Here is a 56,066-nt window from a genome sequence, read left to right on the forward strand (position 1 = left end):
CGACGCGTCCCACGACGCCCCGGCGGTGGAGCGGGGCCCCGAGGCGGAGAAGAAGGTCACCTCCGGCGCGATCCGGACCGACTTCATCCTGTCCGCCGAGATCATGGTCATCGCGCTCAACGAGGTGAGCGAGGAGCCGCTGCTCAGCCGCGCGATCATCCTCGTCGTGGTGGCGCTCGGGATCACCGCGCTCATCTACGGCGCGGTCGCGCTCATCGTCAAGATGGACGACATCGGGCTGGGCCTGGCCCAGCGCGAGGGCGAGGGCGCCCAGCGGTTCGGCCGCGGCCTGGTCGCCGCCATGCCGATCGTGCTGCGCACGCTGACGATCGTCGGCGTCGTGGCCATGCTGTGGGTGGGCGGGCACATCCTGCTCGTCGGCATGGACGACCTCGGCTTCCACCCGATCTACGAGTTCGTCCACCACGCCGAGGAGGTCGTCGCCGGCCTCGTGCCCGCCATCGCCGGCGTCCTCGCCTGGTTGACCAACACCTTCTTCTCGGCCGTCCTCGGCCTCGCCGTGGGCCTGGCCCTCGTCGGGGTCGTCTCGCTGCTGCCGATCGGCAAGAAGCACGACGACCACGCCGGGGCCGAGGCGCACTGAGCCGCCGACCGGCAGCCTCGGTCAGGGCAGGCTGCGGCGCAGGGCGGTGAGCCGACCCGCGAGGTCGGCCTCGGGCAGGCCGGCCTGCCGCCAGTCGTAGACCATGACCCGCAGCTGGTCCACGACCACCCCCGGGCCGAGGTCGGGCACCCCCGCCCGCTCCTCGCCCGTGCGGTCGGCCACCGCGTCGGCGAGGGCCTGCACCACCTCACGCACCCCCGGGTATGCCGTGCCCGCCCGGTCCAGGGGGAGCTGCTGCCAGCGGCGGACGACCCGCTCGGTCTCCGTGTCGACGACAGCGGACGGCCCGCCGGCAGACGAGCTGCCGGCGGGCCGCACACCGCTCACGTCGCGTGGGGTGCTCAGTCGCTGCTCTGCAGGATCGCGAAGAGCCGCAGGAACTCGATGTAGAGCCAGACCAGGCTGGCGATGAGGCCGTGGCCGAGCAGCCAGGAGTACTTCTCCGGGGCCCCGCCACCGACCGCGCGGTCGATGGAGTCGAAGTCGACGGCGAGGCTGTAGGACGCCAGGGCCACACCGGCGAGGGCGATGAGCCAGCCGAACTGGGAGCCGTAGATGCCCCAGCCGTCACCGAAGCCCAGGAACGAGGCGCCGATGTTGACGAGCAGGAACACCATGTAGCCCATGGCGACCATGCCGAAGATGCGCCGCGACTTGCTCGTCACCTTGATGAAGCCGGCCTTCCAGCCGATGAACATGCCGGCGAAGGTCGCCAGGGTCGCGACCACGGCGGTCGTCACGACACCCTCGTAGAGGGCGTTGAAGGTCACGCTGACGGCGCCGAGGAACAACCCCTGCAGCACGGCGTGCACCACGATGAGACCGACGTTGATCTTCTTGCTGAAGCCGATGGCGAAGCTCAGGCCGAGCGAGCCGAACATCCCGACCAGCCAGATCGGCAGCGCGATCTCGGGCCGGGGTCCGACGTACATCCAGGTCGCGGCGGCCACGGCGACCACGATGCCGAAGAGCATGAGCGACTTGACGACCACGTCGTCCAGCGTGAGCCGGCCGGTCTGTGCCGGCCCGGCGGGCGGCTGGTCGTAGAGGTCGCGCAGCTGCTGGTCGGACATGCTCTCGCTGGGGCCGGGCTGGTAGCCGGCGGGGAACGTGGGCTGACCCTGCGGCGGGGCGTAGCCCTGCTGGGCGGAGCCACCCTGCTGGCTGCCGAAACCGGCATACCCGCCCTGGGCGGCCTCCCTGTCGATGCGGTTGAAGACCGGGTTGACGGCCATGGATCCTCCAAGTTGGTCGGCACCGAGGTCGTGCGACCCCGATGTCTGGTGTCACCAGGATAAACGTGCGAGTCCACCGGGGGATTCCGGTCCACGGGGTGATCCTGGTGCGCGTCGGTGGGGCGGGCTATCCTGACCTGCGCCCCACGACGAGGAGATGCATGTCGCACCGCACCGGCCCGGCCGCGCTGACCGGCGTCCTGGCCCTGGCCCTGAGCACCGGCCTGGTCGCCGCGCCCGTCTCCGCCGCGCCCTCCGTGCCCGCCGCGCAGGTCAGCGCCGCCCCGCTGGGCGCCCAGCCGCTCGGCGACGCGGCGTACCCGCGCCAGGAGCCGCTGCCCGAGCCGCCGGTGGAGGAGACGGACGCCGCTCTCAAGCCGGGGCTGACGGCATACCACGACATCGCGCGACGGCTCAACGCCGCGATGGAGGGCTCGGACCGCGTCTCCGCGGAGGTCCTCACGCAGACGGCCGGGGGCCGTCAGGTCTACCTCGTCACCCTGACCGCCAAGGAGAACGCCAACCAGGCGCGGCGCCAGGCCGCCTACCGCGACCTCATCACCGAGGACCCCGCCGCGGCCGCGCGGGACCGGCGGCTGGCGCAGCAGTACAAGACGCCGGTCTTCGTCAACGCCAACATCCACGGCAACGAGTTCGAGGGCACCGACGCCGCGCTGCGGCTCGTGGAGGACTACGCCACGAGCAACGACGCCTCGGTCAAGCAGCTGCTCAAGCGCTCCCGCATCCACCTCGTCATCTCGGCGAACCCCGACGGTCGGCACGACAACACCCGTCGCAACGCCGCCGGCTTCGACCTCAACCGCGACTTCGTCACCGCCACCCAGCCCGAGACCGTCGCCGTCCGCGACGCCCTGCTCCACACCCAGCCGCTGCTCATGCTGGACCTGCACGGCTACGTCAACGGCACCCTCGTCGAGCCCACGACGCCGCCGCACGGGGAGAACTACGAGTACGACCTCTTCATCAAGCACGCCTACCCCAACGGGCTGGGGATGGAGGAGGCCGTCAACGGGCTCGGCTACGACGAGGGCGACGGCGTGCGTCCGGTCCAGGTGCCGCTGCGCGACTGGGACGAGGGCTGGGACGACTGGCCGCCGATCTTCACCCCCCAGTACGCCGCGCTGCACGGCGCGGTCGCGCACACCATCGAGATCCCGCTGCGGGTCAACAACGCGTCGTACGACCTGCCCGCGGAGGAGCTGCGGCGGCGTTCCGCGATCAACACCGACATCGCCCACGCGGCCATCACCGGGACCCTGGAGTATGCCGCGGCGCACCGCGACGAGCTCCTCGCCGACCACATCGAGATCTTCCGGCGCGGCGAGGCCGGCGAGCCGCAGACGCCGGTCGAGGAGGGCCTGTTCGACGGCGTGATCGGGCCCGAGGACGTCTACACCACCTCCTACCCGCGGGCCTACGTCATCCCGGTGGGCGACGGGCAGCGCTCCGCCCCGGCCGCGGCCCGGCTCGTGGACTTCCTCGTCGCCAACGACGTCGAGGTGACCCGGCTCGAGCAGGACCGGCTCCTCGCCGGGCGGTCCTACCCCGCCGGCAGCTACGTCGTGGACCTGCACCAGGCCAAGCGCGGCATGGCCAACACCATCCTCGGCCGCGGCACCGACATCTCGGACCGGGTCGACGCGATGTACGACATCTCCGGGTGGAGCCACGCCCTGCTCTGGGGCGCCGACGTCGACACCGTGCCCGACGGCGACCCGCTGCGCATCGCGGGCGAGCTGGTCGAGGGCGCCGACCCCACCGGGTCGCTCGCGGACAGCAGCTCGGGCTGGCTGCTGCCGATGCAGGACCCGGCCGACGTGCAGGCCGCCAGCCTGCTGCTCGAGCAGGGCGTGCCGGTCGAGCTGCTCGCCGACGGCTCGGTGCTGGTCCCCGCCGACTACCCCTGGGCGGCGAGCAACGTCGTCGAGACCTTCGGCGTCGAGCTGGCCGCCGCCCCCGCGGGGGCGTCCGGGGGGACGCTGGAGGCCTCCGACCGCGCCGTCGGGGTGTCCGGGAGCGCCGAGGAGCGCTGGGCGCTCACCGAGATGGGCCTGGACGTCCGCGAGGTCAGCACCGCCGCGCTCAACGACGGGCTGGACCTGTCCGACCTGGACGCGCTCTACGTCTCCACCGGGCTCGACTGGGCCGACCTGTCCGACGACGCGCGCACCGAGGTGCGGGACTTCCTCGCCGACGGCGGGGGCATCGTGGGACGGGGCGTGGCCGGCGCCCGCCTCAACGACGCCGTGGACCTCGTCGAGGCCACCGCCGTGCGGGGTCGCAGCGACGCCAACGGCGTCGTCGGCGTCGACAACGACGCGGACAGCCCGGTCGCGGCGGCGGCCACCCCGGAGACCTTCGTCTACTCCCCCGTGTGGTTCACCGAGCTCGGCGACGACGTCCGGGTCGACCAGCGCCTGGACGAGGACCCCCTGGTCAGCGGGCACTGGCGGGCCACGTCGGCGGGCGAGGGCGGCCCCGAGGACGCCGCCGGGCAGGCGGTCGTCGTCAGCGCCGAGGCGGACGGCTCGCGCGGGGTGCTCTTCGGCACCGAGCCGCTCTTCCGGGCCCACCCGAAGGGGCAGTTCGCCCTCGTCGCCCGGGCGCTGCTCTGGGTGGGGTCGGACGCCCGGTAGGCCCGGCCCCCGTAGCCCAATCGGCAGAGGCAGCCCACTTAAAATGGGTTCAGTGCGGGTTCGAGTCCCGCCGGGGGCACCCAGGACGGGCGGCGGTGCAGGGTCCGGCCGGCGTGTCGTCGGCCCAGGCGTCCACGTGCACGCCTGAGCCGCTCGCGCCGGGCGTGTCGTCGGCCCAGGCGTTCACGTGCACGGCTGAGCCGCTAGCGCCGGGCGTGTCGTCGGCCCAGGCGTTCACGTGCACGGCTCAGCCGGTGGGCCGGGCAGGATGGGGGGTATGCCGCAGCGCCCCACCCCCGGCCCCGTCACCTCGGCCGCCGACGAGCCGCACCCGCTCACCGGGCAGGTGTTCCCCTCCCCCGTGCCGCCGGGGACGGGTTGGCCGCAGGACCCGGCGCCGGCCGGCACGCGGCCGGCCCGCAGCGAGGGTGGGGTGCGCAGGCAGGCGGCCGGCTCGCCCGACCTCGCGACCCTCGACGCGCGGGTGAGCGTCTGCTCGGCCTGCCCGCGGCTGGTGCGCTGGCGCGAGGACGTCGCGAGCACCCGGCGGGCCGCCTACGCCGACCAGCCGTACTGGGGGCGGCCGGCCCCCGGCTACGGCGACCCCGCCCCCGAGATCCTCGTGGTCGGTCTCGCTCCCGCCGCCCACGGGGCCAACCGGACCGGGCGCATCTTCACCGGCGACCGCTCCGGCGACTGGATCTACGCCGCTCTCCACCGCGCCGGCTACGCCTCCCAGGCGTCCTCCACGCACGCCGGGGACGGCCTGACCCTGCGGTCGGTGCGCATCACCGCAGCCGTCCACTGCGCGCCCCCCGGGAACGCCCCGACGGCGGCCGAGCGGCATACCTGCGGGGCGTGGCTGGAGCGGGAGCTGGCCCTGGTGGAGCCCACGCTGCGCTCGGTGCTCGCGCTGGGCGGCATCGGCTGGGACGCCTTCCTGGCCGGGGCGCGGTCCGCCGGCTGGCAGGTGCCCCGGCCTCGGCCCCGCTTCGGCCACGGGGCGGAGGCGAGTCTGCGGAGCCCGACGGGGCGGCCGGTGCGGCTCCTGGGCAGCTACCACGTCAGCCAGCAGAACACCTTCACCGGCCGGCTCACCGAGGCCATGCTGGACGAGGTCCTCGCCCGGCTCTGAGCCGTGCGCCTCAGACCTGGGACAGGGCGATCCCGTCGAGGATGTCGGACTCCGAGGCCCGCACGGTCCGCAGGCCCGAGTCGTGCGCCACCCGCTGGACGGCGGTGCGCCACACCAGGGCTCCGGCGCCGATGACGTCGACGCGCCCCTCGTGCATGAAGGGCATCTCCCGGCGGCGCGAGCGCGGGCTGAGCAGCAGGTCGCTGCAGGCGTCGACCACGGCGTCGACGTCGAGCTCGGCCCCGTGGATGCGGTCCCGCTGGTAGGCCGGCAGCCCCAGGGCGTGGGCGGTCACCGTGGTGACCGAGCCGGCGAGCCCGACGAGGGTGCCGACGCCGGAGAGGTCCACGGTCCCGGCCACGTCGTCGACGGCGCGGACGATGTCGGACAACGCCGCCCACACCTGGTCCTCGCCCGGCGGGTCGTCGTGCAGGTGGCGCTCGGTCAGCCGCACGCAGCCGATGTCCACCGAGCGGGAGGCCGCCACCGCGGTGCCCGTCCCGTCCCCCAGCACGAGCTCCGTCGATCCCCCGCCGATGTCGACGACCAGGTAGGGGCCCGGGGCCGCGGCGTCGCGCAGCGGTCCGGTCGCGCCCGCGAAGGACAGCGCCGCCTCCTCCTGGCCGGTGACCACCTCAGGGGTGACGTCGAAGGCCCCGAAGGCGTCCTGGACCCCGGTGACGAAGTCGGCGGCGTTGGAGGCGTCGCGGGACGCCGAGGTGGCCACGAAGCGGACCCGCTCGCAGCCCAGGTCCCGGCACTGCTCGGCGTACCCCTGCGCCGCGGCCAGGGTGCGCGCCATGGCGGCCTCGCCGATCGCCCCGGTCGCGTCGATGCCCTCGCCCAGCCGGACGATCTGCATCTGCCGGGTGACCTCGCGCAGGGCCGGGGCACCGTCACCGGGCTCGAGGTCGGCCACGAGCAGCCGGATCGAGTTGGTGCCGCAGTCGACGGCACCCACGCGCGTCATGCCGCGGACCCGCCTACCCGCCCCGCCTCGGGGTCCTCGTCCGCACCCTCGCCCCGGGGGTCGGCGTCGGTCCGGGGCTCGGGCAGCGGGTGGTGCTTGGGGCAGGAGTCGCAGCGCTCGTCGTCGACGGCGGAGACCCCCGAGCAGCAGCCGCCCTCCCACCAGTCCGGGAGGGCCGCGACGGCCTCGTCGCCCAGCGGGTTGACCCCCGGCCCCGCGGCCAGGCTGTGCGCGACGAGCACGTGGAGGCACTTGACCCGGTTGGGCATGCCACCGGCGCTGATGCCGGCGATCTCCGGCACGTGGGCCAGCTCCTCGCGGCGACGCAGGTAGTCGTCGTGCGCCTGGGCGTACTCCCAGCGCAGTCCCTCGTCCTCGGCGAGCCGCTTCGACATCGACTTCATGAGCCCCTCGCTCTCCAGGGTCGAGATCGCGCCGGTGAGCTTGGGGCAGGTGGCGTAGAAGCTGGTGGGGAAGGGGGTGCCGTCCGGCAGGCGCGGCTCGGTGCGGATCACCGTGGGGCAGCCGCAGGGGCAGCGGTGCACGATGGCGACGACCCCGCGCGGCTCACGGCCGAGCTGACGGGTGATGACCTCGAGATCCTCCTCGGTGGGAGTCTCGTCGAGCGTGGTGCGGTCGAGTTCGCTCATGTCCTTCTCTGCGGGCCGTGCTCCTACGGCTCCGTGGTCTCGGGGAGCCCCTCGTTCGCGATCGTGACCGACTCCCACACCTGGGAGTACCACGGGCTGTCCGCCCGCACGTCATCGCTCACCGGGGCCATTCCTGGCAGCGCCTCAGTGTAGTCGCTCCCGGTGTCGTCGATGACGGTGAAGGCCGTCTCGCCCTCCTTGACGAAGCGCAGCCGCTCACGGGCCTGCTGCTCCACGTAGTCCGGGTCCTCCCAGCGGGCCAGCTCGCGCTCCAGCGCGGCGATCTCCTCCTGCTCCGCGGCGATCTCCTGGTGGAGGGCGCCGATGTCGGCCCGCTGCCGAAGGAACCCGGACAGCGCCGGGGCCAGGACGAGGGCCATGACGACGAGCAGGACCCCCAGCGTGATGAGCCGGCGGACGTGCACCGGCGCCTGCCGCTGCGTCGTCGTCGCCGCGGGGCGCGACCGCCCGCCGGGCCGCCGGGCCGGGGTCCGACGGGTCGGGCCGGTGGGCCGGCTGCCGGCGCGCGAGGTGCGCCGGTCGCGCGGGCCACGGGCCGTGCTCATCGGGGCTCCTCGGACGTGGGGTGGGGTGGGTGGGACGGGTGTGGCCAGGGTATGCCGTCCGCCCGGCTGCGTGCCGGACGCCGCGCCGGGGGCACCGCGGCGTAGGGCGCGACGGGGTCGCGGGGACCGCCGCGGCCGCCGGGGGCACCCCCCGGCGGCCGCTTGCGGTGGCTCAGCCGCGGAAACGCGGGAAGGCGCCGACGCCGGCGTACACCGCCGCGTCGTCGAGCTCCTCCTCGATGCGCAGCAGCTGGTTGTACTTCGCGACGCGCTCGGAGCGGGCCGGGGCGCCGGTCTTGATCTGGCCGCAGTTGGTGGCCACGGCCAGGTCGGCGATGGTGACGTCCTCGGTCTCGCCGGAGCGGTGGCTCATCATGCAGCGGAAGCCGTTGCTCTGGGCCAGCGCGACGGCGTCCAGGGTCTCGGTGAGCGAGCCGATCTGGTTGACCTTGACCAGCAGCGCGTTGGCCGCGCGGTCGGTGATCCCCCGCTGCAGGCGCTCGGGGTTGGTGACGAAGAGGTCGTCGCCGACCAGCTGGACCTGCTCGCCCAGCTGCGCGGTCATCTGCGCCCAGCCCTCCCAGTCGTCCTCGTCGAGGGGGTCCTCGATGGAGACCAAGGGGTAGGCGTCGACCAGCTCGGCGTAGTACTTCACCATGTCGGCGGCCTTGCGCTTCTTGCCCTCGAAGGTGTACTTCCCCTTCTCGCAGAACTCGCTGGCGGCCACGTCGAGGGCCAGGGCGATGTCGGAGCCGGGCGTGTAGCCGGCAGCCGTGATGGCCTCGACGATGAGGTCGAGCGCGGCCCGGTTGGAGGCGAGGTCGGGCGCGAAGCCGCCCTCGTCGCCGAGGCCGGTCGAGAGCCCGCGCTTCTTGAGCACGGCCTTGAGCGCGTGGTAGACCTCGGTGCCCCAGCGCAGCGCCTCGCGGAAGCTCGGGGCCCCGACCGGGGCGATCATGAACTCCTGGATGTCGACGTTGGAGTCGGCGTGCGAGCCGCCGTTGAGGATGTTCATCATCGGCACCGGCAGGACGTGCGCGTTGGGGCCCCCGACGTAGCGGAACAGCGGCAGCCCGGCGGAGTCCGCGGCGGCCTTGGCCACCGCGAGCGAGACGCCGAGGATGGCGTTGGCCCCGATCTCCCCCTTGTTGGCCGTGCCGTCGGCGGCCAGCATCTCGTTGTCGACCAGCCGCTGCTCGGAGGCGTCAAAGCCCAGCAGTCGCGGCTCGAGGTCGTCCATCACGGCAGCGACGGCGTTCTCGACGCCCTTGCCGAGGTAGCGCGTCTCGTCGCCGTCGCGACGCTCGACGGCCTCGAAGGCGCCGGTGGAGGCGCCGGAGGGGACGGCGGCGCGGGCGACGGTGCCGTCGTCCAGGCCGACCTCCACCTCGACGGTGGGGTTGCCTCGGGAGTCGAGGATCTCGCGGGCGATGATGGCGTCGATGGCAGCCATGTGCGCTCCTTTCGGTGGGGCGTCTCGGGGTCGTCCGGCAGCACTGGCGGGCTCTGTCGCGCCTCAGCCTAGCGCCGCGGGCGGGCCGCAGCAGGCCCGCGCCCCGGGCCGGGCCGCCTCACCCGCTGGGCTCGCGCGCGGCCGCCTCCACCGTCCGGAGGGTATGCCGCAGCGCCCGGTCGGGGTCGACCCCCCGGGAGCGCAGGTCGAGGACGGCGCGCAGCAGGACCGCGCCGTCGTCGCCGTCGGTCTCGAGCCCGGCCGCCGCGTCGTCCAGCCACGCGCCCCGACCGTCGCGACCCAGGCGCGCGGCGACCTTGGCGGCCCGGGCGAGCGCGGGCATACCGGTGGGGATGCCGTCCAGGGGGTGGTCGCGGGAGGCCGCCCCGGCGTCGGCGCGCTCCTGCTCCTTGATCTGCTCCCAGGCACGGGCGACGTCGTCGGGCCCGTCGACCTCGCTGCCGCCGAAGACGTGCGGGTGCCGCCGGACCAGCTTGGCGACCAGCCCGGCCGCGACGTCGTCGACGTCGAACGGCTCCTCCTCGTGCTCGGCCCCGACCCGGGCGTGGAAGAGCACCTGCAGCAGGACGTCGCCCAGCTCCTCGACCGCGTGCTCACGGGCCGCACCCGTGGCCTCGTCGAGGTGGTCGAGCGCCTCCACGGCCTCGTGCGCCTCCTCGACGAGGTAGGGGGTGAGGCTGGCGTGGGTCTGCTGCGCGTCCCAGGGGCAGCCGCCGGGCGAGCGGAGCCGGTCCATGACGGCCACGGCGTCCAGCAGCCGGGAGCCGGGGGTGTCCCAGGACCCGACGAGCAGCTCCAGCGTCGGCGCGTCCTCCTCGGGCAGCTGCACGGCGAGCGCCTCGGCCAGGCCGGGGTCCCCGTCGGGCGAGCCGACCCACACGACGCGACCGGGCAGCCCGAGCAGCTCCTCCGCGCGCTGCGCGGGCGTGGCCCCCTCCGCCCGGGTCAGCGCGACGCCGGCCGCCGCCAGCGCACCCGGGGTGGGCGCGTCGGGGTCCGCCGCGAGCACGTGGTCGGCCGCCCCCAGGGCCCGCCAGGCCGCGGCCGACAGCAGCCCCGGAGCCACCCGGGGCGAGGTCAGCAGCAGGCTCAGCTCTCGGGCTGGACGATCCACTCGGGCACCTGCGGCAGGACGCCGTCACCGGCGGGGCTCCACGCACCGAAGCGCGGGTTGACCTCGACCGGCAGGGCCCCGAGGTCCTCCTGGGTGAGGGTCTGGAGCTCGGCCACGACCGGCGCCAGCTCCTCGTCGGACATCGCGGCCTGGTCGTTGATGACCGCGAGGTACTGCTGCGCGCTCACGGCCTGCACGGTGAGATCGCCGGCGTCCCCCTCGAGACCGGCGTCGGCCAGCGAGCTGCGGACCTCGCTCTCGGTCACCTCGTAGCTCGTGCCCTCGAACCAGCCGTCGAGGAGCGGGGCGATGCCCGCCTGGTAGATGACCGTCGCCGTGTCGACCGGCTCGGGCGACACCTCGCTCAGCTGCTCGGTCGCCTCCTGCACCTCCCCCACGGAGTAGCCGGTGCCGTCGATGACGACACCCTCGGTCATGCCGACCCCGCTGCACCCGGCGACGACGGCGACGACCGAGGCGGCGAGGGGGAAGGAGTATGCGCGCTTCACGGTCCCCATCATCGCACGCACCCCACGGACGACCGGCCGTGCCATGCTCGTGCTCATGAACACGCTGAGCGACGCCGTCCTCGACCCCGCCACGCGCCCACGCGTCGTCGACGCGCTCCTCGTCCTCGCCGACGCGGAGGTCTCGACCAAGAAGGGCATCTCCGGGACGATGCTCAAGACCGCCTTCGCCGGGGCGCGCCGGGCCAGCGAGAGCAACGTCCGCAAGGGGGTGGACCGCCTGCTCCCGGGCATGGCCCGGGCCCTCGACCCGCACTTCGAGGCCAAGGGCGAGACGCCCTTCGGAGCCTACCTCTCCGACCCCGCGCGGTCGGGGCAGGTCGCCGACGAGCTGCTGGCCGTCGCCGACTCGGCGGCCGCACGCGTCGAGGGCAACCCCCTCGGCCGGGTGTATGCCTCCTTCCGCGGGAAGGCGAAGGAGCACGTCGTCGCGGCGCTGCCCCGGCTCGGCACCACCCTGGAGACCTTCGTCCGCTGAGGGTGCCTGGGCACGTCATACGCAGCCTGCGCACGTCATACGCAGCCTGAGCACGTCACACGCAGCCTGTGCACGTCATACGCAGCCTGCGCAGCCTCTGCGGCCTGTGTGCACGTCATAGGCAGCCTGTGCGGCCTGTGCGGCCTGTGCGGCCTGTGCACGCCATACGCATCCTGTGCACGTCATAGGCAGCCTGAGCTCACGGTAGAACCCCTGCCCCGAGTGCGTGTGGCATGCACAGGTACGGGTGGGGCGGATGTGGCGTGCACAGGTATGCCCGGGGGCGGGTGTGGCGTGCACAGGTATGCCGGGGGGCGGGACGGGGGTCGCGATCCCACCCCCGGGGCGAGCCTCAGATCGCGCTGGCGGCGGCGATGTCGTCGAGCAGCACGGCGTGGATGAGCTGGCTGGCCCAGTCGAGGATGTCCTGGTCGCGCAGGGGCTTGCCGCCGACCGCCGCGGTCTTGGGGGCAGGCACGAGGATCTGCCGGAGCGCGGGCTTGATGATGGTGCCCCGGTAGACCCGGGTGAGCCGCAGCTGCTGGCTCTCCCGGAGGTTCTCGACGGGGGCGAACCGGACCATCTGCCCCTGCAGGGCGATGTCGCTGATGCCCGCCGCCCGGGCGACCGTGCGCAGCCGTGCCACCTCCAGCAGCGTCTGCACCGGCGGCGGCGGGGCGCCGTAGCGGTCCACCAGCTCCTCGCGGATGAGCTCGAGCCCCTGCTCGTCGCCGACCTGCGCCAGCTTGCGGTAGGCCTCGAGGCGCAGCCGCTCCCCGGGTACGTAGTCGTGCGGCAGGTGGGCGTCGACCGGCAGCTCGATCTTGACCTCGGCGGGCGCCGCCTGCCCCTCGCCCTTGAAGGCGGAGACGGCCTCGCCGACGAGCCGGACGTAGAGGTCGAAGCCGACGCCCTCGATGTGCCCGGACTGCTCGCCGCCGAGCAGGTTGCCGGCGCCGCGGATCTCGAGGTCCTTCATCGCGACCGCCATGCCGGCACCGAGGTCGGTGTGGGAGGCGATGGTCTGCAGCCGGTCCACCGCCGTCTCGGTGAGTGGCTTCTCCGGTGGGTAGAGGAAGTAGGCGTAGGCCCGCTCCCGACCACGGCCGACCCGCCCGCGCAGCTGGTGCAGCTGGGAGAGCCCGAAGGTGTCGGCCCGGTCCACGATGAGGGTGTTGGCGTTGGAGATGTCCAGACCGGTCTCGACGATCGTCGTGCACACCAGCACGTCGAAGCGCCGCTCCCAGAAGTCGACCACGACCTGCTCCAGCCGGTGCTCCCCCATCTGCCCGTGCGCCGTCTCGATGCGCGCCTCCGGCACGAGGTCGCGCAGCCGGGAGGCGACCTTCTCGATGGAGCTCACCTTGTTGTGCACGAAGAAGACCTGCCCGTCACGCAGCAGCTCGCGGCGGATCGCAGCGGCGATCTGCCGCTCGTCGTAGCCGCCGACGAAGGTCAGCACCGGGTGGCGCTCCTCCGGGGGCGTGGCCAGCGTCGACATCTCCCGGATGCCGGTGATCGCCATCTCCAGGGTGCGCGGGATGGGCGTGGCCGACATGGCCAGGACGTCGACATTGGTGCGCAGGGCCTTGAGCTGCTCCTTGTGCTCGACGCCGAAGCGCTGCTCCTCGTCGATGATGACCAGGCCGAGGTCCTTGAACCGCACCGTCGAGCCGAGCAGCCGGTGGGTGCCGATGACGAGGTCGACCGAGCCGTCCTTGATCCCCTCGACGACCTCCGCGGCCTGCTTGCTGCTCTGGAAGCGCGACAGCGCGCGCACGGTGACGGGGAACTGCGCATACCGCTCGGAGAAGGTCTGGAAGTGCTGCTGGACGAGCAGGGTCGTCGGCACGAGCACCGCGACCTGCTTGCCGTCCTGGATCGCCTTGAAGGCCGCGCGAACCGCGATCTCGGTCTTGCCGTAGCCGACGTCACCGCTGATGAGGCGGTCCATGGGCACGGTCTTCTCCATGTCCTCCTTGACCTCGTCGATGGAGACCAGCTGGTCCGGGGTCTCGGTGAAGGCGAAGGCGTCCTCCAGCTCGCGCTGCCAGGGGCTGTCCGGGCCGAAGGCGTGCCCCTGCGTGGCCTGGCGCGCGGAGTAGAGCCGGATGAGCTCGGCGGCGATCTGCCGGACGTGCTTGCGGGCCCGGGACTTCGTCTTCTGCCAGTCCGCCCCGCCCAGGCGGTGCAGCGTGGGCGCCTCGCCGCCGACGTACTTGGTCAGCTGGTCGAGCTGGTCGGTCGGCAGGTACAGGCGGTCCCCCGGCTGGCCCCGCTTGGACGGGGCGTACTCCAGGACGACGTACTCCCGGGTCGCCCCCTGCACCTGGCGCTGCGCCATCTCGACGAAGCGGCCCACGCCGTGCTGCTCGTGCACGACGTAGTCGTCCGGGCGCAGCTGCAGGGGGTCGACCTGGTGGCGGCGGCGCGAGGGCATCCGCCGCATGTCCTTGGTGCTGCCGCCGGTGCCCTGCTGGCCGGTGAGGTCGGCCTCCCCGAGGAGCACCAGCCCGTCCTCGCCGAGCAGGAAGCCACGACCCACCCGGCCGGTGGTCACCGTGAGCCGGTCGGTCGGCAGCGGCTCGTCCCCCAGCGTCTCGAGGCGCTCCACCACCTGGTGGGCGACCTCGCGCTCGGTCAGCACCTCGCCCACGCGCCGGGCCAGGCCGGGCCCGTCCAGCGCGAGGACGACCGGGCGTCCCTGCGCGACCCACCCGCGCGCGTCCGCGACGATCGCGTCGACGTCGCTGCGGTATGCCGTCGCCGGGGCGGACGGCACGTCCAGGGTGTGCAGCGCGGGCTCGTCGTCGGTCCCCGAGGGCTCGTCCGCCCCGGTCTGCTCCACGAACTCCTCGAGCGACTCGTCGGCGGCGAAGGCCGACAGCGACCACCACGGCCGGCCGGTCCCCAGCGCGTGGCTGCGCATCTGCCCGAGCGACCACGAGGAGGCGGTGCCCAGCACCTGCTGCAGGTCGATGGGGACGGCCGCGCCACCCCCGGCCGCGGCGGCCCACCCGGCCTGCATGAACTCCTCGCTCGTGCGCACGAGGTCGTGGGCGCGGGTCCGTACCCGCTCCGGGTCGAGCACCACCACGCCGGACCCCTCCGGCAGGACGTCGACCAGGGTCTCCATGCCGTCGACGAGCGCCGGGGCCAGCGACTCCATGCCCTCCACCGCGATGCCCTCGGCGATCTTGGCGAGCAGGTCCTCGGCGCCCGGCAGGACGTCGACGAGCTCGGCGGCACGGGCGCGCACCGCGTCGGTGATGAGCACCTCCCGGCACGGCGGGGCGTAGAGGCCGTGCCCCGCGATCTCCAGGCTGCGCTGGTCGGCCACCTTGAACCAGCGCACCTCCTCGACCGTGTCCCCCCAGAACTCCACCCGGACCGGGTGCTCCTCGGTCGGCGGGAAGACGTCGAGGATGCCGCCGCGCACCGCGAACTCGCCGCGCCGCTCGACCATGTCGACGCGCGCGTACGCCGCCGCCGCCAGGGCCTCGACGACCTCGGTGAGCGGGCGGTCCTCGCCCGCGCGCAGCGCCACGGGGACGAGCTCGCCCAGCCCCTTGACCAGCGGCTGCAGGAGGGCCCGGACGCTGGCGACCACGACGCGGGCCGGCCCGGTGGCCGGGTCCTGCCCGGTGAGGTCCGGGTGCGCGAGCCGGCGCAGCGTGGCCAGCCGGTGGCCGACGGTGTCCGAGCGCGGGCTGAGCCGCTCGTGCGGCAGCGTCTCCCAGCTCGGGAAGCCGGCCACCACGTCGGGCCCGCCGGGCAGCAGCTCGCCCAGCATCCCCACCAGGTCGTCGGCCTCGCGACCGGTCGCGGTGACCACCAGCAGCGGCGGGGCGGGGTCGGCGGGAGCGGTCTCCTCCTCGCGGGTCGTCAGCAGCGCCACCAGCGCCGGGTGCAGGCCCGGCGCCGCGGAGACCTCCACGGCCTGCTCACCGCGGGCGCGTGCCTCGAGCACGGCGGCGACCTCTGCCTGGGTGCGCAGGGCGGCGAGGAGGGGGGCGAGCGGCATACCGGGAGACCTCACGGGAGAGTCGGGGGGAACGACGACCCAGTCTAGGTCCGGTGACCGACGGACCCGACTCCGCAGGAGGGCGACCACCCCAGAGTGGCGGCGCGCACCCTCGTCGGGCAGGATCAGGAGGTGTGAGCCACTCGACACCTCGCTCCAGGACGCTGCGCCCGGGAGCGGCGGGGCTCCTCGCCGTGGGGGCCGCGCTGGCCCTGGCCCCGGCGGTCGCGGGCAGCGCCGCCGCGGAGCAGCCGAGCTACCTCGAGGACGCGGTCCACGACCCCGCCGACGTGCTGAGCGACGCGGAGGAGGCCGCCGCCACGGAGCAGATCGAGGCGCTGCGCGAGGAGACCGGGCTGCAGCTGTTCGTGGCCTACGTCGACACCTTCGAGGACTCCTCCGGCGCCACGGTCGGCGGTGAGGAGTGGGCCACCCTCACGGCCGAGGAGTCCGAGATGGGCACCGGCGACCTGCTGCTGGCCGTCGCCGTGGACCAGCGCGCCTACGGCGTCGGCGACGCCGGTGGCACCCTCTCCCCGGAGCAGGTCGAGACCGTGCAGCTGCAGGACATCGAGCCGCGCCTGGCCGAGGACGACTGGGCGGGGGCCGTCGAGGGGGCCACCGAGGGCTTCGCCCGCGAGTATGCCGACGCCTCCTCCGGTGGCGGTGCCGGCGTGCCCGACGGGGACCAGGTCCAGCCCACCTCCTCCGGGGGGCTGGGCGGCGCCTTCCCGCTGCTGTTCTTCGCGCCCCTGGTGGTCGGCGGGGTGGCCATGGCCGTCCGGAGCCGACAGCGGCGGCGTCCGGACCCCGGGGCCCCCGTGCCGCCCCACGCGCAGGGACGGAGCCTGCCCGAGCTGCACCGCGAGGCCGCCGAGGCGCTGGTGGGCATGGACGACGCGGTGCGCTCGGCGGGCGAGGAGCTGGACTTCGCGCGGGCGCAGTTCGGCACCCAGCGCACCGAGGCCTTCGGCGCCGCCCTGGAGCGGGCGCGGCAGGCGGCCCGGGAGGCCTTCAGCCTGCGCCAGCAGCTGGACGACGACACCGAGGAGCCGGAGAGCGTCCAGCGCGGCATGCTGGGTCGCATCCTGGACCTGACCGGGACGGCCCGTGCCGAGCTGGACGCCCGGACCCAGGAGTTCGCCCGGCTGCGCTCCTTGCAGGACCGCGCCCCGCAGTTCCTCGCCGAGCTCGCCACCCGGGCCCGGGAGACGCGGGAGCGGCTCCCCGCCGCCGAGCAGGAGCTGCGCGGCCTGGCGGCGCGCCACCCGGCCGCCGCGCTGGCGACGGTGCGCGGCAACCTCGCCCAGGCCACCAACCTGCTGGACTCGGCGGACGGCTTCGTCACGGCCGGCCGGCAGTCGTTGGAGCGGGACGACCGCGCCTCGGCGGTCGCGGCGGCGCGCGCCGCGGAGGAGTCCGTCGGGCAGGCCGCGACCCTGCTCGACCAGGTCTCCACCGCCGACGCCGAGCTGCGGGGGGCCGGGGAGGCCATCACCGCCGGGATCGCCTCGCTGTCCGCCGACCTGCAGGACGCCCGCCGGCTGGGGGCCGGTGAGCCCACGGTGGCGCAGGCGGTCCAGCGGGCGCGGGCCGCCATCGAGCAGGCGCAGACCAGCCGGGACGGCGGCGACCCGCTGCGCGCCCTGGCCGAGCTCGACGCCGCCGAGCACGACCTCGACGCCCTCCTCGAGCCGCTGCGGGAGTCGGACCGCCACCAGACCAAGCTGCGCGGGGACTTCGAGGCACGGGTGAGCCGGGTGGGGGCGCGGCTGCGCAGCATCGACCAGACCGTCGCCACCCGGCGCGGGGCCGTGAGCAGCGGCCCCCGCACCCGCATCTCGGAGGCGCTGCGGCTCTACGACGACGCGGTGGCCCAGGCGGCGGAGTCGCCCACGGCGGCGATGCAGCTGCTCACCCGCGCCGAGCAGCTCGGCGAGCAGGCCCTCACCGAGGCGCAGCGGGACGCCGACCAGTGGGGCGGCCCGGGCGGGTTCGGCGGGCCGACCTCCGGGCGCGGGCACCGCGGCATCGACCCCTGGTCGCTGGTGCTCGGCGGCATCCTCTCCGGCATGGGCAGCTCGCACCGGCACAGCGGCGGCTGGGGCGGGGGCGGGTCCTTCGGCGGCGGGGGCGGCGGCTTCGGGGGCGGCTCGTTCGGCGGCGGCTCGTTCGGTGGCGGCGGCGGAGGGGGGACGTTCTCGGGCGGCCGGTTCTGAGCCAGACCCGACCCCGCACCGGGCCGAGCGCAACCGGAGGTGGGGCGGGCACGTCATACCCTCGACATCTGACCAGCGTGACCCGCGACGACGCGGGCGGAGAAAGGACTCAGCACATGACCCAGAAGCAGACGATCCTCGGCCGGGTGGGGCAGCTCGCCCGCGCCAACATCAACGCGCTGCTGGACCGCGCGGAGGACCCGGAGAAGATGCTGGACCAGCTCGTCCGGGACTACACCAACTCCATCGCCGAGGCCGAGGAGGCGGTCGCGCAGACCATCGCCAACGTGCGGATGGCCGAGGGCGACCTGCAGACCGACCGCGAGGCCGCCGCCGAGTGGGGTCGCAAGGCCGCCGCGGCCTCGGCCAAGGCCGAGGAGATGCGCGCGGCGGGCGACCCCGACGGTGCCTACAAGTTCGACAACCTCGCACGGGTGGCGCTGGGGCGTCAGATCCAGCACGAGGAGGACGTGCGCACCGCCGAGCCCACCATCGCCCAGCAGAACCAGACCGTCGACCAGCTCAAGGCCGGTCTCGTCACCATGAAGACCAAGCTCGAGGACCTCAAGGCGCGGCGCAGCACCCTCGTCGCCCGCGCGCGCTCGGTCGAGGCGCAGGAGAAGGTCCAGGAGGCGATGTCCTCCATCGACGTCATGGACCCCAGCAGCGACCTGTCCCGCTGGGAGGAAAGCATCCGCAAGCAGGAGGCCATGGTCGCCGGGCGCGCCGAGGCGCAGTCGGCGAGCCTGGAGGACCAGTTCGCCGAGCTGGAGACCAGCAGCGGCGACGCCGAGATCGAGGCCCGCCTCGCCCAGCTGAAGAACCAGGCCCAGGGCTGACGCCACCCGCCCGCCCGCCGTGGCCGACGTGCCTCGTGCGGGTGGGCGGGGCCTGCCCGGGTGTGGGGCCCGACCGGGTCGGTGTGGCCCGCCCGGGTCGGTGGGCTTGCCCAGGTGGGTGGCCCGCCCGGTCCGGTGGGGCCCGCCCCGGTCGGTGTGGCTTGCCCACGTGGGCCTGCCCGGGTCGGTGTGGCCTGCCCAGATGAGGGGCTTGCCCTGGTGAGGTGGCCTGCCCGGGTGGGTGGCCGGTGCGGGGCGACCCGTGCGGCGGCCCCCTGCGCGCCGGGCTGGTGCCACACCAGTCACAGCGACCGCAGCAGCTTCACGACGCGTCGATATGTCCACGAGCACGGGATATTTCCGGTGCAGACAGACATTTCCCCGCATGGTGCGGCGGATGGGACCAGTGGTGCCCGTGAGGCACGGGTCCTCGGCCCACAGGATCCCCCTTCCAGAATGGACCCTCCCTGAGCAGCCTCCTCACTGAGTAGCCCCTCCCTAGGTAGCCCTCTCCCTGAGCAGCCCCTTCCCTGAGTAGCCCACTCCCTGAGCAGCCTCCCGCCCGGGGAGCAGCCTCCCGTACGGGCCTGCGCGCTCGCCGGACGGTCCGCCGTACCAGAGCGCACCCGCCAGCCGCCTCTCCCCCCGCACCGCTCTCTTTCCGTGGACCGAGCGCCCAAGCGGCAGGCCCGTCGTACGGGCCCCGGTATGCCGTCTGCTCAGCGGGCGTGGAAGCGCTGCTGGGTGGCCTCCAGCCCGAGCTGGGTCAGGTCGATCACCGCGTCTGCGCCGTCCCCGACGAGGAGCTCGGTCTCGACCCGGTCCTTGGCCGGGAAGTCGGACAGGACCCAGTCGGCCGGGTCCTGCCGGCCCGGGGGCCGCCCGATCCCCAGCCGCACCCGCAGGTAGTCCTTGCTGCCCAGCGACTGGCTGATCGAGCGCAGCCCGTTGTGACCGCCCTCGCCGCCACCGCGCTTGAGCCGCACCTGGCCGGGTTCGATGTCGAGCTCGTCGTGCACGACGACCACGCGCTCGACGGGGGTCTTGTAGAAGGACGCCAGGCCCGAGACCGGCCCGCCCGAGACGTTCATGTAGGTCATCGGCCGGGCCAGGACCGCCCGGGGGCCGGGGAGCCCGCCCGGGGCCGTGCCCAGCCGCACCTCGGCGGCCCAGGCCCGGCCGGCCTTGTGCTGACGCAGGCCCGCCCCCGCCTGCCGCGCCAGCTCCTCGACCACCATCGCGCCCACGTTGTGCCGGTTGCCGGCATACCTCGTCCCGGGGTTGCCCAGGCCGACCACCAGCCACGGCGCCTCAGTCATCGCTTCCTCGTTCCTGCTCCGACGCGGCGTGGCCGCGCCCGGACGACGCCGGGCACGGCCACGAACACGCAGGGTGCGGGCTGCTGCCCGCGACGGATCACTCGTCCTTGGCCTCGGCGTCCTCGCCCTCGGTCTCGCCGGAGCCACCCTCGGCGGCCTCGTCGTCGGACTCCTCCTGCTCGATGCCGGCCTCGGCCTCGGCCTCGGCGAGCTCGGCCTCCACGGCCTCCGCGGACAGCTGCTGGGAGACATTGACGACCAGCGCCTCCGGGTCGGTCACCAGGGTGACGCCCTCCGGCAGCTCGACCTCGCCGGCCAGCACCTGGGTGCCTGCCTCCAGGCCCTCGACGGACACCATGAGCCACTCGGGGATGCTGGTGATGGGGGCCTCGACCTCGAGCACGGAGTGGTCGGTGGTGACCAGGGTCTCCGGCGCGGCCTCGCCCTCCAGGTGGACGCCGACCTCGACGGTGACCTTCTCGCCCGCGCGGACCACGACGAGGTCGACGTGCTCGATGAAGCGCTTGATCGGGTCGCGCTGCACGTCCTTGGCCAGCGCCATGTGCGTCTCGCCCTCGACGTCCAGGGTGAGGACCGCGTTGGAGTGGCGCAGCGCGAGCATGGCCTCGTGGCCGGGCAGCGACAGGTGCAGCGGCGGGGTGCCGTGGCCGTAGAGCACGGCGGGCACCTTGTCGGCGCGACGGATGCGGCGGGCAGCGCCCTTGCCAAACTCCGTGCGCTTCTCGGCGGGAAGCTTCAGCTGGTCAGCCATGGGTGAGACCTCGTTCAGGGTATGCGGTGGGATGGGGTCAGGCCTCGACGCGGGACACGGCGCGGGGCAGCGACCACCGTGAGCTCTTCGTCGATGACGGACACCGTGCAGCATCCCTCGCCGAGGCAACGCCGGCCAGTCTATCGCCCGCCCGGGCCGGTCACGAAATCCCCCTGCGCGGTTCTGGACATCGACTTCTGGGGAGCGGGCACCAGAAACGTATGTCCAGAACGGCAGGTCAGGCGCGGCCCTCGAACATCGAGGTCACCGAGCCGTCCTCGAAGACCTCCCGGATGGCCCGGCTCAGCAGCGGCGCGATGGACAGCTGGGTGAGCTTGTCCATCGCCAGGGCCTCATCCGACAGCGGCAGCGTGTTGGTGACGACGACCTCGGTGGCGACCGAGTTGGTCAGCCGCTCGATGGCCGGGTCCGAGAAGATCGCGTGGGTCGCGGCGATGACGACCTCCTTGGCGCCGTCCTTCATGAGCGCCTCGGCGGCCTGGCAGATGGTGCCCCCGGAGTCGATCATGTCGTCGACGAGGATGCACGTGCGGCCCTCGACCTCACCGACGACGCGGTTGGCCACCGACTGGTTGGGCCGCTCCACGTCGCGGGTCTTGTGGATGAATGCCAGCGGCACCCCGCCCAGCTTGTTGCTCCACCACTCGGCGACCTTGATCCGCCCGGCGTCCGGCGAGACCACCGCGAGCTTGCGGTCGCCGTACTTCTCCCGGACGTGCTCGGACAGGATCGGCGTGGCCATGAGGTGGTCCACCGGCCCGTCGAAGAAGCCCTGGATCTGGGCGGTGTGCAGGTCGACCGTGAGGAGCCGGTCGGCCCCCGCGGTCTTGAACATGTCGGCGATGAGCCGGGCGGAGATCGGCTCGCGGCCGCGGTGCTTCTTGTCCTGGCGGGCGTAGCCGTAGAACGGGAGCACGACGGTGATGCGCTTGGCCGACCCGCGCTTGAGCGCGTCGACCATGATGAGGTGCTCCATGATCCACTCGTTGACCGGCGCCGTGTGGCTCTGGATGACGAAGGCGTCGCACCCGCGCACCGACTCGTCGAAGCGCACGTAGAGCTCGCTGTTGGCGAAGGTGTACGACTGCATCGGCACGAGGTGTGTCTCGAGCGCGTCGGCCACCTCCTCGGCGAGCTGAGGGTGCGCCCGGCCGGAGAAGACCATGAGGTTCTTCTCGGTCGTCTTGTGGATGCCCATCAGCTCTCCTGTGCGCTCTGCTCGGGGTGGGTGTCGTCGCGGTCCTGCGGAGGTATGCCGTCCGCCCCCGCGGCCTGGGCGGCGGCGGCGGTCGGGGTGCCGGCGCGGCGACGCGCGACCCAGCCGTCGACGTTGCGCTGCCGCGAGCGGGCGACCGCGATCTGCCCGGGATCGACCCGGCCCTCGATCGTGGACCCGGCCGCGACGTAGGCCCCGTCGCCGATCACGACCGGCGCCACGAGCACCGAGTCGGACCCGACGAAGCTGTGCCGCCCGACCGTGGTGTGGTGCTTGGCCACCCCGTCGTAGTTGGCGAAGATCGTGCCGGCCCCGATGTTGGCGCCCTCGCCGATCGTGGCGTCGCCGCAGTAGGTGAGGTGCGGGACCTTGGCGCCCGGGCCGATGTCGGCGTTCTTGGTCTCGACGAAGCCGCCGATCTTGCCGCCCTCGCCCAGCACCGTGCCGGGACGGAGGTAGGAGAACGGACCGACCGCCGCGCGCGGTCCGACGACCGCGTGCTCGGCCTGGGTGCGGACGACGCTGGCCCCATCCCCCACCTCGCAGTCGGTCAGCGTCGTGTCCGGACCCACGGTGGCCTCGGCGCCCACCGTGGTGGCCCCCAGCAGCTGGCTGCCCGGCCGGATGACGGTGTCCTGCCCGATGGTGACGTCGGCGTCGATCCAGGTGGTGTCCGGGTCCACGACGATCACGCCGTCGCGCATGTGCCGGGTGACCACGCGCCGGTTGAGCTCCTTGCCGAGGGCCGCGAGCTGCACCTTGTCGTTGACGCCCTCGGTCTGCATGAGGTCCGCCAAGGGGTGCGCGACGACGGTGCGGCCCTCCTCGCGGGCGATGCGGATGACGTCGGTGAGGTACTTCTCCCCCTGCTCGTTGGCCTGGCCGACCTGGGTCAGCGCGCGGCGCAGGACCTCGACGTCGAAGGCGTAGATGCCGGAGTTGAACTCCCGGATGTCCACGACGTGTGCGTAGTCGGGGTCCCCCTCCTCGCGCCGCCGACGGGCGTCCTTGAACTCCATGATCTCGGCGAGCTCGCCGTCGGCGTCCCGGACGACGCGGCCGTAGGTGCCGGCGTCGTCGACCACCGCGGAGAGCAGGGTGACGGCCGAGCCGCGCTCCTCGTGCACCCGGGTCAGCTCGAGCAGCGTCTCGCCGGACAGCAGCGGCACGTCGCCCATGGTGACCAGGACGGTGCCGGTGAGGTCGGCGGGCAGGGCGTCCAGGCCGCACTCGCAGGCCCGCCCGGTCCCGGGCACCTCGTCCTGGTCGGCGACCAGCGCGTCGCCGTCCAGCTCGGCCACGTGGGAGGCGACCCGGTCCCGCTCGTGCCGCACGACCACGGCGAGGTGCCGGGGCCCGGCCTGGCGGGCGGCATACATCGCGTGACCGACGAGGGAGCGTCCACCGATCCGGTGCAGCACCTTGGGGATCGAGCTCTTCATGCGGGTGCCCTGGCCGGCGGCGAGGACGATGACGGCAGCGGGGTGGTGGGTCGTCACGGCACCGACTGTACCTCTGCCCCGCTCGCCCCCGACCCGGCGCTTGGCATGATGGGGGCGTGACACCGAGCGCGAAGACCTCCCGACACCGGATGACCGGCCCGCAGCGGCGCCAGCAGCTCATCGAGGTGGGGCGTGCCCTGTTCGCCGAGCGCGGCTTCGAGGGCACCAGCGTGGAGCAGATCTCCGAGGCGGCGGACGTGTCGAAGCCGGTGATCTACGAGCACTTCGGCGGCAAGGAGGGGCTCTACGCCGTCGTCGTCGACCGCGAGATCCAGGCCCTGCTCGGGCAGATCACCGACGCCCTCACCGAGCACGAGGGCAACGCCCGGGCGCTGCTCGAGGCGGCGGCGATGGCCCTGCTGGACTACATCGAGACCTCCACCGACGGCTTCCGGATCCTCGTGCGAGACAGCCCGCCCGGTCAGTCGACCGGGTCCTTCGCCTCGCTCATCAGCGACATCGCGACCCAGGTCGAGCACATCCTCGCGGCCGAGTTCAAGCGACGCCGCCTGGACCCCAAGACCGCTCCGCTCTACGCGCAGATGCTCGTGGGGATGGTCGCGATCCCCGGCGGGTGGTGGCTGGACTCGCGGAGGATGAAGAAGGAGGACGTCGCCGCACACCTCGTCAACCTCGCCTGGAACGGCCTGGCCGGTATGGAGGCCCGCCCCACCCTGCGCAGCCGGGTCAAGGGCTGATCCCGCGGCCCTGCCGAGCCGAGAGGGGCCCGGGCAGCCGGGCAGGCGCCCGGGCACGAACCGTTAGGCTGGCCGGTGCTTTCCCCGGTTGCTCTGCTGGTAGGGGCCGCCTGACTTTGAATCAGGATTAGCGACGTAGGTTCGATTCCTACCCGGGGAGCCCTCCCACCCCACCGAGCGCCGCCAGTGGTTGCCCCCCACCCCACCGAGCGCCGCAAGTGGTTGCCCCCACCCCACCGAGCGCCGCGAATGGTTGCCCCCCACCCCACCGAGCGCCGCGAATGGTTGCCCTCCACCCCACCGAGCGCCGCCAATGGTTGCCCTCCACCCCACCGAGCGCCGCCAATGGTTGCCCCCCACCCCACCGAGCGCCGCCCATGGTTGCCCTGCGCCGGACCGGCCGTACGGCGGTCGCCTACTGTGGTGCCATGAGCGAGGTGCCGGACGACGAGGTCGACCGCATCGTCGCCGCCTGGGGCCGTGAGCGCCCGGACCTGGACGTCTCCCCGCTCGAGGTGCTCTCGCGGGTCTCCCGGCTCGCCCGCCACCTGGACCTCGCCCGCCGGGACGCCTTCGGGGCGCACGGTCTGGAGTCCTGGGAGTTCGACGTCCTCTCGGCGCTGCGCCGGGCCGGCGACCCCTACGAGCTCACGCCCACCCAGCTGGTGCGGCAGACGCTCGTCACCAGCGGCACCATGACCAACCGGATCAGCCGACTGGTCGAGCGGTCGCTGGTCGAGCGGGTCGCCTCGGAGGCGGACCACCGCTCCACGCTGGTCCGGCTGACCGCGACCGGGCGGGACGTCGTCGACGCGGCGCTGGCCGACTTGGTCGCCGACGAGCGAGGGCTGCTCCAGGGCGTGCCGCCGGGCCGTCAGGCCGAGCTGGCCCAGCTGCTCAAGGGGCTGCTGGCTCCCTTCGACGGCGCCTGAGCACCCGCTCCCCCGGAGGGCTCCTCGCCACGCGACCCTGACGACGTACCACCGCCTGCGCGATCCTCTCCGTCAGCCCGCGATCCGTGAGCCCGCCCGGCGCCGGCCTGGCTCGACCACTCAGCCCTCGGCTGCCTCCGAGGCCTCGAGCCACTCCAGCTCCAGCGCCTCCTCCTGGGCGCGCAGGTCCGCGTCCTGCGCGGTCAGCCGGCCCAGCTCCCCGGGGTCGGTCGCCGCGGCGGCCATCTGCTCGTGCAGGCGCACCTGCTGGGTATGCAGCCGGTCCAGCGCCTTCTCCACCCGCGCCAGGGTCTTGCGCGCCTCGCGCACCTGCGCCGGCGAGTACGCCGACATCCCGCCGCCCGGGCCGGACCCGGCTCCGGCCGACCCGGCTCCGGCACCACCGGAGCCGGCGCCACCGGCCGCACCGGACGGCATACCCGCACTGCGACCCCCCGAGCCGCGAGCCCCGCCCCGGGAGCGCTCGCGACGCAGCCGGAGGTACTCCTCCACCCCGCCGGGCAGGTCCCGCAGCGACCCGTCGCCGAGCAGCGCGACCTGCCGGTCCGTCATCCGCTCCAGCAGGTAGCGGTCGTGCGAGACGACGAGCAGCGTGCCGGCCCAGCCGTCCAGCACGTCCTCCATCGCGGTGAGCGTGTCGATGTCGAGGTCGTTGGTGGGCTCGTCGAGGAGGAGCACGTTGGGCTCGTCCATGAGCAGCCGGACGAACTGCAGCCGCCGCCGCTCCCCGCCGGACAGGTCGCCGACCCGCGACTGCTGGCGCCCGCCGGAGAAGCCGAGCCGCTTGGCCAGCGAGCTCGCCGACACCTCCTTGCCGCCGATGACCGTGAACGAGCGCACCTCGGTGATGGCGTCGATGACGCTCCACCCGGCCACCCGGTCCAGCTCGCGCAGCTCCTGCGTGAGGCAGGCCATGCGCACGGTCTTGCCGGTCTTGAGCTTGCCGGCGGCCAGCGGGTGCTCCCCCTGAAGGACGCGCAGCAGCGTCGACTTGCCGGCGCCGTTGACCCCGACCACCCCGAACCGGTCGCCCGGCCCGATCCGCCACGTCACCTCGGTCAGCAGGTCGCGCTCCCCCACCCGGATCGTGGCGCCCAGCAGGTCGAGGACGTCCTTGCCCAGCCTCGTCGTGGCGAAGCGCACCAGCTCGACGCTGTCCCGGGGCGGAGGCTCGCCCTCGATGAGCTCGGTCGCCGCCTCGATGCGGAACTTCGGCTTGCTCGTGCGCGCCGGGGCACCGCGCCGCAGCCAGGCCAGCTCCTTGCGGGCGAGGTTGGCCCGCCGCTCCTCGGTCACCCGCGCGATGCGCTGCCGCTCGACCTTGGCGAGGACGTAGGCCGCGTAGCCCCCCTCGTAGACGTGGACCTCGCCGTCGGACACCTCCCAGGTCAGGGTCGACACGGCGTCGAGGAACCAGCGGTCGTGGGTGACGACGACCAGCGCGTTGCCGGGCTGCGGCCTCCGGCCCGAGAGGTATGCCGCGAGCCAGGCGACCCCCTCGACGTCCAGGTGGTTGGTGGGCTCGTCGAGCACGAGCAGGTCCGGGTCGGCGACGAGCAGCGAGGCGAGCGCGAGGCGGCGCCGCTCGCCACCGGAGAGCGGCCCGACGACGGCGTCCCAGCCGCCGACGGCCGGCGCGGCGGTGCCGCCGAGCAGCCCGTCGAGCACCTCCCGCACCCGGGCGTCCCCCGCCCACTCGTGCTCGTCGAGGTCGCCGAGCACGACCTCCCGCACGGTGGCGTCGGGGGCGAGCACGTCGGTCTGGCTGAGCATGCCGACGGAGACGTCACCGGTCCGCACGACCCGGCCGGCGTCGAGCGTGCGCCGCCCGGTGAGGACCGACAGCAGCGAGGTCTTGCCCCCGCCGTTGCGGCCGACGACCCCGATCCGGTCACCGTCGAGCACCCCGACGGACACCTGGTCGAGCAGCACCTGGGTGCCGGCGAGCAGGTGCGCGCGGTCGAGGGTGACGAGGCTGGCGCGAGCGGGCGCCATCAGCCGACCACCGGGCCGAGCGGCCCGGGGCGGTCGGGGTCGGTCCGCGGGCGGGTCGGCTCGGGGCCGCTGCGGTGGTGGACGATCTGCGCGCCCGGCACCGGGCCCACGGCCCGCACGATGTCGCCGGTCGGCCCGTTGGCCGCCAGCCCGACCGACAGGTCGATCGCCTCGGTCTGCGAGCCGACGAGGAAGGCGACGGTCGGTCCGGAGCCGGACACGAGCGCGCCCCGGGCGCCCAGGTCGAGCCCGGCGGCGAGGGCCTCCGCCAGCGACGGCTGCAGCGACACGGCCGCCTCCTGCAGGTCGTTGCACAGGGCGTCGGCCACCTCATCGGTGTCCATGCGCCGCAGCGCGGCCATGAGCGCACCGGACGGCTCGGGTGCCGGCACCTCGACCCCGGCCTCCTCGCGCAGCCGGTCGCACTCGGCATACACCTCCGGGGTGGACAGCGAGAGTCCCTCCCCCGCCCACAGCACCCAGTGCAGCTCGCCGCGGGCGAGCACGGGCGTGACCTGCTCCCCGCGGCCGCTGCCGATCGCGGTGCCGCCGTGCAGCAGGAAGGGGATGTCCGAGCCCAGGCTGGCGGCGACGAGCTCGAGCAGGTCGTTCTCGACGTGGTCCAGGCCCCACAGCTCCCGGCAGGCGACGAGCGCCGCGGCGGCGTCCGCGCTGCCACCGGCCATACCCCCGGCCACCGGGATGTGCTTGTCGATGTCGATGCGCACCGGGTCGACCTTGGCCCGGCGGCCGCGCCTCTTGGCGAGCGTCTTGGCCGCGACCAGGGCCAGGTTGCTCTCGTCGGTGGGGACCCGCTCGCCCCAGGGTCCGGTGACGTGCACCGACCAGCGCTCGGCGGGCTGCACGGTCACCGTGTCGTAGAGGCTCACGGCGTGGTAGATCGTCGACAGCTCGTGGTAGCCGTCCTCACGCAGCGGCCCGACCGAGAGCCCGAGGTTGATCTTGCCGGGCACCCGGACGGTGACGGAGTGCGCCTGCGTGCCCGTGGTCATGACCTCACCCTATGGTGTCGCCCCCGGTGCGGCGCCCCCGGCGTCAGCCCTCTGCCCCAGCGTCCTGACCTGCGGCGGCGTCGGCGATGCGGGTGAAGTCCGCGACGGTCAGCACCTCGCCGCGGGCCCGGGGGTCGACCCCGGCCGCGAGGAGGTGCGCCTCGGCCTGGGCGGCGGAGCCCGCCCACCCGGCCAGCGCCGCCCGCAACGTCTTGCGGCGCTGGGCGAAGGCGGCGTCGACGACCGCGAAGACCTGCTCCCGGGTCGCCACGGAGGCGGGCGGCTCGCGACGGACCATGCGCACCAGCCCCGAGTCGACGTTGGGCGCCGGCCAGAAGACCTGCCGGCCGATGCGCCCGGCGCCGGTGACGTCGGCGTACCAGGCGGCCTTGACGCTCGGCACGCCGTACGCCTTGCTCCCCGGCCGCGCGGCGAGCCGCTCGGCGACCTCGAGCTGCACCATGACGAGGACGGTGCGCAGGGTGGGGACGGTGGCGAGCAGGTGCAGGACGACGGGCACGGCCACGTTGTACGGCAGGTTGGCGACCAGGGCGGTCGGCGGTGGGTCGGGCAGCTCGGTCACCCGCAGCGCGTCGGTATGCCGCACCGTCAGCCGGTCGGCGAGGTCCGGGGCGAGGTCGGTCACCGTCCGCGGCAGCTGGGTCGCGAGGGCGGGGTCGATCTCCAGGGCCGTGACGTGCCGGACCTGCGGCAGCAGCGCCAGGGTCAGCGATCCCAGGCCCGGGCCGACCTCGAGCACGACGTCCTCCGGCCCGACGCCGGCGGCGCGCACGATACGGCGCACCGTGCCCTTGTCGATGACGAAGTTCTGCCCCCAGTGCTTGGTCGGGCGGATGCCCAGCCGGTCGGCGAGCTCCCGGACCTGCGCCGGCCCGAGGAGCGCGGCTCCCGGCGGGTCGGTCGGCTCGACGTCGGGGTCCGCACTCACGAGCGACATCCTCCCACGCGCCCGGGCGGGGGAGCGGACGGGTGGACGGTCACCAGGGTCCGTAGACCGACTCGCTCGTGGCCGAGATCGCCTCGCACAGCTGCGGCACGGAGGTGTTGAGCGTGGCGGCCATGGCGCGGACCGTGAGCGGCACGAGGTAGGGCGCGTTGGCCCGACCCCGGTGCGGGGTCGGCGTGAGGTAGGGCGCGTCGGTCTCGACGAGCAGGTGCTCCAGCGGGGTGACGGCCAGCGCGTTGCGCAGGCCCTGCGCGTTCTTGAAGGTCACCGTGCCGGCGAAGGACAGGTAGTAGCCGCGCCGGACGCACTCGCGGGCCATCTCCATGTCGCCGGAGAAGCAGTGCAGGACGGTCTTCTCCGGAGCACCCTCCTCGGCGAGGATCCGCAGCACGTCGTCGTGGGCGTCCCGGTCGTGGATCTGCAGGGCCAGCCCGTGCTCCTTGGCCAGCGCGATGTGCCGCCGGAAGGCGTGGTGCTGCGCCGCGACGCCCTCGGGCCCGGTGCGGAAGTAGTCGAGCCCGCTCTCGCCGATGACCCGGACGCGCGGGTGCCGTGCGAGCTCGCCGATCTCGTCGATGACGTCGTCGAGGTCGCCCGCGGCCTCGTGGCCCGGTGCCTCGTTGGGGTGGATCGCGACCCCGCCCAGCACGGCGGGGTGCCCGACCGCGACCCGCACCGTCCACCGCGCGGCCGCCAGGTCGCTGCCGATCTGGACCAGCCGGTCCACCCCGACGGCGCGGGCCTGGTCCACGACCTCCTCCAGAGGCTGCACGGGCGCGTCGTCCCGGGAGATGTCCAGGTGGCAGTGGTTGTCCGCCACGGGGATCGGCAGCGGGTCGGGGGCCGGCGGCCGCCCGCCCTCGCGGTCGCCGCTCATCGGGCGGTGGCGAGCGACGTCATACCGCGGCACCTGCCGTGTCCACCAGCCCGAGCCGGGCGCGCTCCTCCTCGACCACCGAGGGGTCGAGCTTGGTGAAGATCGGCGAGGGCTTGGCGACCGGCGCACCCACCGCGACCGGACGGTGCTCCCACCGCGGCGCCGCGGAGTAGTCGCCGGTGATGACCGGGTAGTCCGGCCGTGCCGGGTCGTCGAGGTCCGCGACGGTCTCGAGGCGGGGCATCGGCTGGAAGTCGCCCTCGCCGCCGAGCGCCCGGTGCACCGCGCTCGAGGAGTGCGGCAGGTAGGGCGAGAGGATCGTGTTGAGGTCGACCACCGCCTGCATCAAGGTATGCAGCACGGTCGCCAGCCGCTCCCGCTGGTCCTCGCCCTTGAGCTTGAACGGCTCCGTGGTCGAGACGTAGGCGTTGGCCTCGCCGACCAGGCGCATCGCCTCGGCGAGCGCGGCCTTCTGCTTGTGCGTGGCGATGAGCCGGCCGACGGTGTCGAAGCCGGACTGCACCTGCTCGAGCAGCGCCCGGTCGACGTCCTGCAGCTCGCCGGGCTGCGGGATCTCGCCGAAGTTCTTGGCGATCATCGAGGCGGTCCGGTTGACGAGGTTGCCCCAGCCGGCGACGAGCTCGGTGTTGGTGCGCTTGACGAACTCCGGCCAGGAGAAGTCGGAGTCGGCCGTCTCCGGCGCCGCGGCCGAGAGGAAGTAGCGCAGCGCGTCCGGCTGGTAGCGCTCCAGCACGTCCCGCACGTAGATGACGACGCCGCGCGAGGTGGAGAACTGCTTGCCCTCCATGGTGAGGAACTCGCTGGAGACCACCTCGGTCGGCAGGTTCAGCTCGCCGTAGGGTCCGACCTCCCCACCCTTGCTGCCGCCGCCGTTGTGCGCCAGCAGCTCCGCGGGCCAGATCTGGGAGTGGAAGGTGATGTTGTCCTTGCCCATGAAGTAGTAGGTGAGCGCGTCGCTGCCGTTCCACCACTCGCGCCACCGCTCCCCCTGCTCGCCGGGCAGCCGCCGCGCCCACTCGACCGAGGCCGAGAGGTAGCCGATGACCGCGTCGAACCAGACGTAGAGCTTCTTCGTGGGGTTCTCCGACCAGCCCTCGAGCGGGATGGTGATGCCCCAGTCGATGTCGCGGGTGATGGGCCGCGGCCGGATCTCGGCGAGGATGTTCTGGGAGAAGCGGATGACGTTGGGCCGCCACAGCCCGCTGGCCTCCCGGCCGTCGAGCCACTCGCCGAGCGCCTCGGCGAGCGCCGGCAGGTCGAGGAAGAAGTGCTCGGTGTCGCGGAACTCCGGCGTCTCGCCGTTGATCTTCGAGCGCGGGTCCCGCAGGTCCGCCGGGTCGAGCTGGTTGCCGCAGTTGTCGCACTGGTCGCCGCGCGCCTCGGCATACCCGCAGATCGGGCAGGTGCCCTCGATGTAGCGGTCCGGCAGGGTGCGCCCGGTGGACGGGCTGATGGCCACCTGCTGGGTCTGCTCGAGCAGGTAGCCGTTGCGCCAGCAGGCGAGGAACATCTGCTGCACGACCTCGTCGTGGTTGGCCGTGGTGGTGCGCGTGTAGAGGTCGTAGGACACCCCCAGCGCCGCGAGGTCGGCGGCGATGAGCGCGTGGTTGGTGTCGATGAACTCCTGCGGGCTCTGCCCGGCCGCGTCGGCCTGCACGAGGATCGGGGTTCCGTGCTCGTCGGAGCCGGACACCATGAGCACGTCGTGGCCGGCCATGCGCATGTAGCGGCTGAAGACGTCGGAGGGGACGCCGAACCCGGCGACGTGGCCGATGTGGCGCGGGCCGTTGGCGTACGGCCAGGCGACCGCGGACAGGACATGACTCATGGGTCACCAGTCTAGGTGCGCCCCGGGAGGCGTCCTCCCCGTCCGGACTTCGGCCCGGCACCCGCGCTCCGGTCGGCCGCGAGCGCTCACACAGGCCACACAAGTCACATCCGTCACGACGTGCGGGGAAAGTCACCGATGCCCGCGATATAGCCCGGTCAACGGTGAAGATCCCCGCAGGTCGGTGCGCGAGTGACGGCTGGGACTTCCATGACCGGCATCAGCCCGGTATGCCGCCGCGCCGCTGCCTCGACCCGCCGACTCAGGGTGTCTCCATCTCCGTGACGGGCAGGTCGGCGGTCCCGTCACCGTCGGTGTCCAGACCGTCGACGACCTCACGCAGGTCGGGGCGGCCAGGCGCCTGCAGCGGGAGTGACCACCACCGCACGCCCCCGCTCTCGGTGACCTCGCCCAGCGGCTGCTGAACCGTCATGCTCTCGTCCGCGGGGACGAGCACCGGGTCCGTGGCGCCCTCCGGCAGACGGGCGACGAGGCTCCACATGTCGTCGTCGGTCTGTGTCGCCCGGAGCCCGGGGCCGTCCACGACGACAGGCGTCTCGGCGTCGGTCCACACCGCCCAGTGCTCGATCCCGGCCGCGGCGGACACCTGCACCCCACCGAGGTGCGGGAGCGCAGGGTCGCTCGGCTCACCACCCAGCACCTGGACGGTCGGTTCGTCCGCGAGGGGGTCCACCATCACTGCCCCCACGAGCTCCTCCCCGTCCAGGTCGACCTTCAGGGCCGGAAGCATGTCGTCGGCCAGCTCGAGCCCGCCCTCGTCCGTGACGAGCTGGGGTGCCACCGAGACGGGTGAGTCGTCCAGCGAGACCCACCGCACGATCGGTTGCAGGTCGGCCGTCGACTGCGTCTCGGTCGCGTCCGATACCAGCACGACGTCATCGTCGACATCACGCCAGGCCCACAGACCGTCACCGACATCGGGGATCTCCTGCAGCCGCCGACCGTCCCGGGAGGCCCACACGTCCGCACCGGAACGGTGGAGGTCGACACCCCCCAGCCCCGCCGGGTCGACCGTGCCCGCCTCGCGATCCCGCCAGCTCTCGCCGTCGACGGACCACTGCAGGTCCGGTGCGTACTGCGACCCCTCGCCGACCTCGGAGTACCCCCGCGCGGCGAGGGCGTACGTGCTGTCCCCCAGAGCCACGGTGTCGACGATCGGCTCGCCGGACACGTGCTGCCCCGGCGCCGTGCTGACCAGGCGGGCGCGCGTGGCCTCCTCGGGCAGCCGGGCCAGCACCCACTCCACCGATCCTCCTCCGCGCCACCAGGGCCGCGGTTGGTCGCCGACGACGGACCACCCCGGGTCCAGCGTCGTGAGACCGTCATCGAGCACCCCCGCCAGGCCCAGCCCCTCCAGCCAGAACACGCGCTTCTCGACCGGTCCGTCCGCGACGACGCGGGTGTCCGCGATCTGCCCGCTCGCGGTCCACACGCTCCGGGAGTCGTGGAAGAGCAGATCCTGTGGGGGAGGACCGGACTCGGCGAGCACGGCATACCAGAGGTCGTCGTCCTCCTGCACGGGCCCTGTCTCACCGAAGCCGTCCTGCATCGGCACCACATCGGCTGCGTCCGCACTCGCCGGCTGGTCCCAGACCAGCACGGTGACCTCGCTGCTCACGAATTCCGTCGCCCCGAAGCTCGCGCTCTGTCCGACGACACTCTCCTCGCGCCCGTCCACGACGAGCGTGGCCGTCGGGCCTGCGGGCGAGTGGCTCACCACCACGGAGGACAGGCCTCCTTCGGTCGTGTGGTCCAGCACGGTCAGGGTCTGGCCGTCGTCGACCTCCCACGACAGGGAGGCCGGCGAGACCTGCGGTGGTCCGAGGGAACCTCCTCCCAGGCCCACCCACACCACTCCCGCCAGAGCGAAAGCACCGATGGCCGAGCCCGCACCGACGGCCCGGCGCCGTCGCACCCGTGCGCGACCTGCCGCCAGCATCTCCTCACCGGTCACTCTCGGCCCCGGTGAGTGGTGCACCGCGCGCTCCAGCATGGAGTTCAGCTGCTCAGACATGACGCTCCTCCCGCAGCAGCGGACGCAACGCGGCCAGACCTGCCGACGTGTAGCTCTTGACCGCACCCACGCTCACTCCCAGCTCCGCGGCCGTGTCCTTCTCCGACTGGTCCAGGTAGTGCCGCAGCACCACGCACTCCCGTTGCCGAGGGGAGAGCTGCTGCAGGGCTCGGACCAGGTCGGTCGAGGACGGATCGTCCCGGTATGCCGTCTCCGGCACCTCGTCCGTCAGCCGCTCGCGGCGTCCCTTGCGCCAGCGGTCGGTGTGCAGGTTCGACATGGTCCGGCGTGCGTAGGCGAGCGGCCGACCGGACCGGACGCGGCGCCACCGCACGTAGAGACGGACGTAGGTCTCCTGCAGCAGGTCCTCGGCGGCATGCGCATCGGCCGTCAGGAGCCAGGCGTAGGCGTGAAGCGTCGCCCGGGTGGCGTCGACGAACTCGACGTAGGCCGCCTCCTCGCTGCTGCGCACACGTCCCTCCCCTCTCCTGTCCCGTCCAGTGTCTCCCCGGTAACGGCCCGGGGCCTGGAAAGGTTGGGGTCGCGCACGACGCGGCTCAGTCGCCGAGCGGCACCACCTGGATTTCCTCCAGGCCCAACGGTTCGGGGTCCGACGGGTCCTCGTCCGCCACACCCACGTCGACGACCTGCTCCTGCTCGCTCGCCGACAGCACGGGAAGCCCGAGGAAGGTCACCGGCCGGCCGTCGGCGAGCTCGCGCACCCGCACGGAGGTGGCGGCCTCCCAGCGACCACCCCCTCCGTCGCCGACGAAGACGGCAGCCTCCTCCGGCGCGGGCGCCCAGCCGCCGACCACGACGAGGGTGCCGCCGGCCACCGGGACCACGACGGCCCGCCCGTCCGACAGCTCCTCCCGGACGGACAGCGCCTCGGTCTTGGACCCCTGGTCCAGCCAGAGGAAGCCCTCGACGGTGGATCTCCAGGTCACCGGCGGCTCGCCCACGCCGACCTCCCTGGCCTGCGAGTCGACATACGAGTCAAGCGACCGCCGCTCCCCGTCGATGACCACATCGACCTCAGGCGCTTCGGTCTGGTCGCCGACGCCGATGAGGACCTGGTGCCCCGCCAGCTCCGTCGACGCGCCCTCGACACTGCCCTCTCCGAGGACGGCCTCGGCCACAGGTGGGATGAGTGACACCAGCCACGGTGCAGAACGTTCACCGCCCCTGATCGTGCCTGCGTCGCCGTGCACGGGCATCACCTCGACCTGGTCACCGTCGTCCGGTCCGCGGACACCCCACAGGCCCGCCTGCTCGTCCAGGAACACCAGGAAGCGGCGCTCCTCCACCGCGAGCTCCAGGGACGGGACGCCGCGGCCGTCGAGGGTGGTGACCGCTCCCTCGGTCATGACGTACAGCTCTGCGGGGTCCGCCGACCCCACCGCTGCTGTGGCGGCATACCCGATCCGCGTCCCGTCGACGTCGCTCGCACCGCCGACGCACAGGCTGCACCGCCCGCCCCACGCCACCGGACCTCCGGGGTCGTCCTCGGTGTGGAGCCAGACCGCGACGGTCAGCCCGTCCGTGCGGAACACCTGGACCTCTCCCGGCCCGTCCTGCGCCTGGAGCGGCTCGGGCAGCACCTCCCCGTCGCGCGAGACGACGAGCTCCGGCTGCTCCTGACCCTCCACCGTCCGCAGCTCGGCGCTCCACGTGGAGCTCCCCCGACCGGACAGCCCGAGGAGGCGGCCGTCCAGGTCGAGGTCTGACCAGGTGACCTCGGCCGGTGCCGTGACCGGGTCCTCACCGAGCGGCGCGACCGCCCACCCGAACCACAGCACGCCCGCCACGGCGAGCGTCGACACGGCAGCGGCGACCCGACGGCCGCGACGGATGGTGCTGCCCCGCCGGACCACGTCCTCGCGCGACACGTGCAGCGGCGGGGCGTGGCCTCCGGCCCGGTCCAGCAGCGCGGTGACCTCGTCGATGTCCTCACGGGCCTCAGTCATGGGACTCCACTCCCTCCAGCAGCTCGCGCAGCGCGCGGCGACCGTTCATCGCGTACTTCTTGACGCTGCCGACGCCCACCCCGAGCGTGCGGGCGGTCTCGGCCTCGGAGAGGTCGAGGTAGTGCCGCAGCACGACGCACTCGCGCTCGCGGCGGGGCAGCCGGGCCAGGGCACGGACGAGGTCGACCGACAGCGGGTCGTCCGCCGTCGGTCGCTCGGGCACCGTGTCGGTCAGCACCTCACGGCGCCGCTTGCGCCAGCGGTCGGTGTGCAGGTTGACGATGGTCCGCCGGGTGTAGGCGGCAGGGTTGCCGCGGCGCACCCGACCCCAGCGGGCATACGTGCGGGCCAGCGCCTCCTGGACGAGCTCCTCGGCGACGTGGCCGTCCCCGGTGAGCATCCAGGCCGCGCTGAGCAGCCGCGGAGAGCTGGAGTCGAAGAACTCCGCGAACTCCTGCTCGTGCGTGGACCGCATACCGCCTCCTGCTCGACACCCTGTCATCCCCCCAACGGCCCAGGTGGCCCGGAGGTGGGGTCGAGGACGAGAACCGGCTCATGGCGCATACTGGGTCGTGACGACGGCTCCCGCCGGGCGCCGCGCGAGTCAGGAGGCCACGACGTGCTCGCTGCCCTCACCGGTGCCGGCCTGTCGGCCGCGGCAGGGCTGAACGCCTACATCCCGTTCATCCTCGTCGCGCTCATCGCACGGTTCACCGACGTCATCAACCTCCCGCACCAGTACGCCTGGATCGAGTCCAACTGGGCCATCGGCATCGCCGCCGTGCTCCTGCTGTCCGAGGTCGTGCTGGACAAGGTGGCCATCGTCGACCACGTCAACGACGCGGTCGGCACCTTCGTCCGCCCGGCGACGGGCGGTCTCATCTTCGCCGCCAGCACGGCCGCCGAGGACTTCGAGCAGGGCTCGAGCTTCATGCAGGACAACCCCTGGGTGGGCGTGCTCCTCGGCATCATCACCGCCGGCATCGTCCACACCGGCAAGGCCGTCACCCGGCCCGTCGTCAACACGACCACCGGCGGTCTGGGCACCCCCGTGGTCTCCGCCGCGGAGGACGGGGCGGCGCTGACCCTCTCGCTCGTGGCGATCTTCCTGCCGGTGCTCGTGATCTTCCTGCTGCTGCTCCTGCTGTGGGGGGCGTTCGTCCTGTGGCGCCGCAAGCGCCGCCGCAAGGCGCACCGCGACCAGCTCATGGCCGACGCCGGCTACAGCTGAGCAGCGAGGACCTCGCGACCGCCCGCCCCGGCTGAGGCGTTCACGTGAACGCCTGGGCCGCCGACACGCCGACACCGGCCGGCTGAGGCGTTCACGTGAACGCTACGGCCGGGCGCCGGCCTCGCCGGCGGGTGACTGCACCCGCAGCAGCGCCGCCGTGAGACCGCACACGGCCGCCAGCATGATGAGCCCCCCGCCGAGCATGAGGATCGACCCCACGAGGAAGAGCCCGGTCTCGTCGAGCGCGCTGACCACGCGACCCCAGGCATACGTGCCGATGACCGACCCCAGCAGGCTCGTGATGGCGGCGATCCCGCCCAGCCCGCGCGCCCGCCGCGCGTTGACCAGCCATCCAGCGCCCACCCCCAGCACCCCGCCGACGCACGCGACGACCGCCGCCCACAGCATCTCCGCGACGCCGTAGGCGGGCTCCGCGGCGGGCAGCACCTGCGTGGTGGCGTAGGCGGCGACGAGACCGGCCAGCACGCCGCCCACCACACCGCCGAGGATCGCCTGCCAGTTGATGGTCATCTGCCTGTCCTCCGTCACGGGTGCGCCACCACGGTGCAGCGCCGGGCACAGTCAACCACGGGCCCGCGCCACCCTCCAGCGTCCTCGCCGTGTTGGCCGCGGGTCTCCCCCGCGACCCGTCCCGGCCAGGGTGTGCCGCCGATGGCCGCGTCGGCCACCGCACCGCGGTCGGTCAGCGCGCGCGCACCGCCTCGTCGTACAGCGCCTTGGCCGACAGCCCGGTCATGCGCGCGACGTCCTTGGTGACGTCCTTGAGCCGCTCGCCCGCGGCCACCCGCTCCAGGATCTCGGGTATGACGTCACCCGGGTCCACCTGCGAGGCGGCGGTCGCGGTGGCGCCGGCGACGACGACGGTGATCTCTCCCTTGACCCCCGCCTCGGCCCAGTCCGCCAGCTCGGCCAGCCCGCCGCGGCGCACCTCCTCGTAGGTCTTGGTCAGCTCGCGGCACACCGCGGCCGGGCGCCCCTCCCCCAGGGTCGTGGCCATCGACGCCAGGGTGGCCGCGAGCCGGTGCGGCGCCTCGAAGAAGACCATGGTGCGGGGCTCGTCGGCCAGCCCGGTGAGCGTCCGCTCGCGCTCCCCGGTCTTGCGCGGCAGGAAGCCCTCGAAGCAGAAGCGGTCCACCGGCAGCCCGCTGACCGCGAGCGCCATGAGCACCGCCGACGGGCCCGGGACGCAGGTCACCGGCAGGTCGGCGGCGACGCAGGCCTGGACGAGCCGGTAGCCGGGGTCGGAGACCGAGGGCATCCCGGCGTCGGTGACCAGGAGCACCCGGTCCCCGCCGGCGATGCGTTCGACCAGGTCGGGGGTCCGGGAGGCCTCGTTGTGCTCGTGGTAGCTGACGACCTCGCCCGTGACGGTGACCCCGAGGCGGTCGGTCAGCCGGCGCAGCCGCCGGGTGTCCTCCGCCGCCACCACCCGTGCGTCAGCCAGCTCGGCCAGCAGCCGGGGGCTGGCGTCGCGGCTGTCGCCGATGGGGGTGGCGGCGAGGACGAGCGCGGCGTCGGGCATACCCCGGGGCCCCTGCTCGGTCAGTCGCGCCCGCCGTAGCCCGCGCGGCGGTAGTCGCCGTTGAGCTGGCTGATGACGTTGAGCGGGATGCCCTTGGGGCAGGCGCGTGAGCACTCGCCGAGGTTGGTGCACCCGCCGAAGCCCTCGAGGTCGTGCTGCGCGGTCATCTGCAGCACCCGCGCCTCCCGCTCGGGCTGGCCCTGCGGCAGCTCACCGAGGTGGGTCACCTTGGAGCCCATGAAGAGCATCGCCGAGGCGTTCGGGCAGGCCGCGACGCAGGCGCCGCAGCCGATGCACTCGGCCGCCATGAAGGCGCGGTCGGCGTCCTCCTTGGGGACCGGGGTGGCGTGGGCGTCCGGGGCGGATCCGGTGTTGGCGGAGATGAAGCCGCCGGCCTGGATGATGCGGTCGAAGGAGCTGCGGTCCACGCACAGGTCCTTGATGACCGGGAAGGGGTCGGCGCGCCAGGGCTCGATGACGATCTCGTCGCCGTCGGCGAAGCTGCGCATGTGCAGCTGGCAGGTGGTGGTCCGCTCGGGGCCGTGCGCCTCGCCGTTGATGACGACGCCGCACATGCCGCAGATGCCCTCGCGGCAGTCTGAGTCGAAGGCGACCGGCTCCTCGCCCTTCTCGATGAGCTGCTCGTTGAGCAGGTCCAGCATCTCCAGGAAGGAGCTGTCCTCGCTGACGTCCGGCAGCTGGTAGTCGACCATGCGGCCGTCGTCGGCAGGCCCGTCCTGGCGCCAGATCTTGAGCGCGATCCTCACTTGTAGCTCCTCTGCTTCAGCTCGATGAAGTCGTAGACGAGGTCCTCCTTGTGGAGCACCGGCGCCTCGCCGTCACCGCCCCACTCCCAGGCGGCCACGTAGGCGTACTCGTCGTCGTGCCGCAGCGCCTCGCCGTCCTCGGTCTGGCTCTCGGCGCGGAAGTGCCCGCCGCAGGACTCGTTGCGGTGCAGGGCGTCGATGCACATGAGCTCGCCCAGCTCCAGGAAGTCCGCGACCCGGCCGGCCTTCTCCAGGCTCTGGTTCAGCCCCTCGGCCGAGCCGAGGACCCGCACGTTGGTCCAGAAGTCGGCGCGCAGGGCCCGGATCTCCTCGATGGCCTCGCGCAGGCCCTCCTCGGTGCGCTCCATGCCGCACTTCTCCCACATGATCTTGCCGAGGGCCTTGTGGTAGGAGTCGACGCTGCGGGTGCCGTCGATGGACAAGAACTTCTCGATCCGGTCCCGCACCCCCTGGACGGCCTCGGCCACGGCCGGGTCGTCGTCGGTGATCTTGGTGAACGGGCCGTGCGCGAGGTAGTCGCGGATGGTGTTGGGGAGCACGAAGTAGCCGTCCGCGAGGCCCTGCATGAGCGCCGAGGCGCCGAGCCGGTTGGCCCCGTGGTCGGAGAAGTTGGCCTCCCCGGTGACGAAGAGCCCGGGGATGGAGGACTGCAGGTCGTAGTCGACCCAGAGCCCGCCCATCGTGTAGTGCACGGCGGGGTAGATGCGCATCGGCACCTCGTAGGGGTTCTCCCCGGCGATCCGCTCGTACATGTCGAAGAGGTTGCCGTACTTGGACCGCACGGCGTCCTCGCCCATCCGCTCGATCGCGTCGGCGAAGTCGAGGTAGACGCCGCGCCGGACGCCGTCCACGGCCGGCCCGACCCCGCGACCCTCGTCGCACATGTTCTTGGCCTGCCGCGAGGCGATGTCGCGGGGCACGAGGTTGCCGAAGCCGGGGTAGATCCGCTCCAGGTAGTAGTCGCGGTCCTCCTCGGGGATCTCGCGCGGGTTCTTGTCGCAGTCCTCCGCGTTCTTCGGCACCCAGATGCGGCCGTCGTTGCGCAGCGACTCGCTCATGAGGGTGAGCTTGGACTGGTGCTCGCCGGTCTGCGGGATGCAGGTGGGGTGGATCTGGGTGTAGCAGGGGTTGCCGAAGTAGGCGCCCTTGCGGTGCGCCCGCCAGGAGGCGGTGACGTTGCACCCCATCGCGTTGGTCGACAGGAAGAACACGTTGCCGTACCCGCCGGAGGCCAGGACCACGGCGTCGGCCAGATGGGTCTCGATCTCGCCGGTGACCATGTCGCGGGCGATGATGCCGCGGGCCTTGCCGTCCACGACGACCAGCTCGAGCATCTCGTGCCGGGCGAACATCTCGACCGTCCCGGCGGCGATCTGCCGCTCCAGCGCCTGGTAGGCCCCGATGAGCAGCTGCTGGCCCGTCTGGCCGCGGGCGTAGAAGGTCCGCGACACCTGCACGCCGCCGAAGCTGCGGTTGTCCAGGAGCCCGCCGTACTCGCGGGCGAAGGGCACGCCCTGGGCCACGCACTGGTCGATGATGTCGGCGCTCACCTCGGCGAGGCGGTAGACGTTGGTCTCGCGGGAGCGGTAGTCCCCGCCCTTGACGGTGTCGTAGAAGAGGCGGTGCACCGAGTCGCCGTCGCCCTTGTAGTTCTTGGCGGCGTTGATGCCGCCCTGCGCGGCGATCGAGTGGGCCCGGCGCGGGCTGTCCTGGTAGCAGAAGGACTTCACCCGGTAGCCGGCCTCGCCCAGCGTCGCCCCCGCCGACGCACCGGCCAGGCCGGTGCCGACGATGATGACCGACAGCTTGCGCCGGTTGGCCGGGTTGACCAGCGCCGCCTCGAACTTGCGGGTGGTCCACTTGTCCGCGATGTCACCACCGGGGGCCTTGGTGTCGGTGATGGGGGCGCCCTCGCGGTAGATGCCGTCGACGAGCTCGGTGCTGCGGGTCACAGTGTCAGTCATGGGTCCACTCACTCGATGATGCCGGAGAAGATGGCGAAGGGCGGGATGAGGAAGCCGACGACGATGATGGTCGACAGGGCGATGGAGACGAACCGGATCTGCTCGGCCCGCTGCAGCGAGGTGTTGAGGCCGAGCGTCATGGCCGCCCCCCAGATGCCGTGCAGCAGGTGCATCCCCAGGAAGATCATCGCGACGGTGTAGATGAGCACCGCCCACCAGACGCCGAAGCTGCTGATCACGCGCTCGGCGGGGCTCGGGTACTCCCCGGCGACGGTGATCGTCTGCGTGGTGAAGTGCAGGATGTGGAAGACGACGAAGGCCAGCAGGGCCAGGCCACCCCACCGCATGGCCTTGGCGTAGAACCGCCCGTAGGACGTCTTCTTCTTCCCGGCGTACCGGGTCCGGCGCGCCTGCCCGGCGCGGCGCCACAGCGACATGGACGCCCACACGTGCGCGGCGACCGAGACAAGGAGCAGGATCCGGGCCACCCAGAGGAAGGACCGCTCCGGCAGCATCGGCTCGCCGAAGGTGCGCAGGTGGTGGGCGTACTCGTCGAACGCCTCGGGGCTGATGAGGATCTGCAGGTTGCCGTACATGTGCACGAGCACGAACAGCACGAAGAACAACCCGCTGGCCGCCACGACGGTCTTCAGCAGGATGGTCGGCGGCCCCTTGCGGGCCGCAGGCGCGGGAGCGGTTGAGGTGGCCACGAGCCTGATTCTAGCCCCCGACCTGCGTCGTCTCCCGTTGGCCCCGCCCCGGCCGCTCCCCGGTCGGGGGCGGGGTGAGCACCTACGATGACGGGTATGGAGTCACTGCGGGCGCGCCTGCTCGGCCCGGCGCCCGCGGAGCTCGCCGGGCAGCGGCGCGTCGCCGCGCTCGGCGTCCTGGTGGTGACGCTCGTCGGGGGTGCGCTGCGGTTCTGGCGGCTCGGTCACCCCGACCGGCTGGTCTTCGACGAGACCTACTACGTCAAGCAGGCCTGGTCGCTCGTGCGCTTCGGGCACGAGCGCGAGATCAAGGCCGGCCTGGAGGAGCCGGACGAGCTCTGGAACGCCGGTGACCCCGACGTCTTCGGCAACCAGCCTGACCTCGTCGTGCACCCGCCGGTGGGCAAGTGGATGATCGCCCTCGGCGAGCTCGTCACCGGCCCCGGGTCCGCGACCGGCTGGCGGCTGTCCGCGGCGACCGTCGGCACGCTGTCCATCGCGCTCCTCGGCCTGTGCGCCTGGCTCATCTGGAAGAACGCGGTGCTGTCGATCAGCGCGTCCACGCTGCTGGCGGTCGACGGGCACCACTTCGCCTCCTCCCGCATCGGCCTGCTGGACCTCTTCCTCATGTGGTGGGTCCTGCTCGCCTTCCTCTTCCTGCTCCTGGACCGCGAGCAGGGCCGGCGCCGGCTGGCGGCCCGGTGGGGGCCGTGGTGGCAGGCGCGGCACGGCCCCGACGTGCCGGTCCCCCGCTCGGCGTGGGCCCGCGCCGCACGGTGGTGGGGCCCCTCGCTGGGGGTCCGGTGGTGGCGGCTGGCCGCCGGGATCAGCCTCGGCCTGGCCATCGGCACCAAGTGGTCGGGGTTGTACTTCCTCGCCGTCTTCGGGCTGATGACCGTGGCCTGGGACCTCGGCGCCCGCCGTGCCGTCGGCGCGCGCGACTGGCTCGCCGGCACCGTCGTGCGCGACGGCATACCGGCGTTCCTGCTCATGGTGCCCACGGCGCTGCTGACGTATGTCGCCAGCTGGGCCGGGTGGTTCGCCACCCGCGGTGGGTGGAAGCGGCAGTGGGCGGCCGACCACCCCGCGCCCGACGGCTCCTTCGCGGCGCTGGTGCCCGACCCGCTGCGCTCGCTGTGGGCCTACCACGTCGAGCAGTGGAACTTCCACATCGACCTCGCCAACGAGCACGCCTGGAGCTCCAACCCGTGGAGCTGGACGGTGCAGTGGCGCCCGACCCTCTTCTACGCCGAGTGGCCGGAGCGGGGCGAGCAGGGCTGCGAGGCCGCCGAGTGCGTGGAGTACATCGCCTCCCTGGGCAACATCGTGCTGTGGTGGGGGGCGACGATCGGGCTGCTGGTCGTCCTCTTCCTGTGGCTGCTGGGCCGGGACTGGCGGGCCGGGGCGGCGCTCGCCGGCATCGCGGCCGGCTGGTTGCCGTGGTTCCTCTACCAGACGCGGACGATCTACAGCTTCTACGCCGTCGCCTTCGTCCCGTGGCTGGTGCTGGTCGTCGTCACCTGTCTGGCGCTGGTGCTGGGACCGGCGGACGCCCCGGCGCAGCGGCGGCGGTGGGGTGCCGTCGCGGTCGTCGGCTACCTCACCCTGGCCGCCGCCTTCTTCGCGTGGTACTGGCCGGTCTACACCGCCATCACCATCCCGCGCGAGGCGTGGAACCTGCGGATGTGGTTCGACTTCTGGACCTGAGCCGCGGCGCTCCCGGTGGCACGGCGTCCGGCCGCTGCGAGGTATGCCCTCGGCTCAGGCCTCCAGGCCCATGGCCTCGGCGATCTTGAGGTGCGGCGCACCCTCCTCGGCACGTCCGGCCCGCTGCAGGGTCCGGGCCAGGACGAGGTGGGCGTAGGCGTCGCTCGGCCACCGCTCGACCATGGCCCGCAGCTCGGTCTCGGCCCGCCCCAGCCGGGCGGAGTGGTAGTAGCTGCGGGCGAGCAGCAGCCGCACCTGGGCGTTGCCCGGGTCGGCCTGCGCGAGCGGCTCGAGCAGGCCCGCGGCGCGGACGTAGTCCTTGGTCTCGAAGGCGAAGGTGGCCCGGTCGTAGCGGGCGTGGTCGTCCACCGTCGCGTCGTCGGGAAGGTCCACGAAGTCACCCATGCCCTGCACTACGTCCGCCAGCCCTCCAGCATTCCCGGCGTCGCGGCGTCGGCGAGGTCGAGCGCCATCCCCAGGGGGATGTTGGGTGCCACGACGCGCTCGGACCCGGCGGCGGTGGTCGCGGTGAGGTCGGCCAGCCCGAGCCGCCGCTGGAACAGTCCCTGGTGGACGACCCAGCCGATGACGCCACCGCGCTCCAGGACCTCCCTCGTGCGGATGACCGCGCCTGTCTGCACGACGAGGTGCCGGTCGGTGAGCGCGTGCCCGAGGTTGCGCCAGGCGTTCTCGGCGATGACGGCGTTGAGCAGACCGAATCCGACGAGCACGGCGAGCGGCACCCACCAGGGCCAGCTCGCGAACCAGCCGACGTCCAGCCACCAGGTCGGCACGGCCGCCAGGGCGGCGAGGAACAGCGTCCCCCACTGCCCGCTCACGTGGATGCGGCGGCGGGCCCGCGGACCGTGCCCGGTGAGGGTCATCGTCAGCGGCCCGTCCTCCTCCAGCAGCGCGTGCCCGACCTCCTGGACCACCCGGCGCGGGGCCGGTGGCAGGAGCCGGGTGGTGCCGTCGCTGCCGACCCCGGTGGCCAGCGCGGTCAGCTCGGCGCCGCGCACGAAGCGCAGGAGGAACTGCTCGGTCATCCGGACCCCCCGGATCTTGGCCTCCTCGATGGTCTGGCTGCGGGTCGTGAGCAGGCCCCGGGTGGTGCGGATCTTGCCCCCGGCCTCGCGCACGAGGCTCAGGTTCCACCAGCTCAGCACGTAGGAGGCCGTGGACACGACCACCCACCCGAGGACCACCACGACGGTCGCGCCGGCGAGGAGGACGACCAGGGCCTGGGCCGCGACCCAGCCCCACGCGTCCTGCGCGACCTCGGTCTCGTCGATCGGCAGGTCGTCCCCGAACTGGCCGAGCACACCGACGGCCCCGGCGACCACGACGAGGCTGGACAGGCTGAACGGCGCGTACCGCAGCCACCCCCAGTCGATCCGGGCCAGCTCGGTGTCGGACCCGCGTCCCGCCGAGGGCGTGGGGCTCACCTCCCCGTCCTCCACGACCTCGCCGGCGCCGTCGGCCGGCTCGGCGTCGACGGCGGACGAGCGCTGCAGCAGGTAGACCCGCAGCGAGGAGGCCTGGTCGCGGGTGAGCCCGTCGAGCTCGATCTGGGAGTCGTCGACCCCGGTCCCGACCTTGGCCTTGGTCAGCCCGAGCACGCGGTGGATCGGGGTGGACTCCAGGTCGACGCTGCGGATGCGGTCCAGCGGGGCGGTCACCACCTTGCGGCTCAGCACCCCGGTGCGCAGCTGCAGCTGCTCCTCGGTGAACCGGTAGCGGGTGAAGAACCAGGCGAGCACACCGAACAGCACGGCCAGGACGGCGAAGACCGGGGCGGCCCAGAACCAGAAGCTGTTCCCGTCGCTCTGGCGCGCGCCGAAGAAGACCAGGACGAGCGGCACGATCATCGAGCGGATGGCTCGCACCGGGTGGACGAGCAGCATGCGCGGGCTCAGGCGCTGCCAGTCCTGCGCCCCGCCCACCCCCGGCGGTGGTGGCGGGGTGGCCGGGTCGGCCGGGGCGAGGGGCTCGCCCGTGGGGGGCGGCAGCGCGGTCACGTCGCGTCGCCGCGCGTCTGCCCGGTCACCCGCGCGAGCTCGGCGGTGACCCGGTCGGCGACGTCGGTGTCCAGGCAGGTGAGCCGGATCGGCCCGGCCGCCGAGGCGGTGGTGACGGTGACGTTGGCCAGCCGGAAGATCCGCATGAGCGGACCCCGCTCGGTGTCCACGGTCTGCACCCGCGACAGCGGCGCGATGCGCTGGTCGCGGGAGAGCCAGCCGGTCTGGGCGAAGACCCGTTCCCCGGTGACCTCCCACCGGGTGCGGCGGTAGCGGATGAGCGGCTCCAGCGCCTGCTCCACGACCGTGTAGACGAGGATGGCCACGAAGACCGGCCCGAGCCACCGCTGCACCCCGTCGGGCACGAACCAGTAGACCGCGAACAGGATGGCCCAGACGACGACGGCGCCGAGGAAGCCCTGGAGCGCCCAGTAGCGCACCGCTCGCGGGCTCACCTGGTGCGCGGGCTCGTGCAGCGGCGCGGCGTCGGGCACGGAGGAGGGCTGCGTGACGGTCATGCGAGCGTCGCCACCAGGAGGGCCTTGATGGTGTGCAGGCGGTTCTCCGCCTGGTCGAAGACGATGCTGGCGTCGGACTCGAAGACCTCGTCGGTGACCTCCAGCCCGTCCGCCAGCTCTGGATGGATGCTCATCAGCTGCTCCCCCACCTCGGTGTCCGTGTCGTGGAACGCCGGCAGGCAGTGCATGAAGACCGCCCCCGGGTTCCCGGTCGCCTCCATCATCGCGCGGTCCACCCGGTAGGGCAGCAGCAGGTCGATCCGCTCCTGCCAGGCGCTGGCCGGCTCCCCCATCGAGACCCAGACGTCGGTATGCACGGCGTCCACCCCGGCGACCGCCTCGCGGGGGTCCTCGGTCACCGTCAGCCGGGCCCCGGTGCCCCCGGCGACCTGCTCGCACAGGGCGACCACGTCGGGCGCGGGCTGCAGGCCCGCGGGGGCACCGATGCGTACGTCGCACCCGAGCTTGGCCCCGAGGAGCAGCAGCGAGTGGCCGGTGTTGTTGCGGGCGTCGCCGAGGTAGGCGAAGGACGTGTCGGACCAGGGCTTGTCCACGTGCTCGCGCATGGTGAGGGCGTCGGCGAGCATCTGCGTGGGGTGCCACTCGTCGGTGAGTCCGTTGTAGACCGGCACCCCGGCATACCGGTGCAGCTGCTCGACGGTCGCCTGGGCGGCGCCGCGGTACTGGATCGCGTCGTACATCCGGCCCAGCACGCGCGCCGTGTCCTTGATCGACTCCTTGTGCCCGATCTGGCTGCTCCGGGGGTCGAGGAAGGTCGTGGCCGCTCCCTGGTCGGCGGCGGCGACCTCGAAGGCGCTGCGGGTCCGGGTGGAGGTCTTCTCGAAGACGAGGGCGATGGACCGGCCGACCAGGCGTCGCTGCTCGGTGCGGGCCCGCTTGGCCGCCTTGAGCTCGGCGGCGAGGTCCAGCAGCGCGAGGATCTCCTCGGGGGTCTCCTCGACCAGGGACAGCAGGCTGCGTCCCCGCAGGTCGACGGCCATGACGGCTCCTTCGTGGGTCGGGCACGCACCGCGCCGAGGGTGCGCTCGTGCGGGGTCAGCGTAGTCCGGGCGCGGGGCCGCGTGGCCCCGGGGGACGACAGACGGCCCCGCCGGTGGGCGGGGCCGTCTGTCGGACTCGGGTGGAGCTGAGGGGAATCGAACCCCTGACCTTCTCATTGCGAACGAGACGCGCTACCAACTGCGCCACAGCCCCGTGTGCGTGTCCAGACTATACAGACCAGCCCGGCGCCGACCCAAACCGCCGGCGGCGACGGTCAGCCCACGCGGTCGACGCGCGGGAGGTCCTCGAACTCCTCCTCCAGCGCCATCTCGGTGCCGTCCGCCGGGAGCTGGCCGGACCCGCTGCTGGGCTGGGGGGCACCGCGGTAGGCGCGGGCCTTGAGGGTGTAGGTCGGCGGCGGCACCGGGGTGGGGCTCCACGAGCCTGCGGCCGGCGCGGGCTCCTCGGCCACCTCGGCCCGGGTGGGTGCGGGGGCCAGTCCGGCCTCGACCTCGTCGATGTCGAAGAGGGCGGGCCGGGCCGGCTCGAGGTCCACCGCGCGGCGGGCCGGACGCGCGGCGGCCACCGCCCCGGCGGCGCGGGCCTGCGCCGCGAGCGGGGAGTCCGGCGCCTGGATCGTCGTGCTCACCGGCGCGCCGGGTCCCTCGGCGGCCGCCGGAGCCGGGGCCGGGGCCAGGGCCGAGGCGCCCGGGCGGGCGGCGCGGGCGGGAGGGCTGTCGGCACGGCGCCCGAGGCTGTCGTCGGCCGCGGCACGCCCGGTCGCGACCGCACCGCGGCCGCGGGTGGTCGCCCGGCGGCGCCTGCGGGCCGCCCGGGCCGAGCGGCGCACGAGCAGGAGGGTCACGCCCAGCACGCCCACACCGGCGAAGCTCCACCACCAGCCCAGCACGGGGCTGACGCCCAGCGAGACCAGGGCGACCATGACGACCGAGGCGGTGAGCAGGGCGACGGCGCGCAGCCGGGCGGCCCGACGGGCCCGCCGCACGGCGGGGGTCGGACCGACGGCGGTCGCGCCCGCAGGCTGTCGGGTGGGGGCCGGGCTCCCGCCCCGCTTGACCGTGACCTCGGGGCGGGCCGGTCGCAGGGGCGAGACGGAGTAGGCGGCGGGGGCCTGGTCGGCGACGTCCGGGCGGGGCAGCGCGCGGCGGCGTTCCAGGACCCGCATGGCCTCGGAGAAGCGGTCGACCGACCGGGCGGTCGCGAGGTGCTCGCGGCGCCGCACCCAGTGCTGGACCAGGTAGACAGCCCACACCGCCAGGATGACGACGAAGATGAGACTGCTGACCGGGGGCACGGCACCACGGTAGGCGTCCGGTCGGGGCGATCGGCTGAGGTCGGCGGAGTGTCGCCGGAGTTTCTCCTGTGACCGGTGGGAGCCGCCGTGTGCGTCCGTGGCCCACGAGGGGCCACGAGCGCGCACGGCCGGGCGCCGCGCTCAGCCGGCGCGGCCGTGCAGGCTCGCGACCAGGCCCCCCGGGGCGTACCCGCCGGGGCGCAGGTCCTCGGTGAGGACGGCGAAGGAGCGGTGGTCGGCCCATCCGCCGTCGACGTGCATGAGCCCCCGCTGCCGCCCCTCCTCGGGGATGGCGAGGCGGGCCACGACGGCGAGGGACGCGGAGTTCTCGGGGCGGATGGCGACCTCGACCCGGTGCAGCCCGACCTCGAGGAGCGCGTGGTCGACGAGGGCGGCCAGCGCCCAGGTCGCCACCCCCCGGCCGGTGGCCCCCCGGTCCAGCCAGTAGCCCGCCCACCCCGAGCGCCGGGCACCCCAGAGCACGTCGAAGAGCTGCATCTGGCCCCGGATGCGGCCGTCCACGTCGATGACGAAGGGCAGGGTCAGCCCGTCGCGGGCCGCGCGGTCGTTGACCCGGCGCATCTGGTGGAAGGGCAGGCCCCCCGAGCGGTCCTGCGGCGCGGTCGACTCCCAGGGCCGCAGCCAGGCGGCGTTGCGCCGGCGCAGGTCCTCCCACTCCGCCCGGTCCGAGCGGACCAGCCCGCGCAGGGTGAGCTGCCGACCGTCGGGGAGCTCCTGGCGCACCCGCGCCGGCCACGCCCAGCTCACTCCTGGCGCACCCAGTCCCCGGAGCGCCCGCCGGACTTGGCGACCACGCGGACGCCGGTCACGACGGCCAGCCGGTCGACCGCCTTGACCATGTCGACGAGGGCGAGCGCGGCCACGCTGACGCAGGTCAGCGCCTCCATCTCGATGCCGGTCCGGTCCGCGGTGCGCACGGTCGCGATGATCTCGACGCCGCCGTCGTCGACCTCGAGGTCCACCGTGACGCCGTGGATGGCCACCGGGTGGCACAGCGGCACCAGGTCGGGCGTGCGCTTGGCGGCCTGGATGCCCGCGATGCGCGCGACGCCGAGGGCGTCGCCCTTGGGCACCGTCCCGCCGCGGAGCGCCGCGACGGCCTCCTCCGAGAGGTCGACGCGTCCGCGCGCGGTCGCCGTGCGTGCGGTGACCTCCTTGGCGCTGACGTCGACCATGTGGGCCGTCCCGTCCGCCCGCAGGTGCGTGAGCGGGTCACTCATCGCCGGCGTCCCGCCCGGCCCCGGCCCGATCGGCCTCCTCCTGCTCGCGCTGCGCCTGCAGCCGTGCGTCGATCTCGGCCCGCGGGCGCAGCAGGATCAGCTCCACCTCGGACCCGGCGGCCACCTCGGTGGCCTCGGGCTCGGAGACCGCCAGCGCGTCGGCCCGGGCCAGCGCGGCCACGAGGTGGGAGCCCGCACCGCCCGCCGGGGACACGGCATACGCGCCGGTGGGGTCGCGGTCGATCCGGACCCGGGTGTAGGTCCGCCGGTCCGGCGAGCTGCGCCAGCCCGTCGTCGCGAGACCGGTGGTCCGCCGGCCACCCTCGTCCCTCCCCGCGCGCCGCTGCAGCGCCGGGCGCACGAAGACCTCGAAGCTGACGAGGGTGCTCACCGGGTTGCCCGGTAGCGTGAAGACCGGCACGTCGCGCCGTCCCAGCACCCCGAAGCCCTGGGGCTTGCCCGGCTGCATCGCCACCTCGACGAACTCCATCGTCCCCTGCCCGCTGAGCACCTTCTTGACGATGTCGAACTCGCCCTTGCTCACCCCGCCGGTGGTGATGACCACGTCGGCGTGGTCGAGCTGGCGGTGCAGCTGGCGGCGGGTCGCTCCCTCCTCGTCCGGCAGGTGCCCGAGGTGCACGACGTGGGCACCGGCCCCGCGCACGAGGGCCTCCAGCATGGGACCGTTGGAGTCGACGATCTGCCCCGGCCCGACCGGCTCGCCCGGGCGCACCAGCTCGTCCCCGGTGGACAGGATCGCCACTCGGACCGGCCCGATCACCTCCACCTCCTGCACCCCCGCCGAGAGCAGCGCCGCGATCTCGCCGGCCCCGATGCGGCTGCCCGCCGGCAGCACGAGGTCACCGGCGCGGATGTCCTCGCCCGCCCGCCGGATGTGGGCGCCCTCCTCCGGATGCACCCGCAGCTGCGGCTCGTGCGGGTGCCCGTCGGTGTCCTCGACCTTGACCACGGCGTCGGCCCCGTCCGGCATGGGGGCGCCGGTCATGATGCGCCACACCTGGCCCGGCACCATCTCGTGGCGTGCCTGGTCGCCCGCCGCCACGTCCCCGGTGACCGGCAGCACGACCGGGCTCTCGGAGGAGGCGCCCTCGAGGTCGGCCCGGCGCACGGCATACCCGTCCATCGAGGAGTTGTCGAAGCGCGGCAGGTCGGCCAGGCTGCGGACGTCCGCCGTGGTGACCAGGCCCAGCGTGCGGCGGACCGGCAGGGTGACGGCGGGGACCGGCTCGATCTGAGCCAGCACGGCGTCCAGGTGCTCGTCGACGGATCTCATGGCCCCACCCTAGGAGCATGGGCCACAATCGGGCCGTATGAGTGGTGCGCTGCCGGACTACCGCCCCACGGGTGACGTGGCCGCCGACAAGGCGACCTGGCGCGCCGCGGTCCGGGCCGCCCGCCGCGGGCTCGTCGACGGGTGGTCCGAGCAGGAGCGCGAGGCCGCGGCGCGGGCGCTCGCGGCGGCGGGGCTCGCGCACCTGCGGAGGTATGCCGTCGCGCGCGGCCGGACCGACCTCGTCGGGGCGACCGTCACCGCCTACGAGCCGATGCGCACCGAGCCGCCGGTCCGGGGGCTGACCGACGCGCTGCGCCGGGCGGGGGTGCGGGTGCTGGTGCCGCTCACCCTGGAGCGGCCCCGGCTGGACTGGGCCGACCTCGACGACCCGGGGCGTGCGCCCCAGGGCGAGGACGCGCTGCGGGACGTCGACCTGGCGTTCGTCCCCGGGCTGGCGGTCTCCCGCGCGGGGGTCCGGCTGGGGCAGGGCGGGGGCTACTACGACACCGTCCTCCCCCGGCTGCGGGAGCTCTCCGGCGGGGCACCGGTCGTCCTCGTCCTGCACGACCACGAGGTCGTGCCGCAGGTGCCCGCGGCGGGTCATGACGCGGTCGTCGACGCCGTGCTGCGACCGACGACGGGGGTGCAGCGCCTGCCGCTGGCCTGATCAGCCCTCGTCGGGCACCAGGAGGAGGGTCTGCCTCCCCGCCTCGTTCACCGCGTCCCGGCTGAACGCCCAGGGGTAGGTGTCGCCCTCGATCCAGGCCCGCGTCTGGTCGTCGTAGTTGGGGTGGAAGGGGTGACCCGAGGTGCCCGTCTGGTTGACCCAGGTGGAGGCGTCCAGGTCGGCGAGGTCGACGACCATGCGCATGGACGGCGCCGAGGTGACGTCGAAGCTGCCGGTGCTGGCGTCCCAGTTCATGGCGTTGACCATCGCGCTGCTGCCCGGCACCGGGAAGGGGCCGCGGTTGACCAGGTCCTGCACCACCCCGGGCACGCCCTCCTCACCCAGGACCTGGTGACGCAGGTGGGCGCGGTGCAGCTGCCCCCAGCTCCAGTCCGCGGGATCCTTGGAGATCTGCCGGGTCAGGTCGAGCCGGGCATCCACCAGGGCCGTGCGCAGCACCTCGTCGCGCGACTCGATGACGCCGGGGGTGCGCTGGTCGTCCCACCACACGCTCTCGGGGGAGGCCATGAGGTCGACCATGATCTGCATGGAGCGGGAGTTGCCGGTCGCGCCGAGGTCCGGGGGCAGCTCGTCGTCGAAGACCGCCTCGAGCAGGTTGTCGTAGACGGCGTAGAAGTAGGCCGCGGCCGCGGTCTGGTCACCGTCGGCCGGCGAGCTGCCGTCCCAGTCGCGCAGCAGGTCCTGCGGGGCGGTGTAGAAGTCGCCCTCGAGGTCGACCTCGGTGAGGTAGGGCACCATGTCGAGCGCGAAGGTGCTGACGTCGTCGAGCTGGATCTCGTTCATGTCGGCACCCGTGAGCGGCCCCTGCTCCAGCCGTGAGCGCAGCAGCTCCAGGATGCGGGTGGAGCGGTAGCCCTTGTCGTACTCGGTCGTGAGGAACGGCGTCGACCCCCGCACGACCGCCTGGTTGGCCGCGACGACGATGCCGTCCTCGGGGTTGTAGGCCGTGGGCAGGTCGTCGAAGTCGACCCACCCGCGCCAGGCGTACTGGTCGTCCCAGCCGGGGGCCGGGTAGTACCCGGGCGGGGTGGAGTAGGTCGCGCTGCGGCGGACCGGGACCAGGCCGGGGGCCTGGTAGCCGATGTTGCCCTCGGTGTCGGCGTAGAGGAGGTTCTGGGAGGGCACGGCGAAGAGCTGCGCCGCGGAGCGGAACTCGTCCCAATCGCTGGCCGCGTTGAGGGCGAAGACGGCCTCCGCGGTGCGGGCGGGCTCCAGGCCGGTCCAGCGCAGCGCCACCTCGAAGTCCCGGGAGGTCGCGACCCCGTCGAGCGGCCCGTTGTCACCCATCCGGCCGACGTCCTCCAGCACGTCGGAGACGATCGGGCCGTTCGAGGTCTCCCGCACGGTGAGCTCGACGTCGTCGCCGCCGGCCACCCGGATCGTCTCGGTGCGCACGTCCATGGGGACGTAGTCCTCGTCGCGCAGCACCGTGTCGTCCACAGTGTCCTCGAGGTAGAAGTCGGTGACGTCGGGGTCGAGGTTGGTGAAGCCCCACGCGATGGACCGGTTGTGGCCGATGACCACCCCCGGCAGCCCGGCGAAGGTGAAGCCGGTGACGTCGAAGGGGCACTCCTCGCTCAGCTCGCGGCAGTGCAGGCCGCTCTGCATCCAGATCCCGGGCTGGGAGATCGCGAGGTGCGGGTCGTTGGCGAGCAGCGGCATACCCGTCTCGGTGTGGTCCCCCGAGACGACCCAGGAGTTGGAGCCGATCCCCTCGCCGGAGCCCATGAGCTCGGGCACCGCCGCGAGGGCGGACGCGGTGTCCGCGAACGCGTCCTGCGCCGGCCCCGCGAGCCACTGCCGCGTCTCGTCCGAGATGGGTCCGTCCGGGGCCACCGGGTCCCCCCGGCCCACGAGGTCGGCGGCGTCCGACTGCCCCGGCACCGGTGCGAGCACCGTGCCCCTGGTCCCGCTCCGGCTGTCGGTGACGCCCCTCGGCGAGGTCTGCGGCGGCGTCCACTCGCTGCGGTCGAGGATGGGCGGGTGCTCGTCGAAGGGGTAGTCGGGGTAGAGGGTCTCGAGCTGGTCCAGCGACACCTGGCCCACGAGGCGACCGCGCGCGAGCTCGTCGGCGTAGTTGCCCCGCAGGTCCCAGGCCATGGCCTTCAGCCACGCGAGCGAGTCCACCTCGTCCCACGGACGGACCATGTAGCCCGGGGCGTTCGAGGAGAGCAGGACGTACTCGATGCCCATGGCCGAGGGACCGCTGCGGCTGTCGATGTAGGCGTTGACCCCGGCGGCGTAGGCGGCGAGGTAGGTGCGGGCCTCCGGCGAGAGCAGCGAGAGCTCCTGCTCGGCGACCCGGCGCCAGCCCAGGGTGCGGATGACGCGGTCCGTCTCCAGACCTCCCTCTCCCACGAGCTCGCTGAGCCGGCCGCTGACGATGTGCCGCCGCAGGTCCATCTGGAAGAAGCGGTCCTGGGCGGCCACGTAGCCCTGAGCGCGGAAGAGGTCCTCGGCGGTGTCGGCGTAGATGTGCGCCACCCCCAGGTCGTCCCGCACCACCTCCACCTCGGCGCCGAGGCCGGCGAGCTCCTGCTCGCCCGACACCTGCGGGAACCCGCGCCGCGTCAGACCGACCGCGATGACGGCGGTGGCCACCACCACGACCACGAGGATCGCGGCGATCGGCACGGCCAGACGCTGCCAGAGGGGACGGGGCACGGCCCCCAGCCTAGGTGACGGTGCACGGCGAGGTCAGGAGGCGACGTAGAATCCGGGCTCGTGCCCACGTATTCATACGCCTGCAAGGACTGCGGCCACGCCTTCGACATCCAGCAGGCGTTCACCGACGACGCCCTGACCACCTGCCCCGAGTGCGAGGGGCGGCTGCGCAAGGTCTTCAGCGCGGTCGGGGTCGTCTTCAAGGGGTCCGGGTTCTACCGCACCGACTCGCGGGGGTCGGGGTCGGGGAGCGGCGGCTCGTCCTCCGGCGGGTCCGAGCGGAGCTCGGCCGACCAGGGCGGGTCGCAGGGTGGATCGGGCTCCGGCGGTTCCTCCGGCGGGACGGGCGGGTCGTCCGGCGGGTCCGGCGGGGCCGGCACGTCGGGTGCGGGCTCCTCCGGCACGGGCGGATCCTCCTCGACGAAGGGCTCCGGCTCCACGACGGCGTCCACATCCTCGGGGGGGTCGGGGTCGTCGTCCACAGGCTCCGCCTGAGCCCTGGCCCGACCGGGTCCCGGGCCCTAGCGTCACCGGGGTGACCCCAGCAGCAGGACCCCCACCCGGCCGACCCCGCAGCAGGCGCGTCGCGCGCCCCTGGCCGGCGCTGCCTGCCCGTCGGTGGGTGGCTGCAGTCCTCGCCGCGCTGGTCGTCGGCGGAGGACTCCACCTCGTCGTGTCCCAGCCCCGCCCCGAGGACGTCCCGGTCGTGGTGGCGGCCCGAGCCCTCCCGGTGGGCGCGCCGCTGGGCGAGGGGGACACCGAGCTGCGTCATCTGCCCGCGTCGGCCCTGCCGGAGGGGGCGCTCGAGGGGCTCCCCCCGGGGAGGCACCAGGTGGCCGTCCCGCTGCAGGCCGGCGAGATCCTCAGCGCCGCCGACCTGCGCACGTCCGCCCTGCTCGAGGGCCTCCCCGACCGGGTGGCGGTCTTCGTGCCGCTGGGTGAGCCGACCGTCGCCGAGGCGCTGGGCGCCGGCGACGCGGTCGACGTGCACTCGCCGGTCGACGGGGCCGTGGTCGCCCGGGAGGCGCTGGTCCTGCAGACGCGGGGCGGGGAGGCCCCGGGGCTGTGGCTGGCCGTGGAGGAGAACACGGCGGCCGGGCTGGCTGCGGCGCGCGGTGCCGACCCGGTGGGCGCGGCGCTGAGCGTGGCGCTGCGGCCGCCTCCTCCGTAGGGGTGGGCGGGCAGCGCGGCTCTGCCTATACTTCTGCCGTGGCGCCAGGGGCGAAGCACGGCGCGGGCCACCCACATCCGACACCACCATGTGCGCACCGTCCCGCCCTGCGCACCACCCGAGAGGAGAGGCCATGCTCAGCGGCTTCAAGGACTTCATTCTGCGTGGCAACGTCGTCGAGCTGGCCGTCGCGGTCGTCGTCGGCTCCGCCTTCGCGGCCGTCGTCGACACCATCGTCTCCAGTGTCATCACCCCCCTGCTCAACGCCGTGGGTGGAGCAGAGGTCGGCGGTCTCGGCTTCCGCATCATCTCCGGCAACGACGCGACCTACGTCGACCTGGCCGCGATCATCAACGCTGTCATCGTCTTCCTGCTCACCGCCGCGGTGGTCTACTTCGTGCTGGTCGGCCCCATGAACAGGGTCACCGAGCGCATCAACCGCAACAAGGCGGTCGAGGAGGAGGTCATCTCCGAGGAGGTGGCCACCCTCCGCGAGATCCGCGACCTGCTGGCCC

General features: G+C 73.5%; 50 protein-coding genes and 3 tRNA genes (2 of these 53 running past the window's edge). 16 read left to right on the top strand and 37 right to left on the bottom strand.

The annotated features are described in order from the left end of the window. A protein-coding gene (locus AVL62_RS06690; RefSeq protein WP_058890863.1) for a DUF808 domain-containing protein crosses the window boundary here: on the top strand, nucleotides 1-604 show its 3' portion. Its footprint begins 362 nt before the window's first position; the window shows 604 of its 966 coding nt (coding positions 363-966); the start codon falls outside the window, past its left edge; its stop codon occupies nucleotides 602-604. A gap of 21 nt (nucleotides 605-625) precedes the next feature. Here the strand turns inward: AVL62_RS06690 and AVL62_RS06695 are convergent, their stop codons facing one another. Beyond that, entirely contained in the window at nucleotides 626-952 is a 327-nt protein-coding gene (locus AVL62_RS06695) for a hypothetical protein (RefSeq protein WP_201023218.1), read from the bottom strand. A 14-nt stretch (nucleotides 953-966) separates the two neighbouring features. After that, nucleotides 967-1,860 (bottom strand): Bax inhibitor-1/YccA family membrane protein, encoded by an 894-nt coding sequence (locus tag AVL62_RS06700; protein ID WP_058890864.1) that lies wholly within the window; start codon nucleotides 1,858-1,860, stop codon nucleotides 967-969. A gap of 161 nt (nucleotides 1,861-2,021) precedes the next feature. On the opposite strand from AVL62_RS06700, the gene AVL62_RS06705 reads away from it, so the two are divergent. The 3 genes from AVL62_RS06705 (at nucleotide 2,022) to AVL62_RS06715 (ending at nucleotide 5,652) form a co-directional block, all read left to right on the top strand. Then, a complete protein-coding gene (locus AVL62_RS06705; RefSeq protein WP_058890865.1) occupies nucleotides 2,022-4,517 on the top strand; it encodes a M14 family zinc carboxypeptidase in 2,496 nt (831 codons plus the stop codon). A 5-nt stretch (nucleotides 4,518-4,522) separates the two neighbouring features. Next, a tRNA-Leu gene (locus AVL62_RS06710) sits at nucleotides 4,523-4,596 on the top strand. 198 nt (nucleotides 4,597-4,794) lie between these two features. After that, entirely contained in the window at nucleotides 4,795-5,652 is an 858-nt protein-coding gene (locus AVL62_RS06715) for a uracil-DNA glycosylase (RefSeq protein WP_058890866.1), read from the top strand. 10 nt (nucleotides 5,653-5,662) lie between these two features. On the opposite strand, the gene AVL62_RS06720 is transcribed toward AVL62_RS06715, so the two are convergent. From AVL62_RS06720 to AVL62_RS06745, 6 genes are all read right to left on the bottom strand, one after another. Further along, the gene (locus tag AVL62_RS06720) at nucleotides 5,663-6,622 is read right to left on the bottom strand and encodes an exopolyphosphatase (RefSeq protein ID WP_058890867.1); all 960 of its coding nucleotides are present in this window, start codon (nucleotides 6,620-6,622) and stop codon (nucleotides 5,663-5,665) included. Further along, the gene (locus tag AVL62_RS06725; RefSeq protein WP_058890868.1) at nucleotides 6,619-7,272 is read right to left on the bottom strand and encodes a DUF501 domain-containing protein; all 654 of its coding nucleotides are present in this window, start codon (nucleotides 7,270-7,272) and stop codon (nucleotides 6,619-6,621) included. Before AVL62_RS06725 ends, AVL62_RS06720 begins: the two co-directional genes overlap by 4 nt. 23 nt (nucleotides 7,273-7,295) lie before the next feature. Next, the gene (locus AVL62_RS06730; RefSeq protein ID WP_058890869.1) at nucleotides 7,296-7,838 is read right to left on the bottom strand and encodes an FtsB family cell division protein; all 543 of its coding nucleotides are present in this window, start codon (nucleotides 7,836-7,838) and stop codon (nucleotides 7,296-7,298) included. 172 nt (nucleotides 7,839-8,010) lie between these two features. Beyond that, nucleotides 8,011-9,291, bottom strand: a complete 1,281-nt coding sequence (eno, locus tag AVL62_RS06735; protein WP_058890870.1) for a phosphopyruvate hydratase — start codon at nucleotides 9,289-9,291, stop codon at nucleotides 8,011-8,013. 118 nt (nucleotides 9,292-9,409) lie between these two features. Continuing rightward, a complete protein-coding gene (locus AVL62_RS06740) occupies nucleotides 9,410-10,426 on the bottom strand; it encodes a MazG family protein (RefSeq protein ID WP_058890871.1) in 1,017 nt (338 codons plus the stop codon). Then, nucleotides 10,402-10,935, bottom strand: coding sequence for a hypothetical protein (locus AVL62_RS06745; RefSeq protein WP_153011703.1), 534 nt, complete (start codon nucleotides 10,933-10,935; stop codon nucleotides 10,402-10,404). Before AVL62_RS06745 ends, AVL62_RS06740 begins: the two co-directional genes overlap by 25 nt. A gap of 55 nt (nucleotides 10,936-10,990) precedes the next feature. Here AVL62_RS06745 and AVL62_RS06750 point away from each other — a divergent pair, with 55 nt between their 5' ends. Next, nucleotides 10,991-11,431, top strand: a complete 441-nt coding sequence (locus AVL62_RS06750; protein WP_153011704.1) for a DUF6918 family protein — start codon at nucleotides 10,991-10,993, stop codon at nucleotides 11,429-11,431. Between the two features lie 352 nt (nucleotides 11,432-11,783). Here AVL62_RS06750 and mfd read toward each other — a convergent pair whose 3' ends face one another. Further along, entirely contained in the window at nucleotides 11,784-15,455 is a 3,672-nt protein-coding gene (gene mfd / locus AVL62_RS06755; RefSeq protein ID WP_058890874.1) for a transcription-repair coupling factor, read from the bottom strand. A gap of 134 nt (nucleotides 15,456-15,589) precedes the next feature. On the opposite strand from mfd, the gene AVL62_RS06760 reads away from it, so the two are divergent. Continuing rightward, entirely contained in the window at nucleotides 15,590-17,674 is a 2,085-nt protein-coding gene (locus AVL62_RS06760) for a TPM domain-containing protein (protein WP_153011705.1), read from the top strand. Between the two features lie 116 nt (nucleotides 17,675-17,790). Then, complete coding sequence (locus AVL62_RS06765; RefSeq protein ID WP_058890876.1) at nucleotides 17,791-18,513, top strand: PspA/IM30 family protein; 723 nt, start codon at nucleotides 17,791-17,793, stop codon at nucleotides 18,511-18,513. A 719-nt stretch (nucleotides 18,514-19,232) separates the two neighbouring features. On the opposite strand, the gene pth is transcribed toward AVL62_RS06765, so the two are convergent. From pth to glmU, 4 genes are all read right to left on the bottom strand, one after another. Beyond that, nucleotides 19,233-19,832, bottom strand: coding sequence for an aminoacyl-tRNA hydrolase (gene pth / locus AVL62_RS06770; RefSeq protein ID WP_058890877.1), 600 nt, complete (start codon nucleotides 19,830-19,832; stop codon nucleotides 19,233-19,235). A 97-nt stretch (nucleotides 19,833-19,929) separates the two neighbouring features. After that, on the bottom strand, nucleotides 19,930-20,604 hold the full coding sequence (locus AVL62_RS06775; RefSeq protein ID WP_058890878.1) for a 50S ribosomal protein L25/general stress protein Ctc: 675 nt from the start codon (nucleotides 20,602-20,604) through the stop codon (nucleotides 19,930-19,932). A 238-nt stretch (nucleotides 20,605-20,842) separates the two neighbouring features. Further along, on the bottom strand, nucleotides 20,843-21,823 hold the full coding sequence (locus AVL62_RS06780) for a ribose-phosphate diphosphokinase (RefSeq protein WP_058890879.1): 981 nt from the start codon (nucleotides 21,821-21,823) through the stop codon (nucleotides 20,843-20,845). After that, nucleotides 21,823-23,340, bottom strand: coding sequence for a bifunctional UDP-N-acetylglucosamine diphosphorylase/glucosamine-1-phosphate N-acetyltransferase GlmU (gene glmU / locus AVL62_RS06785; RefSeq protein ID WP_058890880.1), 1,518 nt, complete (start codon nucleotides 23,338-23,340; stop codon nucleotides 21,823-21,825). Before glmU ends, AVL62_RS06780 begins: the two co-directional genes overlap by 1 nt. A gap of 92 nt (nucleotides 23,341-23,432) precedes the next feature. Between glmU and AVL62_RS06790 the strand changes: the two genes are divergently transcribed. From AVL62_RS06790 to AVL62_RS06800, 3 genes are all read left to right on the top strand, one after another. Continuing rightward, entirely contained in the window at nucleotides 23,433-24,041 is a 609-nt protein-coding gene (locus AVL62_RS06790; protein WP_058890881.1) for a TetR/AcrR family transcriptional regulator, read from the top strand. An 81-nt stretch (nucleotides 24,042-24,122) separates the two neighbouring features. Further along, nucleotides 24,123-24,201, top strand: a tRNA-Gln gene (locus AVL62_RS06795). Between the two features lie 268 nt (nucleotides 24,202-24,469). Then, a complete protein-coding gene (locus AVL62_RS06800) occupies nucleotides 24,470-24,973 on the top strand; it encodes a MarR family winged helix-turn-helix transcriptional regulator (RefSeq protein ID WP_058890882.1) in 504 nt (167 codons plus the stop codon). Nucleotides 24,974-25,093: 120 nt separating this feature from the next. Here AVL62_RS06800 and AVL62_RS06805 read toward each other — a convergent pair whose 3' ends face one another. From AVL62_RS06805 to AVL62_RS06845, 9 genes are all read right to left on the bottom strand, one after another. After that, on the bottom strand, nucleotides 25,094-26,989 hold the full coding sequence (locus tag AVL62_RS06805; RefSeq protein ID WP_058890883.1) for an ABC-F family ATP-binding cassette domain-containing protein: 1,896 nt from the start codon (nucleotides 26,987-26,989) through the stop codon (nucleotides 25,094-25,096). Next, nucleotides 26,989-28,002 (bottom strand): 4-(cytidine 5'-diphospho)-2-C-methyl-D-erythritol kinase, encoded by a 1,014-nt coding sequence (locus AVL62_RS06810; protein WP_058890884.1) that lies wholly within the window; start codon nucleotides 28,000-28,002, stop codon nucleotides 26,989-26,991. The genes AVL62_RS06805 and AVL62_RS06810 overlap by 1 nt, the downstream gene beginning before the upstream one ends. 43 nt (nucleotides 28,003-28,045) lie before the next feature. After that, nucleotides 28,046-28,960: a 16S rRNA (adenine(1518)-N(6)/adenine(1519)-N(6))-dimethyltransferase RsmA gene (gene rsmA, locus AVL62_RS06815; protein ID WP_058890885.1), complete on the bottom strand. Its 915-nt coding sequence runs from the start codon at nucleotides 28,958-28,960 to the stop codon at nucleotides 28,046-28,048. Nucleotides 28,961-29,000: 40 nt separating this feature from the next. Further along, complete coding sequence (locus AVL62_RS06820; protein ID WP_058890886.1) at nucleotides 29,001-29,846, bottom strand: TatD family hydrolase; 846 nt, start codon at nucleotides 29,844-29,846, stop codon at nucleotides 29,001-29,003. A 19-nt stretch (nucleotides 29,847-29,865) separates the two neighbouring features. Then, on the bottom strand, nucleotides 29,866-31,695 hold the full coding sequence (metG, locus tag AVL62_RS06825) for a methionine--tRNA ligase (protein WP_058890887.1): 1,830 nt from the start codon (nucleotides 31,693-31,695) through the stop codon (nucleotides 29,866-29,868). A gap of 262 nt (nucleotides 31,696-31,957) precedes the next feature. Further along, the gene (locus AVL62_RS06830) at nucleotides 31,958-33,730 is read right to left on the bottom strand and encodes a hypothetical protein (RefSeq protein ID WP_058890888.1); all 1,773 of its coding nucleotides are present in this window, start codon (nucleotides 33,728-33,730) and stop codon (nucleotides 31,958-31,960) included. Further along, nucleotides 33,723-34,202: a SigE family RNA polymerase sigma factor gene (locus AVL62_RS06835; protein WP_058890889.1), complete on the bottom strand. Its 480-nt coding sequence runs from the start codon at nucleotides 34,200-34,202 to the stop codon at nucleotides 33,723-33,725. Before AVL62_RS06835 ends, AVL62_RS06830 begins: the two co-directional genes overlap by 8 nt. 85 nt (nucleotides 34,203-34,287) lie before the next feature. Next, on the bottom strand, nucleotides 34,288-35,697 hold the full coding sequence (locus tag AVL62_RS06840) for a hypothetical protein (protein WP_058890890.1): 1,410 nt from the start codon (nucleotides 35,695-35,697) through the stop codon (nucleotides 34,288-34,290). After that, nucleotides 35,690-36,172, bottom strand: a complete 483-nt coding sequence (locus AVL62_RS06845) for a SigE family RNA polymerase sigma factor (RefSeq protein WP_058890891.1) — start codon at nucleotides 36,170-36,172, stop codon at nucleotides 35,690-35,692. Before AVL62_RS06845 ends, AVL62_RS06840 begins: the two co-directional genes overlap by 8 nt. A 144-nt stretch (nucleotides 36,173-36,316) precedes the next feature. On the opposite strand from AVL62_RS06845, the gene AVL62_RS06850 reads away from it, so the two are divergent. Then, nucleotides 36,317-36,928 carry a DUF4126 domain-containing protein gene (locus tag AVL62_RS06850; protein ID WP_058890892.1) on the top strand — a complete coding sequence of 204 codons (612 nt, stop codon included), beginning with the start codon at nucleotides 36,317-36,319 and terminating at the stop codon, nucleotides 36,926-36,928. Nucleotides 36,929-37,030: 102 nt separating this feature from the next. Here the strand turns inward: AVL62_RS06850 and AVL62_RS06855 are convergent, their stop codons facing one another. The 5 genes from AVL62_RS06855 to AVL62_RS06875 form a co-directional block, all read right to left on the bottom strand. Further along, entirely contained in the window at nucleotides 37,031-37,459 is a 429-nt protein-coding gene (locus AVL62_RS06855; RefSeq protein WP_058890893.1) for a hypothetical protein, read from the bottom strand. 172 nt (nucleotides 37,460-37,631) lie between these two features. Beyond that, a complete protein-coding gene (rsmI, locus tag AVL62_RS06860; protein WP_058890894.1) occupies nucleotides 37,632-38,471 on the bottom strand; it encodes a 16S rRNA (cytidine(1402)-2'-O)-methyltransferase in 840 nt (279 codons plus the stop codon). A 20-nt stretch (nucleotides 38,472-38,491) separates the two neighbouring features. Further along, nucleotides 38,492-39,238, bottom strand: a complete 747-nt coding sequence (locus AVL62_RS06865; protein ID WP_058890895.1) for a succinate dehydrogenase/fumarate reductase iron-sulfur subunit — start codon at nucleotides 39,236-39,238, stop codon at nucleotides 38,492-38,494. Next, a complete protein-coding gene (locus AVL62_RS06870; RefSeq protein WP_058890896.1) occupies nucleotides 39,235-41,223 on the bottom strand; it encodes a fumarate reductase/succinate dehydrogenase flavoprotein subunit in 1,989 nt (662 codons plus the stop codon). Before AVL62_RS06870 ends, AVL62_RS06865 begins: the two co-directional genes overlap by 4 nt. A gap of 8 nt (nucleotides 41,224-41,231) precedes the next feature. Then, entirely contained in the window at nucleotides 41,232-41,933 is a 702-nt protein-coding gene (locus tag AVL62_RS06875) for a succinate dehydrogenase cytochrome b subunit (RefSeq protein ID WP_058890897.1), read from the bottom strand. Nucleotides 41,934-42,029: 96 nt separating this feature from the next. On the opposite strand from AVL62_RS06875, the gene AVL62_RS06880 reads away from it, so the two are divergent. Then, nucleotides 42,030-43,640, top strand: coding sequence for a dolichyl-phosphate-mannose--protein mannosyltransferase (locus AVL62_RS06880; protein WP_083518761.1), 1,611 nt, complete (start codon nucleotides 42,030-42,032; stop codon nucleotides 43,638-43,640). 54 nt (nucleotides 43,641-43,694) lie between these two features. Here the strand turns inward: AVL62_RS06880 and AVL62_RS06885 are convergent, their stop codons facing one another. From AVL62_RS06885 to glp, 9 genes are all read right to left on the bottom strand, one after another. After that, on the bottom strand, nucleotides 43,695-44,045 hold the full coding sequence (locus tag AVL62_RS06885; protein WP_058890955.1) for a tetratricopeptide repeat protein: 351 nt from the start codon (nucleotides 44,043-44,045) through the stop codon (nucleotides 43,695-43,697). A gap of 8 nt (nucleotides 44,046-44,053) precedes the next feature. After that, on the bottom strand, nucleotides 44,054-45,658 hold the full coding sequence (locus AVL62_RS06890; protein ID WP_058890899.1) for a PH domain-containing protein: 1,605 nt from the start codon (nucleotides 45,656-45,658) through the stop codon (nucleotides 44,054-44,056). Beyond that, nucleotides 45,655-46,176, bottom strand: a complete 522-nt coding sequence (locus AVL62_RS06895; RefSeq protein ID WP_058890900.1) for a PH domain-containing protein — start codon at nucleotides 46,174-46,176, stop codon at nucleotides 45,655-45,657. Before AVL62_RS06895 ends, AVL62_RS06890 begins: the two co-directional genes overlap by 4 nt. Continuing rightward, nucleotides 46,173-47,177 carry an ornithine carbamoyltransferase gene (gene argF / locus AVL62_RS06900; RefSeq protein WP_058890901.1) on the bottom strand — a complete coding sequence of 335 codons (1,005 nt, stop codon included), beginning with the start codon at nucleotides 47,175-47,177 and terminating at the stop codon, nucleotides 46,173-46,175. The genes AVL62_RS06895 and argF overlap by 4 nt, the downstream gene beginning before the upstream one ends. Nucleotides 47,178-47,318: 141 nt before the next feature. Continuing rightward, a tRNA-Ala gene (locus AVL62_RS06905) sits at nucleotides 47,319-47,391 on the bottom strand. Nucleotides 47,392-47,452: 61 nt separating this feature from the next. After that, nucleotides 47,453-48,493, bottom strand: a complete 1,041-nt coding sequence (locus tag AVL62_RS17035) for a hypothetical protein (RefSeq protein ID WP_058890902.1) — start codon at nucleotides 48,491-48,493, stop codon at nucleotides 47,453-47,455. A 141-nt stretch (nucleotides 48,494-48,634) separates the two neighbouring features. After that, on the bottom strand, nucleotides 48,635-49,261 hold the full coding sequence (locus AVL62_RS06915) for a GNAT family N-acetyltransferase (protein ID WP_058890903.1): 627 nt from the start codon (nucleotides 49,259-49,261) through the stop codon (nucleotides 48,635-48,637). Next, the gene (moaC, locus tag AVL62_RS06920; protein WP_058890904.1) at nucleotides 49,258-49,734 is read right to left on the bottom strand and encodes a cyclic pyranopterin monophosphate synthase MoaC; all 477 of its coding nucleotides are present in this window, start codon (nucleotides 49,732-49,734) and stop codon (nucleotides 49,258-49,260) included. Before moaC ends, AVL62_RS06915 begins: the two co-directional genes overlap by 4 nt. Then, nucleotides 49,727-51,028, bottom strand: a complete 1,302-nt coding sequence (gene glp / locus AVL62_RS06925) for a gephyrin-like molybdotransferase Glp (protein WP_083518764.1) — start codon at nucleotides 51,026-51,028, stop codon at nucleotides 49,727-49,729. The genes moaC and glp overlap by 8 nt, the downstream gene beginning before the upstream one ends. 37 nt (nucleotides 51,029-51,065) lie before the next feature. On the opposite strand from glp, the gene AVL62_RS06930 reads away from it, so the two are divergent. After that, complete coding sequence (locus AVL62_RS06930; protein ID WP_058890905.1) at nucleotides 51,066-51,695, top strand: 5-formyltetrahydrofolate cyclo-ligase; 630 nt, start codon at nucleotides 51,066-51,068, stop codon at nucleotides 51,693-51,695. On the opposite strand, the gene AVL62_RS06935 is transcribed toward AVL62_RS06930, so the two are convergent. After that, a complete protein-coding gene (locus AVL62_RS06935; protein WP_058890906.1) occupies nucleotides 51,696-54,380 on the bottom strand; it encodes a penicillin acylase family protein in 2,685 nt (894 codons plus the stop codon). 60 nt (nucleotides 54,381-54,440) lie between these two features. Between AVL62_RS06935 and AVL62_RS16565 the strand changes: the two genes are divergently transcribed. The 3 genes from AVL62_RS16565 to mscL form a co-directional block, all read left to right on the top strand. Continuing rightward, on the top strand, nucleotides 54,441-54,875 hold the full coding sequence (locus AVL62_RS16565; protein ID WP_083518765.1) for an FmdB family zinc ribbon protein: 435 nt from the start codon (nucleotides 54,441-54,443) through the stop codon (nucleotides 54,873-54,875). Nucleotides 54,876-55,002: 127 nt separating this feature from the next. Continuing rightward, nucleotides 55,003-55,551 carry a hypothetical protein gene (locus AVL62_RS17270; RefSeq protein ID WP_161937852.1) on the top strand — a complete coding sequence of 183 codons (549 nt, stop codon included), beginning with the start codon at nucleotides 55,003-55,005 and terminating at the stop codon, nucleotides 55,549-55,551. Nucleotides 55,552-55,684: 133 nt separating this feature from the next. Beyond that, nucleotides 55,685-56,066, top strand: the 5' portion of a protein-coding gene (mscL, locus tag AVL62_RS06950; protein ID WP_058890909.1) for a large conductance mechanosensitive channel protein MscL. Its footprint extends 26 nt past the window's final position; only the first 382 of its 408 coding nucleotides appear in the window; the start codon lies at nucleotides 55,685-55,687; its stop codon lies beyond the right edge, outside the window.

This window comes from Serinicoccus chungangensis, assembly GCF_001483745.1.
In the GTDB taxonomy this organism is placed as follows: domain Bacteria; phylum Actinomycetota; class Actinomycetes; order Actinomycetales; family Dermatophilaceae; genus Ornithinicoccus; species Ornithinicoccus chungangensis_A.

Bases quoted from the DNA above. Each gene is read 5' to 3' on its own strand.
- AVL62_RS06700 (WP_058890864.1), bottom strand. From the start codon at position 1,860: ATGGCCGTCAACCCGGTCTTCAACCGCATCGACAGGGAGGCCGCCCAG.
- AVL62_RS06705 (WP_058890865.1), top strand. From the start codon at position 2,022: ATGTCGCACCGCACCGGCCCGGCCGCGCTGACCGGCGTCCTGGCCCTG.
- AVL62_RS06715 (WP_058890866.1), top strand. From the start codon at position 4,795: ATGCCGCAGCGCCCCACCCCCGGCCCCGTCACCTCGGCCGCCGACGAG.
- AVL62_RS06720 (WP_058890867.1), bottom strand. From the start codon at position 6,622: ATGACGCGCGTGGGTGCCGTCGACTGCGGCACCAACTCGATCCGGCTG.
- AVL62_RS06725 (WP_058890868.1), bottom strand. From the start codon at position 7,272: ATGAGCGAACTCGACCGCACCACGCTCGACGAGACTCCCACCGAGGAG.
- AVL62_RS06730 (WP_058890869.1), bottom strand. From the start codon at position 7,838: ATGAGCACGGCCCGTGGCCCGCGCGACCGGCGCACCTCGCGCGCCGGC.
- eno (WP_058890870.1), bottom strand. From the start codon at position 9,291: ATGGCTGCCATCGACGCCATCATCGCCCGCGAGATCCTCGACTCCCGA.
- AVL62_RS06750 (WP_153011704.1), top strand. From the start codon at position 10,991: ATGAACACGCTGAGCGACGCCGTCCTCGACCCCGCCACGCGCCCACGC.
- mfd (WP_058890874.1), bottom strand. From the start codon at position 15,455: ATGCCGCTCGCCCCCCTCCTCGCCGCCCTGCGCACCCAGGCAGAGGTC.
- AVL62_RS06765 (WP_058890876.1), top strand. From the start codon at position 17,791: ATGACCCAGAAGCAGACGATCCTCGGCCGGGTGGGGCAGCTCGCCCGC.
- pth (WP_058890877.1), bottom strand. From the start codon at position 19,832: ATGACTGAGGCGCCGTGGCTGGTGGTCGGCCTGGGCAACCCCGGGACG.
- AVL62_RS06775 (WP_058890878.1), bottom strand. From the start codon at position 20,604: ATGGCTGACCAGCTGAAGCTTCCCGCCGAGAAGCGCACGGAGTTTGGC.
- AVL62_RS06780 (WP_058890879.1), bottom strand. From the start codon at position 21,823: ATGGGCATCCACAAGACGACCGAGAAGAACCTCATGGTCTTCTCCGGC.
- AVL62_RS06790 (WP_058890881.1), top strand. From the start codon at position 23,433: ATGACCGGCCCGCAGCGGCGCCAGCAGCTCATCGAGGTGGGGCGTGCC.
- AVL62_RS06800 (WP_058890882.1), top strand. From the start codon at position 24,470: ATGAGCGAGGTGCCGGACGACGAGGTCGACCGCATCGTCGCCGCCTGG.
- AVL62_RS06805 (WP_058890883.1), bottom strand. From the start codon at position 26,989: ATGGCGCCCGCTCGCGCCAGCCTCGTCACCCTCGACCGCGCGCACCTG.
- AVL62_RS06810 (WP_058890884.1), bottom strand. From the start codon at position 28,002: ATGACCACGGGCACGCAGGCGCACTCCGTCACCGTCCGGGTGCCCGGC.
- rsmA (WP_058890885.1), bottom strand. From the start codon at position 28,960: ATGTCGCTCGTGAGTGCGGACCCCGACGTCGAGCCGACCGACCCGCCG.
- AVL62_RS06820 (WP_058890886.1), bottom strand. From the start codon at position 29,846: ATGAGCGGCGACCGCGAGGGCGGGCGGCCGCCGGCCCCCGACCCGCTG.
- metG (WP_058890887.1), bottom strand. From the start codon at position 31,695: ATGAGTCATGTCCTGTCCGCGGTCGCCTGGCCGTACGCCAACGGCCCG.
- AVL62_RS06830 (WP_058890888.1), bottom strand. From the start codon at position 33,730: ATGTCTGAGCAGCTGAACTCCATGCTGGAGCGCGCGGTGCACCACTCA.
- AVL62_RS06840 (WP_058890890.1), bottom strand. From the start codon at position 35,697: ATGACTGAGGCCCGTGAGGACATCGACGAGGTCACCGCGCTGCTGGAC.
- AVL62_RS06845 (WP_058890891.1), bottom strand. From the start codon at position 36,172: ATGCGGTCCACGCACGAGCAGGAGTTCGCGGAGTTCTTCGACTCCAGC.
- AVL62_RS06855 (WP_058890893.1), bottom strand. From the start codon at position 37,459: ATGACCATCAACTGGCAGGCGATCCTCGGCGGTGTGGTGGGCGGCGTG.
- rsmI (WP_058890894.1), bottom strand. From the start codon at position 38,471: ATGCCCGACGCCGCGCTCGTCCTCGCCGCCACCCCCATCGGCGACAGC.
- AVL62_RS06870 (WP_058890896.1), bottom strand. From the start codon at position 41,223: ATGACTGACACTGTGACCCGCAGCACCGAGCTCGTCGACGGCATCTAC.
- AVL62_RS06880 (WP_083518761.1), top strand. From the start codon at position 42,030: ATGGAGTCACTGCGGGCGCGCCTGCTCGGCCCGGCGCCCGCGGAGCTC.
- AVL62_RS06885 (WP_058890955.1), bottom strand. From the start codon at position 44,045: ATGGGTGACTTCGTGGACCTTCCCGACGACGCGACGGTGGACGACCAC.
- AVL62_RS06895 (WP_058890900.1), bottom strand. From the start codon at position 46,176: ATGACCGTCACGCAGCCCTCCTCCGTGCCCGACGCCGCGCCGCTGCAC.
- argF (WP_058890901.1), bottom strand. From the start codon at position 47,177: ATGGCCGTCGACCTGCGGGGACGCAGCCTGCTGTCCCTGGTCGAGGAG.
- moaC (WP_058890904.1), bottom strand. From the start codon at position 49,734: ATGAGTGACCCGCTCACGCACCTGCGGGCGGACGGGACGGCCCACATG.
- glp (WP_083518764.1), bottom strand. From the start codon at position 51,028: ATGAGATCCGTCGACGAGCACCTGGACGCCGTGCTGGCTCAGATCGAG.
- AVL62_RS06930 (WP_058890905.1), top strand. From the start codon at position 51,066: ATGAGTGGTGCGCTGCCGGACTACCGCCCCACGGGTGACGTGGCCGCC.